Source organism: Streptomyces sp. NPDC003327, from assembly GCF_053589515.1.
The window spans coordinates 57,097-113,285 of the sequence record NZ_JBSFSA010000014.1 but is presented as its reverse complement, the minus strand read 5'-3'; the positions used below and the strand labels follow the sequence as shown (position 1 = coordinate 113,285).

The 56,189-nt window shown below is 72.3% G+C and carries 52 protein-coding genes and 5 tRNA genes (2 of these 57 only partly in view); 19 read left to right on the top strand and 38 right to left on the bottom strand.

The annotated features are described in order from the left end of the window. The 4 genes from ACWDVG_RS15310 to ACWDVG_RS15295 all read right to left on the bottom strand — a co-directional run. Positions 1-179, bottom strand: partial view of a sugar porter family MFS transporter gene (locus ACWDVG_RS15310; protein ID WP_451699627.1) — the 5' end (the start) only. 1,249 nt of this gene lie to the left of the window's left edge; only the first 179 of its 1,428 coding nucleotides appear in the window; its start codon is at positions 177-179; its stop codon lies beyond the left edge, outside the window. A gap of 191 nt (positions 180-370) precedes the next feature. After that, entirely contained in the window at positions 371-3,931 is a 3,561-nt protein-coding gene (gene smc / locus ACWDVG_RS15305; protein ID WP_451699626.1) for a chromosome segregation protein SMC, read from the bottom strand. 251 nt (positions 3,932-4,182) lie between these two features. Then, a complete protein-coding gene (locus ACWDVG_RS15300) occupies positions 4,183-4,401 on the bottom strand; it encodes a hypothetical protein (protein ID WP_451699625.1) in 219 nt (72 codons plus the stop codon). Between the two features lie 389 nt (positions 4,402-4,790). After that, positions 4,791-5,072, bottom strand: coding sequence for an acylphosphatase (locus ACWDVG_RS15295; protein WP_451699624.1), 282 nt, complete (start codon positions 5,070-5,072; stop codon positions 4,791-4,793). A 230-nt stretch (positions 5,073-5,302) separates the two neighbouring features. Here ACWDVG_RS15295 and ACWDVG_RS15290 point away from each other — a divergent pair, with 230 nt between their 5' ends. Beyond that, positions 5,303-6,253 carry a CAP domain-containing protein gene (locus ACWDVG_RS15290; protein ID WP_451699623.1) on the top strand — a complete coding sequence of 317 codons (951 nt, stop codon included), beginning with the start codon at positions 5,303-5,305 and terminating at the stop codon, positions 6,251-6,253. A gap of 92 nt (positions 6,254-6,345) precedes the next feature. Here the strand turns inward: ACWDVG_RS15290 and ACWDVG_RS15285 are convergent, their stop codons facing one another. Further along, positions 6,346-6,930 carry a flavodoxin family protein gene (locus tag ACWDVG_RS15285; RefSeq protein ID WP_451699622.1) on the bottom strand — a complete coding sequence of 195 codons (585 nt, stop codon included), beginning with the start codon at positions 6,928-6,930 and terminating at the stop codon, positions 6,346-6,348. A gap of 124 nt (positions 6,931-7,054) precedes the next feature. On the opposite strand from ACWDVG_RS15285, the gene ACWDVG_RS15280 reads away from it, so the two are divergent. After that, on the top strand, positions 7,055-7,441 hold the full coding sequence (locus tag ACWDVG_RS15280) for a winged helix-turn-helix transcriptional regulator (RefSeq protein WP_451699621.1): 387 nt from the start codon (positions 7,055-7,057) through the stop codon (positions 7,439-7,441). Between the two features lie 61 nt (positions 7,442-7,502). Here the strand turns inward: ACWDVG_RS15280 and mutM are convergent, their stop codons facing one another. The 9 genes from mutM to ACWDVG_RS15235 all read right to left on the bottom strand — a co-directional run bounded on the left by mutM (position 7,503) and on the right by ACWDVG_RS15235 (position 16,561). Further along, positions 7,503-8,372 (bottom strand): bifunctional DNA-formamidopyrimidine glycosylase/DNA-(apurinic or apyrimidinic site) lyase, encoded by an 870-nt coding sequence (gene mutM / locus ACWDVG_RS15275; protein ID WP_451699620.1) that lies wholly within the window; start codon positions 8,370-8,372, stop codon positions 7,503-7,505. A gap of 155 nt (positions 8,373-8,527) precedes the next feature. Continuing rightward, positions 8,528-9,322 (bottom strand): ribonuclease III, encoded by a 795-nt coding sequence (gene rnc / locus ACWDVG_RS15270; protein ID WP_451699619.1) that lies wholly within the window; start codon positions 9,320-9,322, stop codon positions 8,528-8,530. Positions 9,323-9,341: 19 nt separating this feature from the next. Beyond that, positions 9,342-9,515: a 50S ribosomal protein L32 gene (rpmF, locus tag ACWDVG_RS15265; protein ID WP_030496967.1), complete on the bottom strand. Its 174-nt coding sequence runs from the start codon at positions 9,513-9,515 to the stop codon at positions 9,342-9,344. Between the two features lie 2 nt (positions 9,516-9,517). Further along, positions 9,518-10,156: a YceD family protein gene (locus ACWDVG_RS15260; RefSeq protein ID WP_451699638.1), complete on the bottom strand. Its 639-nt coding sequence runs from the start codon at positions 10,154-10,156 to the stop codon at positions 9,518-9,520. Between the two features lie 136 nt (positions 10,157-10,292). Then, the gene (locus ACWDVG_RS15255; protein ID WP_451699618.1) at positions 10,293-11,345 is read right to left on the bottom strand and encodes a cell division initiation protein; all 1,053 of its coding nucleotides are present in this window, start codon (positions 11,343-11,345) and stop codon (positions 10,293-10,295) included. A 110-nt stretch (positions 11,346-11,455) separates the two neighbouring features. Continuing rightward, positions 11,456-11,935, bottom strand: coding sequence for a pantetheine-phosphate adenylyltransferase (gene coaD, locus ACWDVG_RS15250; protein ID WP_451699637.1), 480 nt, complete (start codon positions 11,933-11,935; stop codon positions 11,456-11,458). A gap of 26 nt (positions 11,936-11,961) precedes the next feature. Continuing rightward, the gene (gene rsmD / locus ACWDVG_RS15245) at positions 11,962-12,546 is read right to left on the bottom strand and encodes a 16S rRNA (guanine(966)-N(2))-methyltransferase RsmD (protein WP_451699617.1); all 585 of its coding nucleotides are present in this window, start codon (positions 12,544-12,546) and stop codon (positions 11,962-11,964) included. Between the two features lie 67 nt (positions 12,547-12,613). Next, positions 12,614-14,821 (bottom strand): ATP-dependent DNA helicase RecG, encoded by a 2,208-nt coding sequence (gene recG, locus ACWDVG_RS15240; RefSeq protein WP_451699616.1) that lies wholly within the window; start codon positions 14,819-14,821, stop codon positions 12,614-12,616. 27 nt (positions 14,822-14,848) lie between these two features. Then, entirely contained in the window at positions 14,849-16,561 is a 1,713-nt protein-coding gene (locus ACWDVG_RS15235) for a DAK2 domain-containing protein (RefSeq protein WP_451699615.1), read from the bottom strand. 143 nt (positions 16,562-16,704) lie between these two features. Here ACWDVG_RS15235 and rpmB point away from each other — a divergent pair, with 143 nt between their 5' ends. Further along, on the top strand, positions 16,705-16,890 hold the full coding sequence (rpmB, locus tag ACWDVG_RS15230; protein ID WP_003957616.1) for a 50S ribosomal protein L28: 186 nt from the start codon (positions 16,705-16,707) through the stop codon (positions 16,888-16,890). Between the two features lie 157 nt (positions 16,891-17,047). Here rpmB and thiD read toward each other — a convergent pair whose 3' ends face one another. Next, entirely contained in the window at positions 17,048-17,878 is an 831-nt protein-coding gene (gene thiD, locus ACWDVG_RS15225) for a bifunctional hydroxymethylpyrimidine kinase/phosphomethylpyrimidine kinase (RefSeq protein ID WP_451699614.1), read from the bottom strand. Next, the gene (locus ACWDVG_RS15220) at positions 17,875-18,837 is read right to left on the bottom strand and encodes a thiamine-phosphate kinase (protein ID WP_451699613.1); all 963 of its coding nucleotides are present in this window, start codon (positions 18,835-18,837) and stop codon (positions 17,875-17,877) included. The genes thiD and ACWDVG_RS15220 overlap by 4 nt, the downstream gene beginning before the upstream one ends. A 233-nt stretch (positions 18,838-19,070) precedes the next feature. On the opposite strand from ACWDVG_RS15220, the gene ACWDVG_RS15215 reads away from it, so the two are divergent. After that, on the top strand, positions 19,071-19,304 hold the full coding sequence (locus ACWDVG_RS15215) for an Lrp/AsnC family transcriptional regulator (protein ID WP_017947604.1): 234 nt from the start codon (positions 19,071-19,073) through the stop codon (positions 19,302-19,304). A 23-nt stretch (positions 19,305-19,327) separates the two neighbouring features. After that, positions 19,328-19,822: a DUF3515 domain-containing protein gene (locus tag ACWDVG_RS15210; protein ID WP_451699636.1), complete on the top strand. Its 495-nt coding sequence runs from the start codon at positions 19,328-19,330 to the stop codon at positions 19,820-19,822. A gap of 120 nt (positions 19,823-19,942) precedes the next feature. Here ACWDVG_RS15210 and ACWDVG_RS15205 read toward each other — a convergent pair whose 3' ends face one another. The 3 genes from ACWDVG_RS15205 to ACWDVG_RS15195 form a co-directional block, all read right to left on the bottom strand. Continuing rightward, complete coding sequence (locus tag ACWDVG_RS15205; protein ID WP_451699612.1) at positions 19,943-21,082, bottom strand: D-alanine--D-alanine ligase family protein; 1,140 nt, start codon at positions 21,080-21,082, stop codon at positions 19,943-19,945. Between the two features lie 133 nt (positions 21,083-21,215). Next, positions 21,216-22,217 carry an NAD(P)H-dependent glycerol-3-phosphate dehydrogenase gene (locus ACWDVG_RS15200; RefSeq protein WP_451699611.1) on the bottom strand — a complete coding sequence of 334 codons (1,002 nt, stop codon included), beginning with the start codon at positions 22,215-22,217 and terminating at the stop codon, positions 21,216-21,218. Continuing rightward, positions 22,214-22,966, bottom strand: a complete 753-nt coding sequence (locus ACWDVG_RS15195) for a lysophospholipid acyltransferase family protein (RefSeq protein WP_451699610.1) — start codon at positions 22,964-22,966, stop codon at positions 22,214-22,216. The genes ACWDVG_RS15200 and ACWDVG_RS15195 overlap by 4 nt, the downstream gene beginning before the upstream one ends. Positions 22,967-23,092: 126 nt before the next feature. On the opposite strand from ACWDVG_RS15195, the gene cofC reads away from it, so the two are divergent. After that, positions 23,093-23,740: a 2-phospho-L-lactate guanylyltransferase gene (gene cofC / locus ACWDVG_RS15190; protein ID WP_451699609.1), complete on the top strand. Its 648-nt coding sequence runs from the start codon at positions 23,093-23,095 to the stop codon at positions 23,738-23,740. Between the two features lie 10 nt (positions 23,741-23,750). Further along, positions 23,751-23,960, top strand: a complete 210-nt coding sequence (locus ACWDVG_RS15185) for a hypothetical protein (RefSeq protein WP_451699608.1) — start codon at positions 23,751-23,753, stop codon at positions 23,958-23,960. Positions 23,961-24,020: 60 nt separating this feature from the next. Here the strand turns inward: ACWDVG_RS15185 and ACWDVG_RS15180 are convergent, their stop codons facing one another. The 4 genes from ACWDVG_RS15180 to leuC form a co-directional block, all read right to left on the bottom strand. Next, entirely contained in the window at positions 24,021-24,728 is a 708-nt protein-coding gene (locus ACWDVG_RS15180; RefSeq protein WP_451699607.1) for an HU family DNA-binding protein, read from the bottom strand. A gap of 143 nt (positions 24,729-24,871) precedes the next feature. Next, positions 24,872-25,099, bottom strand: a complete 228-nt coding sequence (locus ACWDVG_RS15175; RefSeq protein ID WP_451699606.1) for an SCO5555 family protein — start codon at positions 25,097-25,099, stop codon at positions 24,872-24,874. Positions 25,100-25,203: 104 nt separating this feature from the next. After that, positions 25,204-25,797: a 3-isopropylmalate dehydratase small subunit gene (gene leuD / locus ACWDVG_RS15170; protein WP_451699605.1), complete on the bottom strand. Its 594-nt coding sequence runs from the start codon at positions 25,795-25,797 to the stop codon at positions 25,204-25,206. Positions 25,798-25,803: 6 nt separating this feature from the next. Continuing rightward, positions 25,804-27,228 carry a 3-isopropylmalate dehydratase large subunit gene (gene leuC, locus ACWDVG_RS15165; RefSeq protein ID WP_451699604.1) on the bottom strand — a complete coding sequence of 475 codons (1,425 nt, stop codon included), beginning with the start codon at positions 27,226-27,228 and terminating at the stop codon, positions 25,804-25,806. A 140-nt stretch (positions 27,229-27,368) separates the two neighbouring features. Here leuC and ndgR point away from each other — a divergent pair, with 140 nt between their 5' ends. Continuing rightward, positions 27,369-28,085 carry an IclR family transcriptional regulator NdgR gene (gene ndgR, locus ACWDVG_RS15160; protein WP_005311436.1) on the top strand — a complete coding sequence of 239 codons (717 nt, stop codon included), beginning with the start codon at positions 27,369-27,371 and terminating at the stop codon, positions 28,083-28,085. 127 nt (positions 28,086-28,212) lie between these two features. Here the strand turns inward: ndgR and ACWDVG_RS15155 are convergent. The 9 genes from ACWDVG_RS15155 to ACWDVG_RS15115 all read right to left on the bottom strand — a co-directional run bounded on the left by ACWDVG_RS15155 (position 28,213) and on the right by ACWDVG_RS15115 (position 32,242). Further along, positions 28,213-28,285 (bottom strand) — tRNA-Glu (locus ACWDVG_RS15155). An 18-nt stretch (positions 28,286-28,303) separates the two neighbouring features. Beyond that, a tRNA-Gln gene (locus tag ACWDVG_RS15150) sits at positions 28,304-28,375 on the bottom strand. An 18-nt stretch (positions 28,376-28,393) separates the two neighbouring features. Next, positions 28,394-28,469: transfer RNA gene (locus ACWDVG_RS15145), tRNA-Glu, on the bottom strand. A gap of 61 nt (positions 28,470-28,530) precedes the next feature. Beyond that, positions 28,531-28,603 (bottom strand) — tRNA-Glu (locus ACWDVG_RS15140). A gap of 41 nt (positions 28,604-28,644) precedes the next feature. Beyond that, a tRNA-Gln gene (locus ACWDVG_RS15135) sits at positions 28,645-28,716 on the bottom strand. Between the two features lie 92 nt (positions 28,717-28,808). Further along, on the bottom strand, positions 28,809-29,531 hold the full coding sequence (locus tag ACWDVG_RS15130; protein WP_451699603.1) for an HAD family hydrolase: 723 nt from the start codon (positions 29,529-29,531) through the stop codon (positions 28,809-28,811). A gap of 124 nt (positions 29,532-29,655) precedes the next feature. Then, complete coding sequence (gene gltX / locus ACWDVG_RS15125; protein WP_451699602.1) at positions 29,656-31,131, bottom strand: glutamate--tRNA ligase; 1,476 nt, start codon at positions 31,129-31,131, stop codon at positions 29,656-29,658. Further along, the gene (locus tag ACWDVG_RS15120) at positions 31,124-31,918 is read right to left on the bottom strand and encodes a fumarylacetoacetate hydrolase family protein (RefSeq protein ID WP_451699600.1); all 795 of its coding nucleotides are present in this window, start codon (positions 31,916-31,918) and stop codon (positions 31,124-31,126) included. Before ACWDVG_RS15120 ends, gltX begins: the two co-directional genes overlap by 8 nt. 120 nt (positions 31,919-32,038) lie before the next feature. Continuing rightward, positions 32,039-32,242 (bottom strand): hypothetical protein, encoded by a 204-nt coding sequence (locus tag ACWDVG_RS15115; protein WP_451699599.1) that lies wholly within the window; start codon positions 32,240-32,242, stop codon positions 32,039-32,041. 580 nt (positions 32,243-32,822) lie between these two features. Here ACWDVG_RS15115 and ACWDVG_RS15110 point away from each other — a divergent pair. The 8 genes from ACWDVG_RS15110 to ACWDVG_RS15075 all read left to right on the top strand — a co-directional run bounded on the left by ACWDVG_RS15110 (position 32,823) and on the right by ACWDVG_RS15075 (position 43,529). Next, the gene (locus ACWDVG_RS15110) at positions 32,823-36,758 is read left to right on the top strand and encodes a nitrate- and nitrite sensing domain-containing protein (RefSeq protein WP_451699598.1); all 3,936 of its coding nucleotides are present in this window, start codon (positions 32,823-32,825) and stop codon (positions 36,756-36,758) included. 9 nt (positions 36,759-36,767) lie between these two features. Next, positions 36,768-37,181, top strand: coding sequence for a roadblock/LC7 domain-containing protein (locus tag ACWDVG_RS15105; RefSeq protein WP_030496942.1), 414 nt, complete (start codon positions 36,768-36,770; stop codon positions 37,179-37,181). A 139-nt stretch (positions 37,182-37,320) separates the two neighbouring features. After that, positions 37,321-37,731, top strand: a complete 411-nt coding sequence (locus ACWDVG_RS15100) for a DUF742 domain-containing protein (RefSeq protein ID WP_451699596.1) — start codon at positions 37,321-37,323, stop codon at positions 37,729-37,731. Next, positions 37,712-38,293: a GTP-binding protein gene (locus tag ACWDVG_RS15095; RefSeq protein WP_451699595.1), complete on the top strand. Its 582-nt coding sequence runs from the start codon at positions 37,712-37,714 to the stop codon at positions 38,291-38,293. The genes ACWDVG_RS15100 and ACWDVG_RS15095 overlap by 20 nt, the downstream gene beginning before the upstream one ends. A gap of 347 nt (positions 38,294-38,640) precedes the next feature. After that, on the top strand, positions 38,641-41,892 hold the full coding sequence (locus ACWDVG_RS15090) for a nitrate- and nitrite sensing domain-containing protein (protein ID WP_451699594.1): 3,252 nt from the start codon (positions 38,641-38,643) through the stop codon (positions 41,890-41,892). A 10-nt stretch (positions 41,893-41,902) separates the two neighbouring features. Next, positions 41,903-42,316, top strand: coding sequence for a roadblock/LC7 domain-containing protein (locus ACWDVG_RS15085; RefSeq protein ID WP_026057603.1), 414 nt, complete (start codon positions 41,903-41,905; stop codon positions 42,314-42,316). 93 nt (positions 42,317-42,409) lie between these two features. Then, a complete protein-coding gene (locus ACWDVG_RS15080; protein WP_451699593.1) occupies positions 42,410-42,967 on the top strand; it encodes a DUF742 domain-containing protein in 558 nt (185 codons plus the stop codon). Further along, a complete protein-coding gene (locus ACWDVG_RS15075; RefSeq protein WP_050791473.1) occupies positions 42,948-43,529 on the top strand; it encodes a GTP-binding protein in 582 nt (193 codons plus the stop codon). The genes ACWDVG_RS15080 and ACWDVG_RS15075 overlap by 20 nt, the downstream gene beginning before the upstream one ends. Positions 43,530-43,689: 160 nt before the next feature. Here the strand turns inward: ACWDVG_RS15075 and ACWDVG_RS15070 are convergent, their stop codons facing one another. The 3 genes from ACWDVG_RS15070 to ACWDVG_RS15060 all read right to left on the bottom strand — a co-directional run bounded on the left by ACWDVG_RS15070 (position 43,690) and on the right by ACWDVG_RS15060 (position 49,518). Next, a complete protein-coding gene (locus tag ACWDVG_RS15070) occupies positions 43,690-43,896 on the bottom strand; it encodes an acyl-CoA carboxylase subunit epsilon (RefSeq protein WP_451699592.1) in 207 nt (68 codons plus the stop codon). A 14-nt stretch (positions 43,897-43,910) separates the two neighbouring features. Further along, positions 43,911-45,494 (bottom strand): acyl-CoA carboxylase subunit beta, encoded by a 1,584-nt coding sequence (locus tag ACWDVG_RS15065; RefSeq protein WP_451699591.1) that lies wholly within the window; start codon positions 45,492-45,494, stop codon positions 43,911-43,913. A 190-nt stretch (positions 45,495-45,684) separates the two neighbouring features. Next, positions 45,685-49,518, bottom strand: a complete 3,834-nt coding sequence (locus tag ACWDVG_RS15060) for an endo-alpha-N-acetylgalactosaminidase family protein (RefSeq protein ID WP_451699590.1) — start codon at positions 49,516-49,518, stop codon at positions 45,685-45,687. A gap of 192 nt (positions 49,519-49,710) precedes the next feature. Between ACWDVG_RS15060 and ACWDVG_RS15055 the strand changes: the two genes are divergently transcribed. Both ACWDVG_RS15055 and dnaN read left to right on the top strand, forming a co-directional pair. Continuing rightward, positions 49,711-50,328, top strand: a complete 618-nt coding sequence (locus tag ACWDVG_RS15055; protein ID WP_451699589.1) for a YceI family protein — start codon at positions 49,711-49,713, stop codon at positions 50,326-50,328. A gap of 184 nt (positions 50,329-50,512) precedes the next feature. Then, the gene (gene dnaN / locus ACWDVG_RS15050) at positions 50,513-51,610 is read left to right on the top strand and encodes a DNA polymerase III subunit beta (RefSeq protein WP_451699588.1); all 1,098 of its coding nucleotides are present in this window, start codon (positions 50,513-50,515) and stop codon (positions 51,608-51,610) included. Positions 51,611-51,642: 32 nt separating this feature from the next. On the opposite strand, the gene ACWDVG_RS15045 is transcribed toward dnaN, so the two are convergent. Next, on the bottom strand, positions 51,643-53,001 hold the full coding sequence (locus tag ACWDVG_RS15045) for a hypothetical protein (protein ID WP_451699587.1): 1,359 nt from the start codon (positions 52,999-53,001) through the stop codon (positions 51,643-51,645). A gap of 50 nt (positions 53,002-53,051) precedes the next feature. Beyond that, positions 53,052-54,668: a citramalate synthase gene (gene cimA / locus ACWDVG_RS15040; RefSeq protein ID WP_451699586.1), complete on the bottom strand. Its 1,617-nt coding sequence runs from the start codon at positions 54,666-54,668 to the stop codon at positions 53,052-53,054. Positions 54,669-55,202: 534 nt separating this feature from the next. Here cimA and ACWDVG_RS15035 point away from each other — a divergent pair. Further along, positions 55,203-55,889 carry a hypothetical protein gene (locus ACWDVG_RS15035; RefSeq protein ID WP_451699585.1) on the top strand — a complete coding sequence of 229 codons (687 nt, stop codon included), beginning with the start codon at positions 55,203-55,205 and terminating at the stop codon, positions 55,887-55,889. Between the two features lie 6 nt (positions 55,890-55,895). On the opposite strand, the gene ACWDVG_RS15030 is transcribed toward ACWDVG_RS15035, so the two are convergent. Continuing rightward, positions 55,896-56,189: the end of an MFS transporter gene (locus ACWDVG_RS15030; RefSeq protein WP_451699584.1), read on the bottom strand. Its footprint extends 1,041 nt past the window's final position; only the last 294 of its 1,335 coding nucleotides appear in the window; its start codon lies off the right edge, out of view; its stop codon occupies positions 55,896-55,898.

The following is a 56,189-nucleotide window of genomic DNA, read 5'->3' as shown; positions in this document are numbered from 1 at the left end:
GAGCCGATGTCGTAGCGGTCCCGGATGGCCTCGACTGCGCCGTTGATGACGGAGCTGTCGTAGCCGAAGAGGAAGCCGCCCATCGCGGCGGAGGCCGTGATGAAGATGACGTGACCGAGGTGGTCCGGGTGGGCGGAGCGTCCTTCCGACGGCGGGGGCGCCTGTGCGGTGCTGGTCACATGGACTCCTCGGTCGGGGGTAGAGCCCTTCCAGTGGCGCACAACTTCTCGCCGCCCACCACGTGAAGGCAAAAGCAACGTTGCAGAGACTATGCCTTCAAGTTTCGAAGTCAATACCCGGGTGTTAACGAGTACGAGTCTCGATCCGCCAGGTTTGGTTTCAGGAATTGAAGGAAGACGGTCCTGTTGGGCTAGCGCAGCCGCTGGCTGATCACCTTGGAGACGCCGTCCCCCTGCATCGAGACGCCGTACAGGGCGTCCGCGACCTCCATCGTCCGCTTCTGGTGCGTGATCACGATCAGCTGCGAGGACTCCTGGAGCTCCCGCATGATCCGGATCAGTCGCTGGAGGTTGGTGTCGTCGAGAGCCGCCTCGACCTCGTCCATCACGTAGAACGGGCTCGGCCGCGCCTTGAAGATCGACACCAGCAGCGCCACGGCGGTCAGCGAGCGCTCGCCGCCGGAGAGCAGCGAGAGCCGCTTGACCTTCTTGCCCGGCGGACGGGCCTCGACGTCGACCCCGGTGGTCAGCATCGACTCCGGGTCGGTGAGGACCAGCCGGCCCTCGCCGCCCGGGAAGAGCCGCGCGAAGACCCCCTCGAACTCCCGGGCCGTGTCCCGGTACGCCTCCGTGAACACCTGCTCGACCCGGAGATCCACCTCCTTCACGACCTGAAGGAGGTCGGCCCGGGTCTTCTTCAGGTCCTCCAGCTGCTCCGAGAGGAACTTGTGCCGGGCCTCCAGGGCCGCGAACTCCTCCAGGGCCAGCGGATTCACCTTGCCGAGCTGCTGGTACGCCCGCTCGGCGGCCCTCAGCCGCTTCTCCTGCTCCGAACGGACGAACGGCCGCGGCAGGTTGCGCGGGTCCGCCGGGTCCTCGGGCGGCATCTCCCCGTCGGCGGGCGGCGACGGCGGGACCGGCTGTCCGGGACCGTACTCGGCGACGAGGTCGCCCGCCTCCACGCCGAACTCCTCCAGGGCCTTCGCCTCCAGCTGCTCGATCCGCAGGCGCTTCTCCGCGCCGAGGACCTCGCCGCGGTGCACGGAGTCGGTGAGCTTGTCCAGCTCGGCCTTCAGCTCGCGGCCCCGGGCGCGGGCGGCCGCCAGGCCCTGTTCGCGCGCGGCGCGGGCCGCCCCGGCCGCCGCGCGCTCCGCCTCGGCCCGGACGAGGGAGGCCTCGACGTGGGCGAGAAGGGTACGGGCGCCGGCGGCGACCGCGCCCGCGACCCGGGCCTCGTGGCGCAGCCGGGCCCGCCGCTGCTCGTCACGCGCGCGTGCCTCGCGCTCGGCCCTGGCGGCCCGGTCGAGGGAGTCGGCCCGGCCGGCGAGGCCCTTGACGCGTTCCTCGTGGGTACGGACCTGGAGCCGGGCCTCCATCTCGGTCTGGCGCGCGTGGGAACCGTCGATCGCGAGCCGGTCGCGCGCGGAGGTGTCGGGCTCCTCCTCCCCGCCCTCGCCGAAGGGGGACGCCTCCTCGGCGACGAGCAGCCGCTCGGCCAGCTCCTCGGCCTCGGCGGTCGCCTTCTCCAGGGCCTCGTGGGCGCGGGCGACGGCCGTGGCGGTGCGCTCGGCCTCGCCCGCCGCGCCCCTGGCCTGTCCGGCGAGCCGGCCGAGGGCCTGGGCGACGGAGGACTTCTCGCGTTCGGCGGCCCTGCGGCGGGCGTCGAGCTCCTCGACGAGGGCGGCGACCGTCCGGCGGCGCTCCTCAGCGCCCCGCTGGGCCTCGGCCAGCTCCGCGCAGAGGCGCGTGAGTTCGTCGAGCTCGGCGGCGGCCTCGTCGACGGAGGCCTGCACTTCGAGGAGGCTGGGCGCCCCGGCGGAGCCGCCGCGCGCGAAGTGCGCCCCGAGCACGTCGCCTTCGGTGGTGACGGCGGTCAGTCCCGGGTGGGTGCGGAGGAGGTCCCGGGCTTCGTCGAGGCCGTCGACGACGACGGCGCCGGCCAGCAGCCTCCGTACCGCTCCCATGAGGTCCTCGGGGCCGCGGACCAACTCGGCGGCGTGCGCGCGGCCTTCGGGCACGGCGGGCGGGGCCGGCTCGGACGCTCCGGCCAGCAGGAGGGAGGCGCGGCCCGCGTCCTGCTTGCGGAGCAGGCGGAGCGCCTCGGCGGCGGCGGCCGGTCCGGTGACGGCGACCGCGTCGGCGGCGGCGCCGAGGGCGGCGGCGACGGGGATCTCGTATCCCGGTGCGACGGTGAGGAGTTCGGCGGCGGGGCCGAGCAGCCCGTCGAGTCCGGCGGCGAGCAGCGCGCCCGTGCCGTCCTTGCGGCGCAGGCCGAGCGCGAGCGTCTCGTGGCGGGCCCGGGTGGCGGCGCGACGGCGTTCGGCGTCGCCCGCGGCCTCCCGCGCGGCGTCCGAAGCGGCCTCGGCCTCGGCGAGTTCGCGGCGTGCGGCCTCGTACCGCTCGGTGTGTTCGGTGTCCTCGGCCTCCAGGCCCTCGACCTCGGCCCTGAGGCGTTCGTACTCCTCCTGGGCCGCGGCGGCCCGCTCCCCCGCCTCGTCCCGGGCAGCGGTCAGCCGGTCGATCTCGGACCGGGCGGCGGCGGCCCGCGAGCGGGCGGCGCCGACCTGGCCGTGGAGCCGGGCGAGGCCCTCGCGCCGGTCCGCGAGGGCGCGGGCCGCGTCCTTGAGGCGGCGCTCCTCGGCGGCGAGGGCGCGCTCCAGTTCGGCGCGGTGGGCGACGGTGTCCTCCAGGGCGCGCTCGGCGGCCTCCAGGGCGGCTTCGAGCTCGGCCTCCTGTTCGCGGACGCGGGCCGCCTCGCGCTCCAGGTCCTCCGGATCGCGGCCGCGCCGCTCGTCCGTGGGGGCGTCGGTGGCGCTGCGCACCCGGGCGTCGGCGAGGGAGATCGTGCCGCGGACCCGTTCGGCGAGCTGGGAGAGGGCGTACCAGCTCTGCTGGGCGCGCTCCAGGCGGGGGGCGAGGGCGCGGACCTCCGCCTCGAGTGCGGCCTCGCGGGCGAGGGCCTCGCGCAGCGCCGTCTCGGTGGTCTCCTTGCGGGCGAGGAGCGCCGCCTCGTCGGCGACCTCGGCCTTGAGGGCGTCCTGGAGGCGTACGAGGTCGTCGGCGAGGAGCCGGAGGCGGGCGTCGCGCAGATCGGCCTGGATGACGACGGCGCGGCGGGCGACGGCGGCCTGCCGCCCGAGGGGCTTGAGCTGGCGGCGCAGCTCGTCGGTGAGGTCCTGGACGCGGGCGAGGTTCGCCCCCATCGCGTCCAGCTTCCGCAGCGCCTTCTCCTTGCGCTTGCGGTGCTTGAGGACGCCGGCGGCCTCCTCGATGAAGGCGCGGCGGCCCATGGGGTCGGCGTGGAGCACGGAGTCGAGCTGGCCCTGGCCGACGATGACGTGCATCTCGCGGCCGATGCCGGAGTCGGAGAGCAGGTCCTGGATGTCGAGCAGGCGGCAGGTGTCGCCGTTGATCTGGTACTCGCTGCTGCCGCCCCGGAACATGATCCGGGTGAGGGTGACCTCGGCGTAGTCGATGGGCAGGGCGCCGTCGGAGTTGTCGATGGTCAGCGAGACCTCGGCGCGACCGAGCGGCGGGCGCCCGGTCGTGCCGGCGAAGATGACGTCCTCCATCTTGCCGCCGCGCAGCGACTTGGCGCCCTGCTCGCCCATGACCCAGGACAGGGCGTCCACGACGTTGGACTTGCCCGAGCCGTTGGGGCCCACGACACAGGTGATCCCGGGTTCGAACCGCAGCGTGGTGGCCGAGGCGAACGACTTGAATCCGCGGAGCGTCAGGGCCTTGAGGTGCACCCCCGGACTCTACCGGGGCGTGTGCGTTTCGCCCGTGAACGTGCAGGGCAGATCATCGGTTGAGGAGGGGGTGGGACGAGAGGGAGGCACCGGACCCGGGTGACACCGGATGCACCGGCACGCTCCAAGAAAGAAGGGACGCCGAAGCGCCCCTTGCATGTTCCCGCTGTTCCAGCTGGATGTGTTCGTGATCCGCGTTCCGTGTTCCAGCTGGGGGAGTGTTTCCCACCTGGCCCCCGGGGGCTGGGTTGTCAGGTGAGCGCAGGCTCCGCCTGGGGTACGTCGAGGTCGATGCTGTCCAGCAGCGAGTCTCCCTGGTGATGAGCGGCGGCAGCGTTGAGCGCGTCGTTCTCGGACTGGATCCGTACGAGCTCGGATTCCAGGTCCTGGACGCGCTGCTGAAGCCGTCGCATCTCGGCGAGGAGTCGCGGGTCGGAGCCGCCGACGTAACCGAGAAGCGCCTTTGCCATGATGGATGGTCCTCCACACTGAGTGACCGACCGATTGCGGTGTGGGTCGTGAGGGATTCGCACCCGCGGTGCCCGGCAGTGTGTGTCGTGCCGCTCTTCACTGCCAAACAGCTAAGGTGCGCGGGGCTTCCAGAGTCTCACCAAAAAGTTTGACGGTCAACACGATCACACGCCGTTGGACCGGGCGACCGGGGGGCCGGGGCCGCACAGCAGGCGGCGGGGCCTCGCAACTCGGAGCCTCGGGGCGTGGCGATCATTGCCTCTTCCGGCAGCCTGGCACGCGCGCCGCGTATTGGCAACCACCAGGTGGTTCTTCCGTCAGGCGCTCGTCACCTGAGGGCCGTCCGGCGGCCCGTCGGGGCCGGCGGACGGAGGGGCGCGGGGTCGGGTCAGCGGATGGCGAAGGTCTCGTAGCCGCCGCGCGGGGTGTCCCAGATCTCGGTGACGCCGTCCACGCGTCCGGGCGTGTCGGCGGAGCGGAGCCAGTCGAGGAGACGGTGGCAATTCTCACTGGGCCCCTCGGCCACCACCTGCACCCGGCCGTCGTCGAGGTTGAGGGCGAAGCCCACGAGGCCGCCGATCTCCAGTGCGTTTGCCCTGGTGAACCAGCGGAAGCCCACTCCCTGTACCCGGCCGCGCACCCAGGCGGTCATCCGTACGTCGTCGCTCATGGCTGCACGCTAACCGGCGGATCGGGCGATGAGCACGTCGCCCCCGCTTCTCATGGCGTACAGTCCCGACGAAGCGGACGTCACCCGTTCGGGTGCGCTCGGCTCGACCGTCGGTTCACAGAAGAGGCCGACGGTTCGCAGAAGATGCCGACAGCAAAGATCGGCGGAGATCAGCAAAGATCAGCAGGGACCGAAGCACCGGCAGCAAGCAGCTCAGGAAGGCACAGCACATGGGACGCCACCGTCGCTCCGGCGCCGCGCCCGCCGCAGAAGACTACGCGGCCGGTACGGACCGCTCGCACCGGGGTACCCGCCGCAGGCGCCGGGGCGTCCCCGTGCGCACCGGCCTGCTCGGCGCCTCCGCGGCGGTCGCGGTCGGCGCGGTCGCGGTCGCCTCCGGCCTGCTGCCCGGCGGCGACACCTTCACGGTGGGCAGCGCCGGTACGAGCGGGCAGCGGCCGCAGGTCCAGCAGGCGCCGGAACTGACGACGCAGGGTGGGGCGACCCGTACGCCCGCGGAGGGGACGACCGAGGGCAACGGCACGGCCGCCCCCGCCCCGGCCCCGAAGAGCCCGAGCGCGAAGCCGACCCCGACCCCGACCCCGACGAAGGCCACCCCGAGCACGAAGCCGACGCCCAGCGCGAAGCCGACGCCGACACCCGCGCCGACGAAGGCGCGGACCACGGCCCCGGCGAAGCCCAGGTCCTCGGCCGCGCCGACGACCGGGACGGCCGCCCCGAAGCCCGCCCCGACGAGCGAGACCCCGGCCGGGACGACCGCCGCGCCCTCCACGGCGGACCGCGCGGCCGCGGCCGAGGCCGAGGTCCTGCGCCTGGTCAACATCGAGCGCAACGAAATCGGGTGCTCGCCCGTCCGCCCGAGCGCCGACCTGGCCGCCCTCGCGGGCGCCTTCAGCGCGGACATGGCGTCCCGCGGCTTCTTCGACCACACGGACCCGGACGGCGACACCCCCTGGGACCGCGCCGAACAGGCCGGCGTCTCGGGCATGGGCGGCGAGAACATCGCCCGCGGCCAGGTGGACGCGGCGGCCGTGATGGCCTCCTGGATGGACAGCGACGGCCACCGCGCCAACATCCTGAACTGCTCCTTCACCACCCTCGGCGTCGGCGTCCACTTCGCGGACGGCGGCCCGTGGTGGACCCAGAACTTCGGGTACTGACGGGGCGGCGACGCGGGCTGCCGGGGGCACGCCCTTCCTCACGCGGAGAGGGGCGCGGGTCACGTACCCGCGCCCCTCTCGGCGTACCGCGGTCAGGCGGCCGCGCGGCCCAGGGTGAAGGTGCGGGCCGTGGTGGCGATGCGGCGGCCGAGGTGTTCGGCGGTGGCGATGTCGGCCTTGTGGACGGCCTCCGGGCCCAGGTCGCTGGGGGTCTGGGCGCCGGCGCCGGAGAAGAAGCCGAGGCGGTTGAGGTCGTTCTCGGAGCCGGTGCTGCTGTTCCAGCCGGGCTTGAGGCCGAGGTTGACCCAGGTCATGCCGTGCTGCGCGGCGAGGGTCTGGAAGAACTGCAGGGTGTGGAGCTTGTCGCCGCTCTTGGAGCCGGAGTTGGTGAAGCCCGCGGCGAGCTTGTCGAGCCAGGCGTCGGTGAACCAGCGCCTGGAGGTGGCCTCCGCGAACTGGTGGAAGGCGCCCGAGGCGGTGCCCATGTACGTCGGCGAGCCGAAGACGATCGCGTCCGAGGCGTCGAGCAGCTCCCAGTCGGCGTCGGTGATCTCGTCGACCTTGATCAGGTGGACGGTGGCGCCCGCGTCGGCGGCGCCGTTCCGGACGGCCTCGGCGACGACGGCGGTGTGGCCGTAGCCGGAGTGGTACGCGATGGAGACGACGGGGGTGGTCACAACGGGCTCCTCGAAGGGATGCGGAAGGGGGATGCCCAGAAGTAGAGCACTAACTTTTCGAAAGCGCAAGCGTCGAGTTAGCGCCCTTACGGCAGTAAGCGCTGCGGCGGAGTACGGTGGAGGCATGACCGATGACCTCGCCTACGACGTGTTCGCACGGGCCTGCCCCTCGCGCGGCACGCTGGAGCACGTGACGGGCCGCTGGGGCAGCCTGACCCTCGGCGCGCTGTACGACGGGACGTTCCGCTTCAACGAGCTGCGGCGCCGGGTCGACGGCGTCAGCGAGAAGATGCTGTCGCAGACGCTGCACGCGCTGGAGCGCGACGGGCTGGTCCACCGCGAGGCGCAGCCGGTCAACCCGCCGCGCGTGGAGTACCGCCTCACCCCGCTCGGGCGCGAGATCGCGGAGCGGCTGGTCGGCCTGATCGAACTGGTGGAGGGCCGCATGCCGCAGGTGGTCGCGGCACGGGAGAGTTACGACGCGGGGCGCGCGGCCCCGGTCGGCTCCTGACGCCCACGGCTCCCTGACGCCCGGAGCCGTCCCCCCACGGCCCCCGGGCCCTCCCCCGCCGTCAGACCGTGACGCGCGGCGGGCGCTGGCAGCGCGGGCAGAAGTAGCTGGAGCGGTTCATCCAGGGGCGACGGCGCATCGGTGTGCCGCAGCGGCGGCAGGGCTCGTCCTCGCGTCCGTAGGCGTCGAGCGAGCGGTCGAAGTATCCCGACTCGCCGTTGACGTTCACGTACAGGCTGTCGAAGCTGGTGCCGCCGACCGCGAGCGCCGCGTTCATCACGTCCCGGACGTGTCCGAGCAGCTCGGTGGTCCGCTGCCGCGTCAGCGTGGCCGTCGGCCGGTCGTAGTGCAGCCTCGACCGCCAGAGCGCCTCGTCGGCGTAGATGTTGCCGACCCCGCTGATGAGCGACTGGTCGAGCAGCGCCCGCTTGATCGTCGTACGGCGCAGGCGCAGCGCGCTCTGGAAGGCGGCGTCGTCGAACGCGGGGTCGAGCGGGTCGCGGGCGATGTGCCGAATGACGTCGGGGAGGCCGTCGGGGGCGCCGGCTGTCTGCTCGTGGAGCGAGAGCCCGCCGAAGGTCCGCTGGTCGACGAAGCGCAGCTCCGTGCCGGCCGTGTCGTCGAAGCGGACGCGGATGCGCAGGTGCTTCTCGTCGGGGGCGTCCTCCGGCTGCACGAGGAGCTGGCCGCTCATGCCGAGGTGTCCGAGGACGGAGGTGCCGGTGCCGTCGAGCGGCAGCCACAGGTACTTGCCGCGCCGCCGCGCCGCCTCGAACCGCTGCCCCTTCAGCCGGGCCGCGAAGTCCTCGCCGCCCGCCGGGTGCCGCCGCACGGCCCGGGGGTGCAGGACCTCGACCTCGGTCACCGTCCGTCCGGCGACCCAGCGCTCGAGTCCGCGCCGTACGACCTCGACCTCGGGCAGCTCGGGCACGGGACTCCTCCGGACGACACGAAACGACAGGACACGACACGACACGCTCACCGGCGACAGCGCTTTCACCCTACCGGGCCCCCGGACCCGGAAAAGGCGAGGACCCCGCCCTGGGGCGGGGTCCTCGGGAAGCGGTGGGGCGGGGCGGACGGCCGTCAGGCCGTTGCCCGGTCCTCGGACGGAGAGGGGTCGGCGGCCTCTCCCGTACCCGCGTCGGCAGCGGCCTTGGCCGCGGCCACGCGTTCGTCGGCGGCGGCGCGGATGGCGCGCCACGCGGACTCCGCCGCCTGCTGTTCCGCTTCCTTCTTGCTGCGGCCGGTGCCGGTGCCGTACGAGACACCACCGACGCGGGCGGCAGCAGTGAAGGTCTTCTCGTGATCGGGGCCCTCTTCGGAGACGAGGTACTCCGGCACGCCCAGACCCTCGGCCGCGGTGAGTTCCTGGAGACTGGTCTTCCAGTCCAGGCCGGCACCGAGGTTGGAGGACTTCTCGATCAGCGGGTCGAAGAGCCGGTGCACCAGCTCGGACGCCGCTTCGAGGCCCTGGTCGAGATAGACCGCGCCGATCACCGCTTCGAGGGTGTCGGCGAGGATGGACGCCTTGTCCCGGCCGCCCGTGCCCTCTTCGCCCCGGCCGAGCCGGATGAAGGAGCCGAGTTCGAGGCCGCGGCCCACGTCCGCCAGCGCACGCGAGTTGACCACCGCGGCCCGCAGCTTGGCCAGCTGGCCTTCGGGCAGGTCGGGGTGGGTGCGGTACAGCGTGTCCGTGACCACGAGGCCGAGCACGGAGTCCCCGAGGAACTCCAGGCGCTCGTTGGTGGGCAGGCCGCCGTTCTCGTACGCGTACGAGCGATGGGTCAGCGCACGCACCAGAAGGGCGGACTCGAGCTGATACCCGAGCCGCCCTTCCAGAAGCGTGTGGGACGAGGCTGAACTGACGCTGTCAGACATCGTGCCTCTCACCAGCCACTCAGACCGAGAGGACCTGGCGCTTGTTGTAGGTGCCGCAGCTCGGGCACGCGATGTGCTGCTGCTTCGGCTCCTGGCAACGCTCACACGAAACCAGGGTGGGGACCGCAGCCTTCCACTGCGACCGGCGGTGGCGCGTGTTGCTGCGCGACATCTTCCGCTTCGGAACAGCCACGGCTACTTCTCCTGCTTCTCGTCGACACCGGATGCGGCGCCGCTCATGTTGTCCTTCTCGTCGGTTCCCAGCGAACCGGCGAGTTCCTGCAGTGCCGCCCAACGGATGTCGACGGCGTCGTGATGGTGGTCCGGGTTCTCGTTCAGGTTGGTCCCGCACTCGGAACACAGACCCGCACAGTCCTCCCGGCACACCGGCTGCATCGGCAGTGCGAGCACCACCGCATCACGCAGCACCGGCTCGAGGTCGAACATGCCGTCCTCGAGGGGGATCATGTCCTCGTCGTCCTCGGCTTCGTCGTCCGCGGCCGCCTTGGAGCGGCCCCGGTCGTCGGAGTCGGGGTACGAGAACATCTCCTGGAAGTCCGCGTCGAGCTCCAGCTCGACGGGCTCCAGACACCTTACGCACTCCCCTCGGGCCGATGCACGGGCGGTGCCTGTGACAAGCACCCCTTCCATGACCGACTCGAGACGGAGCTCGATCTCGACGGGGTCGCCCTCCGGCACCCCGATGACCCCTTCGACGCCGAGGTCGGCGGGGGCGTCGACCGTGCGGGAGATCCGCTGGAGCGCACCGGGACGCCGCCCCAGCTCGTGCGTGTCGAACACGAGGGGGTTGCGGTGGTCGAGGCGCGTGCTCAGGGTTCTTCCTGCTTTCGATCGTTTCGCATCGTGAGGGGCTGCCTCGTGTGGGCAGCATGGATCGCGGCACAGGGCGCGACCGAACAGCCAGGATACTGGACGCTTCGCCCAGGGCCCAATCCGGACCCCGGGGAGCTCAGTGCCCCTGCTCGTATCGGCGCAGCTGGTCCAGGTCGATCATGCTCGTGTCGAAGAAGCTGGTCTCGTCGAGCGCGGCGGCGGGCTGCTGCGGGTGGACCGGCTGCTGGTAGCCGTACGGGTCGGCCTGGGCGACCTGCTGGGGGTACGCGTAGGGGTCCTGCTGCGGGTAGCCGTACGGGTCCTGGGCGGGCGGCTGCGGGTAGCCGTAGGGGTCCTGGGCGGGCTGCTGCGGGTAGCCGTACGGGTCGGGCTGCTGCGCGGGCGCCTGCTGGGCCGGGATCTGTACGGGGGCGGGGGCCGGGGCCCGGGAGGGCTCGGGGTCGGCCAGCTCGGCGAGGCCGGCCAGGTAGTCGGCGTCGCTGGTGTGGACGGCTCCGCCGAGCCCGTCCTGGGCGGCCATGTGCTCGCCGAGGGCGTCGCTGGCGATCCGGCCGTGCAGCTTCTGGCGCCCGCGGCCGACGGCCTCCAGGGTCTTGCTGAGCACCGCCTCGAAGGCGCCGAGCTTGGCGTCCACGTACGCGTCGGCGCGGTGGATGAGGGTCTGCGGGTCCGCGCTGTACTCGGGGGCGTCCTCGTCGGCGTACCCGTCCTCGTCGAGGCCGGGGCCCCGGCCGAGGAGCTTCTCGCGGCCACGGTCGACGGAGCCGATGGTCTTGTTGAGGACGACCTCGAAGTTGGCGAGCTTGGAGTCGACGTACTCGTCGGCCTCGGCGCGGATCTCCTCGGCCTCGCGGCGGGCCTCGGCGAGGATGCGGTCGGCCTCCTCCTGGGACTGGCGGGCGACCTGGGTGTCGGAGACGATCGAGCCCCGCTCGGCGTGGGCGGCCTCGATGATCCGCTCGGCCTCCTGGCGGGCCTGCTCGACGAGCTGCTCCCGGCCGCCGATCAGCTCCTGGGCCTGCGCGAGGGAGCCCGGCAGGGCGTCCCGCACCTCGTCGAGCAGGGCGAGCAGCTCGGCGCGGTTGACCACGCAGGACGCCGACATGGGCATGGAGCGGGCGCTCTGTACGGTCGCGACGATCTCGTCGAGCTTCTTCTGCACGTCCACCTGGTGCTCGCCACTCTCTACAGCTGGATGGAGACGGACGGGACGACTGTAAGGGCAGTCGGCGCCCGCCGGACACCAGGTGACGGAGCGTCAGCGGTGGTGGCCGGGCGTCACTTCTCCGCGAGCCGCTCGGTGAGGCGGCTCAGGACCGCCGGCGGGACCAGGTGGGAGACGTCGCCGCCCCAGGCCGCGACTTCCTTGACCAGCGAGGAGGAGAGGAAGCTGTAGGTGGGGTTGGTGGGGACGAAGAGGGTCTCGACGCCCGAGAGGCCGTTGTTCATCTGGGCCATCTGGAGCTCGTAGTCGAAGTCGCTGACCGCGCGGAGGCCCTTGACGATGGCGGGGATGTCGCGCTGCTTGCAGAAGTCGACGAGGAGGCCGTGGAAGGACTCCACCTCGACGTTCCCGAAGTCGGCGGTGACCTCGCGGATGAGGTCGATCCGCTCCTCGACGGCGAAGAGGCCCTTCTTGGACTGGTTGATCATCACCGCGACGTGCACGACGTCGTACAGCTTGGAAGCGCGGGCGATGATGTCGAGATGTCCGTTGGTGATGGGGTCGAACGACCCCGGACAGACGGCGCGGCGCAACGTGTGTCCCTCCCTCTCCGGTCCGGTCATCGTGCGTCGTCGCACGTGGAGGCGGCGCGACCGTACCAAAACGTTCCCTCGCCGTAGCGACGGGACCGCAGGGCCTCGAATCCGGCCGGCCAGCCGAACTCCCCGCCTCTGGTGCTGCGCTCCACGGTGACGAGGGCATCCTCGCTCAGCCAGCCCCCGGAGCGCAGTGTGAGGAGGATCTCGCGCAGGTCGTCGTCCGAGACGGCGTAGGGCGGGTCGAGGAAGACGAGGTCGTACGGGTCGGCGGGCGCCGGTCCGGTGACGATCTGCTCGGCCCTGCCGGTGCGGAGTTCGGCGCCGGGGAGGCCGAGCGCGCGGATGTTCTCGCGGACCGTGCGGGCGGCCCGCTGGTCGGCCTCGACGAGCAGGGTGTGGGCGGCGCCGCGGGAGAGCGCCTCCAGGCCGACGGCGCCGGAGCCCGCGTACAGGTCGGCGACCCTGGCCCCGTCGAGGGTGCCGAGGAACGCCTCCCAGGTGGAGAAGAGGCCCTCGCGCGCCCGGTCGGAGGTGGGGCGGGTGCCGTTGCCGGGGGGCACGGCCAGGCGCCGCCCGCCTGCGGTACCGGCGATCACGCGGGTCATCGGTGTCCTCGTTCTCCATGAGCCATTGCCTGTGCACCAGCTTATGGCGGCCGTGGGCGCCGTGCCGTCACCCCTTCTCCAGGTACTCCTCGCGGTCCTTGTCGAGCAGGGCGTCCAGGGCCGTGCGCAGCGCCGGGTGGGCGGTGAGGTCCGGGTCGGCGAGGACCAGGGCGGTGGCCTCCTCGCGGGCGGCGGCGATGACCTCCTCGTCGTCGATGACGGTGAGCATGCGCAGCGAGGAGCGGGCGCCGGACTGGGCCTGGCCGAGGACGTCTCCCTCGCGGCGCTGTTCGAGGTCGATGCGGGAGAGCTCGAAGCCGTCGAGGGTGGAGGCGACGGCGCCGAGGCGCTGCCGGGCGGGGCTCGCCTCGGGCATCTCGGTGACGAGGAGGCAGAGGCCGGGGGCGGAGCCGCGGCCGACGCGGCCGCGGAGCTGGTGGAGCTGGGAGACGCCGAAGCGGTCGGCGTCCATGATCACCACGGCGGTGGCGTTGGGGACGTTGACGCCGACCTCGATGACGGTGGTGGCGACGAGGACGTCGAGGTCGCCGGCGGCGAAGCGGCGCATGACGTCGTCCTTGTCGTCGGGGTGCATGCGGCCGTGCAGGACGGCGATCCGCAGGCCGGCGAGGGGGCCGGCGCGGAGCTTGTCTGCGACGTCGAGGACGGCGAGCGGGGGGCGCTTCTCGGCGTCGTCCTCGGGGGACGCCTTGGCCTTCTTCTTCTGGTCCTCCTCGTCGCCGATGCGGGGGCAGACGACGTACGCCTGGTGGCCGTTCTCGACCTCCTCGCGGACGCGTTCCCAGGCACGGGCGAGGAAGTGGGGCTTGTCGGCGGCGGGGACGACGTGGCTGGCGATCGGGGAGCGGCCGGCGGGCAGCTGGTCGAGGACGGAGGTCTCCAGGTCGCCGAAGACGGTCATGGCGACCGTGCGCGGGATGGGGGTGGCGGTCATCACCAGGAGGTGCGGCGTCCGCTTCTCCCCGCGGGAGTCGCCCTTGCCGCGCAGGGCGTCGCGCTGCTCGACGCCGAAGCGGTGCTGTTCGTCGACGACGACCAGGCCGAGGTCGTGGAACTTCACCTTGTCCTCGATGAGGGCGTGGGTGCCGATGACGATCCCGGCCTCGCCGGTGACGAGGTCGAGGAGGGCCTGCCGGCGGGCCGCGGTGCCCATGGAGCCGGTGAGCAGGACGACCTTGGTGGCGCGCTCGGCCCCGCCGAGCATGCCGCCCTCGGCGAGCTCGCCCATCATCTCGGTGATCGAGCGGTGGTGCTGCTGGGCGAGGACCTCGGTGGGGGCGAGCATGGCGGCCTGTCCCCCGGCGTCGACGACGGCGAGCATGGCGCGCAGCGCGACCATCGTCTTGCCGCTGCCCACTTCGCCCTGGAGGAGGCGGTGCATGGGGTGCTCGGTGGCGAGGTCGTCGAAGATCTCCCTGGAGACCTTGGTCTGGCCGTCGGTGAGGGTGAAGGGCAGCCGGGCGTCGAAGGCGTCGAGGAGGCCGTCGGGGGCGGGCCGGCGGGCGACGGCGGGGAGTTGGGTCTCGGCGTGGCGGCGGCGGGCCAGGGCGACCTGGAGGACGAAGGCCTCGTCCCACTTGAGGCGCTCGCGGGCGGTGGCGATGTCCGCCTTCGTACGGGGGCGGTGGATCAGGCGCAGGGCGTCGGGGAGTTCGGCGAGGGCGCGGCCCTCGCGGAGGGCGTCGGGGAGCGGGTCGACGGCGTCGGCGGCGCTGGGCAGGACGGCGGCGACGGCCTTGGCGATCTTCCAGGACTCGAGCTTGGTGGTGGCCGGGTAGATCGGGATGAGGGCGCCGGCCCAGGTGTCCACGGCCTCGTCGCCGTCGCCGCGCAGGAGTTCGTAGGCGGGGTGGGCGAGCTGGAGGCGGCGGTTGAAGAGCGAGACCTTGCCGGAGAACATCGCGCGCGTGCCGGGCAGCAGGTCCTTGTGCGGTTTGTGCACGCCCTTGCCGAAGAAGACCAGCTGGAGGCGGCCGCTGCCGTCCGTGATGGTCACTTCGAGGCGCTGGCCGCGCCCCTTGGCGCCGTTGAAGGTGAGCACGCGGGCGTCGGCGACCTGGGCGACCACGGTGGCGTGCTCGTCGAGCGGCAGGTCGGAGAGGGTGGTCAGCTCTCCGCGCTCGGCGTAGCGGCGGGGGTAGTGGTGGAGCAGGTCCCCGACCGTGTGCAGGTCGAGCGCCTCGGCCATGACCTTGGCGGTGGCGGGGCCGAGGGACTTCTTGAGTGGTTCGTCGAGCGCGGGCACGTGTTCCATTGCACACCACGGCACCGACAGTCGTCGTCACTCCACCCCGATGAGGAGCGGCGGGGCGCCTTCTCCGGCGCGGTACGTGACGGTGTCGACGGCCAGGTAGCCGCGCCGGACGTGGGTTTCGAGGGCGGTGGCGAGGTCGGTGGGGACGTCGTCGGCGACGACGAGGGTGACGAGTTCGCCGCCGGCGGAGAGCATCCGGTCGAGGACCGTGCGGGCGGTGTCGGTGAGGTCCTGGCCGATGACGGCGACGTCGCCCTCGATGAGGCCGAGGACGTCGCCGGCCTGGCAGACGCCGGCGGAGGTGAAGGACTGGCGTTCGGCGACGGCGAGTTCGGCGTAGCGGGTGGCGCCGGCGGCGGCGGTCATGGCGACGACGTCCTCGTCGAAGCTCTGGTCGGGTTCGTGGACGGCGAGGGCGGCGATGCCCTGGACGGCGGCCCTGGTGGGGATGAGGGCGACGCGGATGCCCTCGGCCCTGGCGCGTTCGGCGGCGGCCGCGGCGGTCTGCCGCAGGTCGGTGTCGTTGGGCAGGAGGACGACCTCGCGCGCGTGCGCCCGCCGGATCGCGTCGACGAGTTCCTCGCCGGCCGGGGGTTCGCCGGGGCGGGCGAGGAGGGTGGTGGCGCCGGCCTCGGCGCAGAGTCCGGCGAGGCCCTCGCCGGGGACGACGGCGACGACGGCGCGCTGGGCGCGCTCGGCCCTTCCGGCGCTGTCGGCGGCGCCGGCGAAGTGGGTGATCCGGATGCGGTGGGGGCGGCCCGCCTCGACTCCGGCCTCGACGGCGGCGCCCGCGTCGTCGACGTGCACGTGGACGTTCCAGAGGCCGTCGCCGCCGACGACGACGAGGGATTCGCCCAGGTCGTCGAGGCGGGCGCGGAGGAGGTCCACGGCGGTGTCGTCGGCTTCCAGGAGGTAGATCACCTCGTACGCGGGTCCGTCACCCGCGTCGCAGGTCCCGGTGCCGGCGGGGACGACGGGGGCGCGGGGCGCGGTGACGGCGGGAGGGGCGGGGGCCTCGCCGCAGACGGTCCGGGTGAGGGCGCCGAGGACGACGACGAGGCCGCGTCCTCCGGCGTCCACGACCCCGGCGCGGTCGAGCACGTCGAGTTGGCCGGGGGTGGTCTCCAGGGCCGTCCTGGCCCCGTCGTGGGCCGCCCTGGCCACCTCCGCGAGGCCGCCGCCGCCCGCGCAGGCCGCGGCGGCGGCGTCGGCGACGGTGAGGATGGTCCCCTCGACGGGGTGGGCGACGGCCCGGCGGGCCGCGGCGGCTGCCTCGGCGAGGGCGCGGGCGAGGTGATCCCCGTCACGCCCCTCGGCCAGGACGGCGGCCATGCCGCGCAGCAGCTGGGAGAGGATGGTGCCGGAGTTGCCGCGGGCGCCGAGGAGGGCGCCGTGGGCCATGGCCCGTACGGTCTCGGCGACGTCGGGCGAGGTGGCGGCGCAGACCGCCTCGACGGCTCCGTGGGCGGCCTCGACGGTCAGGTAGAGGTTGGTGCCGGTGTCCCCGTCGGCGACCGGGTAGACGTTGATCGCGTCGATGTCCGCGCGCTCCTCGGCCAGCGCGTTCAGCGCGCGTGCGCACCAGGTCCTGACCGCTTCGGCGTCGAGTTCGACGAGCTCCTTGGAGGGCGGGACGGCGCGCGACAACGGGGGTCCTCCTTCGGCGGTGAGCTCACCGCAGGGTAGACCCGGGGTGTCCGGCCGGTGACCGGGGCCCGGGGCGAGGTCCGCGCTCGCCATGGTAGTTTCGTTCCACGGGAGCAGCCGTTGTATGCTGCTTCGGTTGCCCGGCACAAGCCGGGCCGTTCCCCGGCAAGCCACTTCAGACTCCTGATTCCGGTGCGCCGGATTTCACTGTAAATCTGAAGTCTTTGGAGTGACCCGTGGCTGCCAACTGCGACGTCTGCGGCAAGGGGCCGGGCTTCGGCAACAACATTTCGCACTCGCACCGCCGTACGTCCCGTCGCTGGAACCCGAACATCCAGCGCGTGCGTGCCGTGGTCGGTCGGACGCCGAAGCGGCTCAACGTCTGCACCTCGTGCATCAAGGCCGGCAAGGTCTCGCGCTAATCGCGACGTTTTGTCGTAGCGCAGCCCTGCGGTTGCCTTGAGAGGCCGGTTCACCTCGGTGAACCGGCCTTTTGCCTTGCCCGGAAACGGCCGGAGCGCCCGGCGGCTCCGCCCGCGGAGCGCCCGAGGGCGCTCCGCGGGCCCGGCCCCGGTGCCCTCAGGCCCGGAACCGCCAGCCGTGGTCGACCGGGCCGATGCCGTCGCCCAGCGCGAAGCCCGCGGCGATGGCGCCCGTCACGTACTCCTTGGCCTGCCGTACGGCCTCCGGCACGGCCAGGCCCTTGGCGAGCCCGGCGGCGACCGCCGAGGCGAGCGTGCAGCCCGTCCCGTGCGTGTGCCGGTTGTCGTGGCGCGGTGAACGCAGCCAGTGCTCCTCGGTGCCGTCGGTGAGCAGGTCCACGGCGTCGACGCCGGTCGGCAGGTGGCCGCCCTTGATCAGCGCCCAGTCCGGCCCGTACGACAGGACGGCGTCCGCCGCGTTCCGCATGTCGCTCTCGTGGACGACGTGGAGGCCCGTGAGCTGCGTCACCTCGTCCAGGTTGGGCGTGGCGACGGTGGCGCGGGGCAGCAGCTTGTTCCGTACGGAGTCGAGCGCGCTCGCGGCGAGCAGCGGGTCCCCGTGCTTGGAGACGCCGACGGGGTCGACGACGACGGGGGCGTCGGTCTCCGCGAGGAGTGCGGCGACGGTCTCGACGAGTTCGGCGGAGGCGAGCATGCCGGTCTTGACGGCCCGTACGCCGATGTCGTCGACGACGGCCCGGTACTGGGCGCGGACGGCCTCCACCGGCAGCTCCCAGACGCCGTGGACGCCCCGCGAGTTCTGGGCGGTGACGGCGGTGAGGACGCTCATGCCGTGGACGCCGAGGGCGAGCATGGTCTTGAGGTCGGCCTGGATGCCCGCGCCGCCGCCGGAGTCGGAGCCGGCGACGGTCAGCGCCAGGGGCGGGACCTCGCGGGCCCCTCCCCCGGCTCCGCCCTCCCCCGTCACTCGGTCTCCCCGAAGTGGTCCCAGCCGCCCGCGCTGTGCCAGGGGGCGCCGTCCACGGTGACCTGCGGCAGGGCGGAGGGGTTGAGGACCTCGCCGATGACCTTCCAGCGGGCGGGGAGCTTCACGTCGGGCGGGAAGGTGGCCACGATGGCGTGGTCCTCCCCGCCGGTGAGCACCCACTGCATGGGGTCGACGCCGACGGCCTGGCCGATGTCGTTCATCTGGGTGGGGATGTCGATGAGGCCGGAGCGCAGGTCGATGCGGACCTTGCTGGCCTCGGCGATGTGGCCGAGGTCGGCGATGAGGCCGTCGCTGACGTCGCACATGGCGGTGGCGCCGAGTCCGGCCGCCGCGGGGCCCGCGTGGTACGGGGGTTCGGGGCGGCGGTGGGCCTCGACGAAGGCACGGGGCGAGCGGAAGCCCCGGGAGAGGACCGCGTATCCGGCGGCGGACCAGCCGAGCCAGCCGGTGTAGGCGACGACGTCGCCGGGCTGGGCGCCGCCGCGGGTGACCGGGTCGTGGTTGCGGAGGTCGCCGAGGGCGGTGATGGAGACCGTGATCGTGTCGCCGCGCACGACGTCTCCGCCGACGACCGCGGCGCCCGCGACCTGACATTCGTCGCGCAGGCCGTCCATGAGTTCGGTGGGCCAGGTGACGGGGAGTTCGGCGGGGACGACGAGGCCGAGGAGGAGCGCGGTGGGGACCGCGCCCATGGCGGCGATGTCGGCGAGGTTCTGCGCGGCGGCCTTGCGTCCGACGTCGTACGCCGTCGACCAGTCGCGGCGGAAGTGCCGCCCCTCGAGGAGGATGTCCGTGCTGGCCACCACGCGCCGGTCGGGTGCGGAGACGACCGCGGCGTCGTCGCCGGGCCCGATCCGTACCGCCGGGGTGGAGGTGAGCCGGGACGTGAGCTCCCTGATGAGCCCGAACTCGCCCAGCTCTCCGACTGTGCCCTTCACCGCGTCTCACCTCGTGTCGTCGTGCCGGTCGGCGGGCGGTGGCGCGTCGTCGCGCGCCGCGGGTCGCGGGCCGTCACCGTGCTGGGTACCGTCAAGTAGACCGTCAACTTCTGTCCTGCGTACGCCCCACCCCGGGCGCCTCGGGGCGCGCGGGTCTCCCCGCGGCCCGCGGCGACGCGGTACCGTGGCGTCCCTTTCTCCCACAAGATCCTCGTGGCCGCCCTGGAGGTTCCGTGGTACAGGCGTACATCCTTATTCAGACCGAGGTGGGCAAGGCGTCGACCGTCGCCGACACCATCTCCAAGATCCCGGGGGTGATCCAGGCGGAAGACGTGACCGGTCCGTACGACGTCATCGTCCGCGCGCAGGCCGACACGGTCGACGAGCTCGGACGGATGGTGGTCGCGAAGGTGCAGCAAGTGGACGGCATCACGCGCACGCTTACCTGCCCGGTCGTTCATCTGTAGCCCCCGTCTACCCTTGGCCGGTGATGTCATCCCACCGGCCCTTCGGCCTGCCCGTCGCCTTGTCGGCCGTCGTCCTGCTGTCGGCCGTGGCCGGCTGCTCCTCGTCGGACGCCGGGGCGTCCGTCGCGGTTCCCCGTCCTCCGGCGGCGGAGACGTCCCTGTGCCGGTCGTTGGCGAAGGAACTCCCCGACACCGTGGCGGGGCTGGAGCGGAACGATCCGGAGCCCGGCTCCGAGCTGACCGCCGGGTGGGGTGACGGTGCGATCGTACTGCGCTGCGGGGTCCCCCGGCCCGAAAAGATGAGCGATCCGGCCTCTCAGGGCGTCGCCGTGGACGGCGTCCGCTGGATGCTGGAGCGCCCGGAGGGCGCCGGGCCCCGTTTCACCACGGTCTACCGGAAGACGTACGTGGAGGTGAGCCTCGGCGAGCAGTACGCGCACGACGCCGGGCCGCTCGCGGCGCTCGCCGGTCCGGTGGCGCGGACGGTCCCGTGCGCCCTCGAACCGGAGTGTTCCTGAGCCGTCCCGTCCGGATCCCGCCGCCCCCCTCCCCCGCCGCGCGCGAACACCCGTCGGGGCCGGTCCCGTCTCCGGTGACCGGCCCCCCGGGGAAGGCGTCTCCGAGCCCCGCTCCCGTTGCTAGCGCAGGCCCGTGGAGCGGTTCAGCGCGGCCTGGATCAGCCGGTCGACCAGCTCGGCGTAGCTCACGCCGGTCTCCTGCCACATGCGCGGGAACATGGAGATCGGGGTGAAGCCCGGCATGGTGTTGATCTCGTTGATGACGAAGTCGCCGTCCTCGGTGAGGAAGAAGTCGGCGCGCACGAGCCCCTCGCAGGAGACGGCCTCGTAGGCGGCGACGGCGAGGCGCTGGACCTCGGCGGTGGCCTCGTCGCCGATCGGCGCGGGCACGATGCCGGAGGCCGAGTCGATGTACTTGGCCTCGAAGTCGTAGAAGTCGTGGTCCGTGACCGGGGGGATCTCGGCCGGGACGCTGGCGCGCGGGCCGTCCTCGAACTCCAGGACGCCGCACTCGATCTCGCGGCCGCGGACGAGCGACTCGACGAGGATCTTGGGGTCGTGGCGCCGGGCCTCCTCGATGGCCTCGTCCAGGCCGGAGAGGTCGTCGACCTTGGTGATGCCCATGGAGGAGCCGCCGCGGGCCGGCTTCACGAAGAGCGGCCAGCCGTGCTCGGCGGCGAACTCCACGATCTTCTTGCGGGCCGCGGCCGGGTTCTGCTCCCACTCGCGGGGGCGGACGACCTCGTACGGGCCGACGGGGAGGCCGAAGGAGACGAAGACCCGCTTCATGTACTCCTTGTCCTGGCCGACGGCGGAGGCGAGGACGCCCGCGCCGACGTAGGGGACGCCGGAGAGCTCCAGGAGGCCCTGGAGGGTGCCGTCCTCGCCGTACGGGCCGTGGAGCACGGGGAAGACCACGTCGACCTCGCCGAGGGCCGTGGGCACCTGGCCCGGCTCGGAGAGGACGACCTCGCGGTTGGCCGGGTCGACGGAGAGGACCACGCCGCCGCGCTCGGACTCGGCCAGGTCGGCGACGTTGGGCAGGGCGCGGTCGGCGATGGCCATCCGCTCCGGGGCGTCGGCGGTCAGCGCCCAGCGCCCGTCGGTGGTGATGCCGATGGGCAGCACGTCGTACTTGTCCCGGTCGAGGGCGCCGAGGACGGCGCCGGCGGTGACGACGGAGATGGCGTGCTCGGAGCTGCGTCCGCCGAAGACGACGGCCACGCGCGGCTTGCGGGGGCTCTGGGTGTTCTCGCTCATATCGCGATGAGGGTACCTTGCGGCACCCGAACTGCTGAGCGCCCCGCTCCGCTCGCGCGCGTCCGGCCCACACGGCCGGGCTCGGTGGCGCTCGGGCGGGCCCCCGCGGCGGCCTGGCCGCACTCGGCCGGGCTCAGCGGCGCTCGGGCTTCGCGGAGCGCGACATGAGTTCCTTGAGCGCGACCACCGGGGGCTTGCCGTCGTGGACGATCGAGACGACGGTCTCGGTGATGGGCATGTCGACGCCGTGGCGGCGGCCCAGATCGAGCACCGACTCGCAGGACTTGACGCCCTCGGCGGTCTGCTTGGTGGCGGCGATCGTCTCCTGGAGGGTCATGCCCCGGCCCAGGTTGGTGCCGAAGGTGTTGTTCCGGGAGAGCGGCGAGGAGCAGGTGGCGACCAGGTCGCCGAGGCCCGCGAGGCCGGAGAAGGTGAGCGGGTCGGCGCCCATGGCGAGGCCGAGCCGGGTGGTCTCGGCGAGGCCGCGGGTGATGAGCGTGGCCTTGGAGTTGTCGCCGAGGCCCATGCCGTTGGCGATGCCGACGGCGAGGCCGATGACGTTCTTCACGGCGCCGCCGAGCTCGCAGCCGACGACGTCGGTGTTGGTGTACGGGCGGAAGTACGGGGTGATGCAGGCCGCCTGGAGCCGCTGGGCGACCGACTCGTCGACGCAGGCGGCGACGGCGGCGGCGGGCTGCCGGGCGGCGATCTCCTTGGCCAGGTTGGGGCCGGTGAGGACGGCGACGCGCTCGGCGGGCACGTCCGCGACCTCGGTGATGACCTCGCTCATCCGCTTGGCCGTGCCGAGTTCGACGCCCTTCATGAGGGAGACGAGGACGGTGTCGGGGGCGAGGTGCGGCTGCCAGGCGGCGAGGTTGCCGCGCAGGGTCTGCGAGGGGATGACGAGGACGGTGAAGTCGGCGTCGGCGGCGGCCTCGGCCGCGTCGGCGGTGGCCATGATCCCCCGGGGGAGTTCGACGCCCGGCAGGTAGTCCGGGTTGGTGCGGGTGGCGTTGATCTCCGCCGCGAGTTCGGCGCGGCGGCCCCAGAGGCTCACCTCGCACCCCGCGTCGGCGAGCACCATGGCGAAGGCGGTGCCCCACGATCCGTTGCCGAAGACGGCTGCCCTGGTCACTTGGCGCCTCCCTCGGCGGCCTTGCGCCGCTGCTCCAGGCGGGCCTTGCGGTGGTCGTACGGCTCGGCGGGGGCCTTCTCGCCGCGGACCTCCTCCAGGAGCGCGGTGATGGCGGCCATGATCGTCTCGGTGGCCTCGCGGAGCACCTCGGGCGTGGGCTCCAGGTCGTGGAAGCGGGAGAGGTCGACGGGCGGACCGGCCTGCACGATCAGGGTCTTGCGGGGGAACAGCCGGAACTTCTTCTCCCTGGCGTACGGCGGCATCGCCAGGTTGGCGCCCCACTGGGCCACCGGGATGACCGGGACCTTGGTGAGGAGCGCGACGCGGGCGGCGCCGGTCTTGCCCGCCATGGGCCACATCTCGGGGTCCCGGGTGAGGGTGCCCTCGGGGTAGAAGGCGACGCACTCGCCGCGCTCGATGGCGTCGACGGCGGCCCGGAAGGCGTCCAGGGCGTTGGTCGTCTCGCGGTAGACGGGGATCTGGCCCGTGTTGCGGAGCATCGTGCCGACGAAGCCGGCCTTGAAGAGGCCCGCCTTGGCGAGGAACCGCGGCACCCGCCCGGTGTTGTACTGGTAATGGGCGTAGGACAGCGGGTCCAGATACGAGTTGTGGTTGACCGCGGTGATGAATCCGCCGTCGGCCGGGATGTGCTCCGTACCGCGCCAGTCCCGCTTGAACAGAATCACCAGGGGGGGTTTGGCGATGACCGCCGCGAGGCGGTACCAGAAGCCGATTCGACGGCGGGGCACGCGTACACCTTTCTCCGGGACCGACTGGCAGGGGGTCAAGTGTTGCCCCATGCTCCTGGTCTGTCGAGGACACCGTACGCCCCGGGGCCTCCGGCGGGCCGCGCGGGCGGGACAGAATGGGCCGCGATGAACACCGATGCGGACGACGGCTGGTCCCTGGTCGTACCCCTGAAGCCCCTGGCCCTCGCCAAGAGCCGACTGGCCGCGGCGGCCGGGGCCCGGCTGCGGCCCCGGCTGGCGCTGGCCTTCGCCGAGGACACGGTGGGGGCGGTCCTGGCGTGCGGGGCGGTGCGGGATGTGGTGGTCGTCACGGACGATCCGGCGGCGGCCGCGACGCTCGCCGCGCTGGGGGCGCGGATCGTGCCGGACACCCCGGCGGCGGGGCTCAACCCGGCGCTGGCCCACGGGGCGCGCGCCGTGCGGGAGGGGCGCCCGGGCGCACGGGTGGCAGCGCTCAACGCGGACCTTCCGGCGCTGCGGCCGACGGAACTGGCCCGGGTCCTGGACGCGGCCCGGCAATTTCCGCGCGCATTTCTCGCGGATGCCGCCGAAATAGGTACGACATTCCTCTCGGCCGGGCCGGGGGTGGAATTGGAACCCGCATTCGGGGGGCCGTCACGGCTGCGGCATTTGTCCTCGGGAGCCGTGGAAATCCGGCTGGCGGGGGTGGATTCCGTGCGCCGGGACGTGGACACCGGGCGGGACCTGGCGGCGGCGGAGGCGCTGGGGCTCGGCCCCCGGACGGCGGCCCGCTGGCTGACGGCGGCCGGATAGGCTGCGGTCCATGCAGGCGACCGCGTACACGTACGACCCCGAGACCCGCACCGGAAGTGTGCTGCTCGACGACGGCACCCCGGTGGAGTTCGGGGCGGAGGCCTTCGAGGCGGGCGGGCTGCGGCTGCTCCGGCCGGGGCAGCGGGTGCGGATCGAGGCGGAGCCGGGCACCTCGGGGGCCGGGCTGCGGATCACCCTGGTGACGCTGCAGACCTTCTGAGCGCGCCGCGGGCCGGGCTCCCCGAGGGGAGCCCGGCCCGGCGGATGGGTGCCGCTCGTCCTACTTCTTGGCGGCGGTCTTCTTGGCGGTGGCGGTCTTGCGCGCGGTCGTCTTCTTGGCGGGCGCCTTCTTCGCCGTGGCCTTCTTGGCCGGCGCGGTCTTCTTCGCGGTGGTCTTCTTCGCCGCGGCCGCGGTGGTGGAGGTCTTCTTGGCCGGGGTCGCCTTCTTGGTGGCGGCCGCGGTGGTGGTCTTCTTGGCGGCGCCGGTGGTGGTCTTCTTCGCCGCCGCGGTGGAGGTCTTCTTGGCCGGGGTCGCCTTCTTGGTGGCGGCCGCGGTGGTGGTCTTCTTCGCCGGGGTCGCCTTCTTCGCGGCGGCCTTCTTGGCGGTGGTGGCCTTCTTGGCGGCGGCCTTCTTGACCGTCGCGGAGGCGCCGCCGGTCAGGCTGCCCTTGGGGGCCTTCTTGACGGAGACCTCGCCGCCCTTGGGGAGCTTCTTCGAGCCGCTGACCAGGTCCTTGAAGCCCTGGCCCGCACGGAAGCGCGGAACGGAGGTCTTCTTGACCCGCACGCGCTCGCCCGTCTGCGGGTTGCGGGCGTAGCGGGCCGGGCGGTCGACCTTCTCGAACGAGCCGAAGCCGGTGACCGAGACACGGTCTCCGGCGACCACGGCGCGCACGATGGCGTCCAGCACGTGGTCGACGGCGTCGGCGGCCTGCTGGCGGCCGCCCATCTTGTCGGCAATCGCTTCTACGAGCTGCGCCTTGTTCACGTCTTCCCCTTCGGAGACATTGCCAGAACGAAAGTGTTCAAGCTTTTTCGCACGTTAGGCATGTATATACCGCAAATCAAACACGAAACGGTCTAATCACCCTAGTGCCGCAACGGAGAAGACCCGTTGCGGAGTTCCTGGTGTCAGTCGTCCTCTGGGAATCGGCCCTCGTCGAGGTCCTTCATCAACCGGTCCAGACGCGTGGCCGCGTCCTTGAGATCGTGCTTCGCCGCTGCCGTGACGACCAGCAGCTTCCGGGACAGCGCCATCCTTACGCCCTCCGGGACTTGCAGTTCGCGCACTTTCGTGTGCGCTTCCTTCAATCGGGCGGCGACTGCCTCGTAGAGCTCGAGTTGGCTGTCGCGTTCCATGCACCGATTGTGCCATCTAGGGCGAGTTGTCGCCCGACAGGGTCTCAACAAGCGACTGCGCCCCCCACCGGAAGGTGGGGGGCGCAGTCTTGGAAAAGCGCTGCTCAGGCCGTAATTGTACGGGGCTTGAAGGACGGCCTCGCCGCCTCGTAGGCCGCGATGTCCCCTTCGTTCTGAAGGGTGAGGCTGATGTCGTCCAGCCCGTTCAGGAGCCGCCAGCGGGCGTTCTCGTCGAGCTCGAAGTCGGCGTCGATCCCGGGGGCGAGGACCTTGCGGCGCTCCAGGTCGACGGTGACCTCGACGGTCGGGTCGGCCTCGGTCAGCTCCCAGATCGCCTCCACCGTCTCCTGCGGCAGGACGACGGTCAGCAGGCCGTTCTTCAGCGAGTTGCCGCGGAAGATGTCGGCGAAGCGGGAGGAGATGACCGTCTTGAAGCCGTAGTTCTGCAGGGCCCAGACGGCGTGCTCGCGGGAGGAGCCGGTGCCGAAGTCGGGGCCGGCGACCAGGACGGTCGCGCCCTGCCGCTCGGGGCGGTTGAGCACGAAGTCGTCGGACTTGCGCCAGGCCTCGAAGAGGCCGTCCTCGAAGCCGTCGCGGGTGACCTTCTTGAGCCAGTGCGCCGGGATGATCTGGTCGGTGTCGACGTTGCTGCGGCGCAGCGGGACGGCCCGGCCGGTGTGGGTGGTGAAAGCTTCCATGGTTCCTCAGACCCCCGCGGTGGTGGCGACGTCGGACAGATCGGCCGGGGAGGCCAGGTGGCCCAGCACGGCGGTGGCGGCGGCGACCTGGGGCGAGACCAGGTGGGTGCGGCCGCCCTTGCCCTGCCGGCCCTCGAAGTTGCGGTTGGAGGTGGACGCGGAGCGCTCACCGGGCGCCAGTTGGTCGGGGTTCATGCCCAGGCACATGGAGCAGCCCGCGTGCCGCCATTCGGCGCCGGCCTCCTTGAAGACCTTGTCCAGGCCCTCCTCGACGGCCTGGAGCGCGACCCGGACGGAACCGGGGACGACCAGCATCCGGACGCCGTCGGCGACCTTGCGGCCCTCCAGGAGGGCGGCGGCGTTGCGCAGGTCCTCGATGCGGCCGTTGGTGCAGGAGCCTACGAAGACGGTGTCGACCCGGATGTCGCGCAGCGGCTGGCCGGCGGTCAACCCCATGTACTCCAGGGCCTTTTCGGCGGCGAGGCGCTCCGAAGCGTCTTCGTACGAAGCGGGGTCGGGGACGTTCGCCGAAAGCGGCGCGCCCTGGCCCGGGTTGGTGCCCCAGGTGACGAACGGGGCCAGCGAGGCGGCGTCGATGACGACCTCGGCGTCGAAGACCGCGTCCTCGTCGGACTTCAGGGTCTTCCAGTACGCGACGGCGGCGTCCCAGTCCTCGCCCGCGGGGGCGTGGGCGCGGCCCTTCAGGTACGCGAAGGTGGTCTCGTCGGGGGCGATCATGCCCGCGCGGGCGCCGGCCTCGATCGACATGTTGCAGATGGTCATCCGGGCCTCCATCGAGAGCTTCTCGATGGCGGAGCCGCGGTACTCCAGGACGTAGCCCTGGCCGCCGCCGGTGCCGATCTTGGCGATGATGGCCAGGATGAGGTCCTTGGCGGTGACGTCGGCGGGCAGCTCGCCGTCGACCGTGATCGCCATGGTCTTCGGGCGGGCCATCGGCAGCGTCTGGGTGGCGAGCACGTGCTCGACCTGGCTGGTGCCGATGCCGAACGCCAGACCGCCGAAGGCGCCGTGCGTGGAGGTGTGGGAGTCGCCGCAGACGACCGTCATGCCCGGCTGGGTCAGGCCCAGCTGCGGGCCCACGACGTGGACGACGCCCTGCTCGACGTCGCCGAGCGGGTGCAGCCGGACGCCGAACTCGGCGCAGTTCTTCCGCAGGGTCTCCAGCTGTGCGCGGGAGACCGGGTCGGCGATCGGCTTGTCGATGTCGAGGGTGGGGGTGTTGTGGTCCTCGGTGGCGATGGTGAGGTCGAGGCGCCGCACCTGCCGGCCGTTCTGACGGAGCCCGTCGAACGCCTGCGGGCTGGTCACCTCGTGCAGCAGGTGCAGATCGATGAAGAGGAGGTCGGGCTCGCCTTCGGCGCGCCGGACGACGTGGTCGTCCCAGACCTTCTCCGCGAGTGTCCTACCCATCGCTTTCCCTCCGGCCGGCGGCTGCGCCGACACCACTAGAGACCCGTTTCGCGAGCCGTTGTGCGGCCGCCTCACCAGAGTGACGGGTTCCTCGGAAAATTGAACTTGCGTTTCACAGAGTGAGACGCGAATATCGTTGCATGGACAACTCTAGCGGCGTAGGCGTTCTCGACAAGGCAGCCCTTGTCCTGAGCGCCCTGGAGTCCGGTCCGGCCACCCTCGCAGGTCTGGTCGCGGCGACGGGACTCGCACGACCCACGGCTCATCGTCTCGCCGTGGCACTGGAACACCACCGGATGGTGGCCCGCGACATGCAGGGCCGCTTCATCCTCGGACCGCGTCTCGCGGAGCTCGCGGCCGCGGCCGGCGAGGACCGCCTGCTCGCCACGGCGGGCCCGGTGCTGACGCATCTGCGCGACGTCACCGGCGAGAGCGCCCAGCTCTACCGGCGCCAGGGCGACATGCGCATCTGCGTGGCGGCGGCCGAGCGGCTCTCCGGCCTGCGGGACACCGTGCCCGTCGGCTCGACGCTGACGATGAAGGCCGGCTCCTCCGCGCAGATCCTGATGGCCTGGGAGGAGCCCGAGCGGCTGCACCGGGGCCTCCAGGGCGCCCGCTTCACCGCGACGGCCCTGTCGGGCGTACGGCGGCGCGGCTGGGCCCAGTCGATCGGCGAGCGGGAGCCCGGTGTGGCGTCCGTCTCCGCGCCCGTACGCGGCCCCTCGAACCGCGTGGTGGCGGCCGTGTCCGTCTCGGGCCCGATCGAGCGCCTGACGCGCCACCCGGGTCGTATGCACGCCCAGGCGGTCATCGACGCCGCCGCTCGGCTCTCCGAGGCGCTCCGCCGCAACGGCTGATCTTCCCCTCTTCATCTGTACGTCCCCCGGCCCACCGCTCCAACGCCGCAGCGGTGGGCCGGACTTGTGCGTCCGGCGGGGAACAGCGAAGAAGCCCTCCCCCGAAGGGAAGGGCTTCTTCTGTGCGTACCCCCGACCGGATTCGAACCGGCGCTACCGCCTTGAGAGGGCGGCGTGCTAGGCCGCTACACAACGGGGGCAAGATCAATGAAGATCCGCTGGCCTACCTGGACTCGAACCAAGACTAACTGAACCAGAATCAGTCGTGCTGCCAATTACACCATAGGCCACTGGTGGTCTAAACCAGTTGGTACCCCCGACCGGATTCGAACCGGCGCTACCGCCTTGAGAGGGCGGCGTGCTAGGCCGCTACACAACGGGGGCCCTAGCGATCCTGCATCGGGTTCACCGGGAGCTACCCAGGTGATCCCGCGGGAAGGATCTGTACCCCCGACCGGATTCGAACCGGCGCTACCGCCTTGAGAGGGCGGCGTGCTAGGCCGCTACACAACGGGGGCTTTGTGGATGCCATCCACGGTTTGCAGATGAGCTCTGCGAGCTGGCCTACCTGGACTCGAACCAAGACTAACTGAACCAGAATCAGTCGTGCTGCCAATTACACCATAGGCCACCGGGGCAACGTCCCCGCCAGGGGGATCTTGCTCGGCTTGCGCTTTCCGGGTTCTTGCCTTTCGGCTTGCTCCCCTCGGCGCAGGAAGAACATTACCCGAAGGTGGACGGTGCTCCAAAACGGGTATCCGCGCGGAGCAGGGCGGGGAGCTGGTGGAGGTCGGTGATCCGGTCCAGCTCGGGCCTGCCCCCCGTGGCGGCGCGATCGAGCCACACCCCCCGCAGCCCCGCCTCCACGGCGCCGCGGGCGTCGATGTCGGGTTGGTCACCCACGTACACGATCTCGTGCGGCGCGAGGTCCAGGGCCGCGCAGGCGGCGAGGAAGGCCTCCGCGGCGGGCTTGGCGGTGCCCAGCTCGGCGGCGCACAGGACGGCCTCGAAGCGGTCGCGGACGCCCAGGGCGCGGAGCTTGGGCTCCTGGGCGTGGATGCTGGAGTTCGACAGGACCGCGTGCCGGTAGTCGTCGGCGAGGAGGTCGAGGACGGGCAGCGCGTCCGGGAAGAGCTCCCAGGCCGCCTGGTAGTGCACGACGTACCGCCCGAACCAGTCGTCGGCCTCCCCGTCGGTGAGCCCCGGCGCCCCCAGGAAGTCCCGGACCCGGTGGCGCCGCTGGTCCTGGAAGCTGCCGCCGTCGGCCTCGAAGCGCCGCCAGTGCAGCTCGGTGAGCTCCTTCCAGCGGCTCAGGGCGTGCTCGACGGAGGCGTAGGTCCCGAGGAGGCCCTCCGCGGCGAGGTGGGCGCGCATGCCGGCGCGGTCGGCGCTCGCGTAGTCGAAGAGGGTGTCGTCGATGTCCCAGAGGACGGCACGGATGGCCATGGGACGACGGTACCGCCGGGGGCGGCCGTGCGGGGATGATCCGCGAAGGGGATACGACGAAGGGGGCGGCGCCCGGATGTCCTCCGGGTGCCGCCCCCGTGCCGCACGGAGCGCGGTTACGCGGTTACGCGGCGAGCTTCGCCAGGGCCGCGTCGATGCGGGCCAGGGTCTTCTCCCGGCCCAGGATCTCCAGGGACTCGAAGAGCGGCAGGCCGACCGTGCGGCCGGTGACGGCGACGCGGACGGGGGCCTGGGCCTTGCCGAGCTTGAGGCCGTGGGCCTCGCCGGCGGCCAGGACCGCGTTCTTGAGGGACTCCGGGTCGCTCCAGTCGGCGTCCACGAGCTTCTCGCGGGCCGTGGTGAGCAGCGCGGCGGGCTCGCCCTTCATCGCCTTGTCCCAGGAGGCCTGGTCGAAGACCGGCTCCTTCAGGAAGAGGAAGTCGACGTTGGCCGTGATGTCCGAGAGGACGGTGAGGCGGGTCTGGGCGTGCGGCGCGATGGCCTCCCAGGCGGCGCGGTCGAAGTCCTCGGGCGCCCAGTTGGCGTGCGGGGCCCGCAGCCAGGGCTCGCAGGCCTCGGCGAAGGCCTTCACGTCCAGCATGCGGATGTGGTCGGCGTTGATCGACTCGGCCTTCTTGAGGTCGAAGCGCGCCGGGTTGGCGTTGACGTCGGCGATGTCGAACTTCTCGACCATCTGCTCGATCGTGAAGATGTCCTGGTCGGCGGAGAAGGACCAGCCGAGCAGGGAGAGGTAGTTCAGCAGGCCCTCGGGGAGGAAGCCGCGCTCCCGGTAGAGGTTGAGGGAGGCCTGCGGGTCGCGCTTGGAGAGCTTCTTGTTGCCCTCGCCCATCACGTACGGCAGGTGGCCGAAGTGCGGGATCTCCTTGGCGACGCCCAGCTCGATCAGCGCCTTGTAGAGCGCGATCTGGCGGGGGGTGGAGGAGAGCAGGTCCTCGCCGCGCAGGACGTGGGTGATCTCCATGAGGGCGTCGTCGACCGGGTTGACCAGCGTGTACAGCGGCGCGCCGTTGGCCCGGAGGATGCCGTAGTCCGGCACGTTGTCCGGCGTGAAGGTGAGCTCGCCGCGGACGAGGTCGGTGAAGGTGATCGGCTCGTCGGGCATCCGGAAGCGGACGATGGACTCGCGGCCCTCGGCGCGGTAGCGCTCGATGCGCTCGGCGCTCAGGTTGCGGCAGGTGCCGTCGTAGCCGGAGGGCTTGCCGGCGAGGCGGGCGGCGTCGCGGCGCGCCTCCAGCTCCACGGCGGTGCAGAAGCAGTGGTACGCGTACCCGCCGGCGAGGAGCTTGTCGGCGACGTCCTTGTAGATGTCCATCCGCTGGGACTGGCGGTACGGCGCGTGCGGGCCGCCGGTCTCGGGGCCCTCGTCCCAGTCGAGGCCGAGCCAGCGCAGCGAGTCGAGCAGCTGGACGTACGACTCCTCGGAGTCGCGGGCCGCGTCGGTGTCCTCGATGCGGAAGACCATGGTGCCCTCGTTGTGCCGGGCGAAGGCCCAGTTGAAGAGGGCGGTGCGGACCAGGCCCACGTGGGGGTTGCCGGTCGGCGAGGGACAGAAACGGACGCGGATGTTCGCGTTAGCCACGCTTGATCACCCTATTGGTGAGAGTGCCGATGCCTTCGATGGTGACGGCGACCTCGTCGCCGACGTTGAGGGGGCCGACCCCGGCGGGAGTGCCGGTGAGGATGACGTCGCCGGGCAGGAGCGTCATGGCCTCGGTGATGTGGACGACCAGGTCCTCGATGGAGCGGATCATGTCGCTCGTACGGCCCAGCTGGCGCTGTTCGCCGTTGACCGTGGCCTGGATGGTCAGGTCGCCCGCGGCGGAGAGGCTCAGGCCGGTCTCCACCCAGGGGCCCAGCGGGCAGGAGGTGTCGAAGCCCTTGGCGCGCGCCCACTGCTTCTCGCGCTGCTGCGCGTCGCGGGCGGTGACGTCGTTGGCGCAGGTGTAGCCGAAGACGACGTCCTTGACGCGCTCGCGGGGGACCTCGCGGCACATGCGGCCGATGACCACGGCGAGTTCGGCCTCGTGGTGCAGCTCGCGGGAGAAGGAGGGGTACTCGATGGCGTCGCCGGGGCCGATCACCGAGGTGGTGGGCTTGAAGAACGCGACGGGGACGTCGGGGACCTCGTGGCCGAGCTCGGCGGCGTGCTCCGCGTAGTTGCGGCCGATGGCCACGACCTTGTTGGGGAGGACGGGCGGCAGGAGCCGGACCTTGCTCAGCGGGACCTTGGTGCCGCTGAGCTCGAAGTCGGTGTACGGGATGCCCTTGATGATGTCGAGGACGAGGCCGCCGGACTCGACGGTTCCCTCGCCCTCGACGGCGCCGAAGGCGACATTGCCGTCGATGGAGAATCTGGCGATGCGCACGAGTGCTGTCGCCCCTCACTTGCTACTGGCTGGAGTCTGACGCTCCAGGCTAACGCGGCGCGGGGCGGCGGACCGGCGGACGGCCGGCGGTGCCGCGCGGGGCGGTGGGGGCGGCGGCGGTCAGCGGGTCGCGGAGGCGTACGGCTGCGGCTCGAAGGGGGCCGGGGCCTGCATGAGGATGGTGCGGCGCGGGTTGGCCGTGGTGCCGGGCAGCTCGGCCGCGTACTCCGGCTGGGCGCCCCGGCCGAGCTGTGCGGCGTCCTCGAGGTGGGCGAGGGTGGAGCGGCGGGGGTTGGCCGTGGTGCGGAGCGTCGTCGTCTTCATCGCGGTGATCTGACCTTGTTCCGGTACGGACGCCGCGGGGGCGCGGGCGTCGAGCGGTCGGGCATCGTGTAAAGCGTCAGGCTAAACATCCGATTCCCTTCGAATGCATGGCTAAGGCATCGAACGGGGTGTGAGTTTGCTCACCACTGACACCATATTCCGGGCATTACGGACTGTGTCCCGTCGCCACGCAAACGGACATTAGGGCTGTGAATGCTGCATTCCGCTCCTGATCATGTCGACTGGGACACACGGGTACGCCAGACCATTGGAGCGGAAAAGTCCGATTCCTCCGCGATCATCTTCTACATGGGGTGACCTCGCGAGCACGGTTCGTCATCCCCCTCGGGGTGCGACACGCGGCCCTTGTTGGAGATCCGCCACTGTGCTGGAATTCCCGCACCGCCGCGGGTTTCAAGCCGGCGCGCAGGGGGCGCAACGCAGCGCCGGCCGAGTGGCGGGAAAGGGGGAACTGCGCCGGTCACGACGACCACCCGGGACGCTGGCGCGTCCCGATCGACGCCGACACCGTCCTCTCCGTTCACCCGGAAGGACGCCTGGTCCAGAGGTTGCGACGCTAGTGCAGGGACGTTTCAAGAGGGATGGCTCGGGTTCTCCCCAGGCCCGTCAGGGCCGAGCCGAAGCTCAGGCGGAGCAGGAACCGCGCGCCGGGACCGACCGCGGTCCCTCGGCCCCGCACGCCCCGAACCAGGGCCAGGGTCCGTCCGGCGAGGGCGACACGGGCAGGCGGCCGGGCTCCACGAGCTCCACGGCCGCCCCGGCCGACGCGCCCGCAGCCCCCAAGCTCAAGGCCAGTGACGAGGTGGGGCCCCGAATAGCCCTGCGGAACTGGCGCATCTCGACGCGTCTGGTCGCCCTCCTCACCCTCCCCGTGGTCGCCGCGACGACCCTGGGCGGCATCCGCATCAGCGAGTCGCTCCAGGACATGGAGCAGCTCGACCACATGCAGCTGCTGACCAAGCTGACCCGTGAGGCGACCGACCTCGCCCAGGCGCTGCAGTCCGAGCGCGACCTGTCGGCCGGTCCGCTGGCCAACGGCCGGCCCGTCAGCGACTACCAGGTCGCCAACCCGCGCAAGCGGACCGACCGCGAGTACAAGGCCTTCCTCGACGCCACCGAGGACATCCCGGCGACCGAGGGCGACGAGGCGCTGCGCAGCATCCGCCAGAACGTCAGCCAGATCGCCTCGCAGGTCATCCAGCTCAACTCGATCCGCGGCAACGCCTACGGCGAGGGCGTGTCCCACTCGGTGACCGTCGAGGCCTACAGCCGCCTCATCCGCTCGCTGCTCAGCCTCTCCCAGGACATGGCGCAGGCGACCAGCAACCCGGACATGATCAAGCGGACCCGCGCGCTCGCCGCGTTCTCGTCCGCCAAGGAGTACGCCTCCATCCAGCAGGCGATCATCGCGGCGGCCCTGCCCGCCAACGACACCCGGCCGGGCAAGATCCAGCCCGGTGACCGCCTGTACGCCGAGGCCGCGCTCAACAGTGAGAAGGTCGAGCTCAAGTCCTTCGAGGCGGTGTACGAGGACACCGGCGGCGACGCCGCGGAGCTGACCGCCTCCCTGAGCACCGGCAACCCGACCATCCAGTCGGCGGACAAGTACGCCGAGCGCGTGCTCAACAACGACACGGCGATGGGCGAGGGCCGGCGAGGCCACCTCGACTTCACCGACGAGTACGGCACCAAGATCAGCGCCATGGACAAGATCGAGGACGAGCTCCTCGGCGACATGGAGACCATGGCCCGTGAGCTGCGGCAGGAGTCGCAGCGCGAGGCCATCATCAACGGTGCGCTCATCCTCCTGGTCCTCGGCGTCTCTCTCATCGGCGCGTTCGTCGTGGCCCGGTCCATGATCCGCTCGCTGCGCCGGCTCCAGGACACCGCGACCAAGGTCGCCCAGGAACGCCTGCCGGAGCTCGTCAAGCAGCTCTCCGAGTCGGACCCGCAGGACGTCGACACCTCCGTCGAGTCCGTCGGTGTGCACTCCCGCGACGAGATCGGCCAGGTGGCCGCGGCCTTCGACGACGTGCACCGCGAGGCGGTCCGCCTCGCCGCCGAGCAGGCCCTCCTCCGGGGCAACGTCAACGCGATGTTCACCAACCTCTCGCGTCGTTCGCAGGGCCTCATCCAGCGTCAGCTCTCGCTCATCTCCGAGCTGGAGTCCCGCGAGGCCGACCCGGACCAGCTGTCCTCGCTCTTCAAGCTCGACCACCTCGCGACCCGCATGCGCCGTAACGGCGAGAACCTCCTCGTCCTCGCGGGCGAGGAGCCGGGCCGCCGCTGGACCCGACCCGTCCCGCTCGTCGACGTCCTGCGTGCCGCGGCCTCCGAGGTGGAGCAGTACGAGCGCATCGAACTGGCCGCGGTCCCGGCGACCGAGGTCGCCGGCCGGGTCGTCAACGACCTCGTGCACCTCCTCGCCGAGCTGCTGGAGAACGCCACCTCGTTCTCCTCGCCGCAGACCAAGGTCCGGGTCACCGGTCACGCGCTGCCCGACGGCCGCGTGCTCGTCGAGATCCACGACACCGGCATCGGCCTCTCCCCCGAGGACCTCGCCGCGATCAACGAGCGGCTCGCCTCGCCGCCCACCGTGGACGTCTCCGTCTCCCGCCGCATGGGTCTGTTCGTGGTCGGCCGCCTGTCCCTGCGACACGGCATCCGCATCCAGCTGCGCCCCTCGGACTCGGGCGGCACCACCGCGCTCGTCATGCTCCCCGTCGACGTCGCCCAGGGCGGCAAGAAGCCCGCTCCGAAGGCGGGCCCCGGCGGCCAGGGCGCCGTGCCGCAGGGCGGCTCCGCCCCCGGCGGCCGTCTCGCCGGCGGTCCCGGCGCGGCCGGTGGCCCCGGCGGTGCCCGTCCGGGCCTCGGCGGCGGTGGCTCGGCGGCGGGCCGGCTCGCTACCGGTGCCGGTGCCGCGCGCGGCCAGGTCGGCGCGGGCTCCGCGCCGCGTGCCGCGCTGCCCGGCCGGGAGGGCGGCCCGCTCGCGGGCGGCCCGGGTACCCGTGCCCCGCAGCCGCAGAACGCCCAGGCGGACCGGACCGGTCAGCTCCCGCAGGCGCCCCAGGCCCCGCAGGGCCAGGACCCGCTGCGTCCGGGCCCGGGCACCGGTGGCCTCATCGGCGGCGCCGCCAGCGCCATCCCGTCCCGTACGGACGTGTGGGGCGGCCAGCCGCAGGGCCAGCAGCAGCCGCAGGGCCAGCCGCAGCAGGGCAACCAGCCCGGCCAGAACGGCTTCCCGCGCGCCGAGCTGCCCGGCGGCGACCCGCAGGCGCAGCAGGCCCCGCGCCCGCAGGCCGCGAGCTGGGGCAACGACCCGGCCCAGCAGCCGGTGCGCCGCCCGCAGCAGGACATGAGCCCGCTGGACGCCCCGCGCGGCCACGAGGACCCGGAGACGACCGGCCAGTACGCGATGCCCGGCGCCCCCCAGGGCCCCGGCTCCACCGGCCAGTTCGCCCGCCCGGACTTCGGTGCCCCGCAGGGCCCCGGCTCCACCGGCCAGTTCGCGCGGCCCGACTTCGGCGCGCCCCAGCAGGCGCAGCAGGCGCACCAGGGCCAGCACGCGCAGCAGCCCCAGCACGGCCAGCAGCCGCAGGCTCCGCAGGCGTACCAGGGCGGCGTCCAGGACCCGGCCTCGACGGCCCCGTTCCCGCGGCCCGACTTCGGCGCGCCCCAGGCGCCCCAGCAGGCGCAGCAGGGCCGGCACGCCCAGCAGCCGCAGGCTCCGCAGGGCTACCAGGGCGGCCAGCAGCAGCAGTTCGGCCAGCAGGGTCCCCAGGGCCTCCCGGGCCAGGCCCCGCGGCAGCGGACCGGCGGTGGCTCCGGCGACTTCGGCGCCCCGCAGGCACCCCAGGCGCCCCACGCGCCCCAGGGCCAGCACGCACAGCAGCCCCACCAGCAGCAGGCCCCGCAGCAGGCGCAGCCGCGTCAGCCGCAGCTCGGCCAGCCGCGTCGTCCGGAGGCCCTGCCGCCGGCGCCGGGTGGCGCGGGCGACGCACGGACGCCGCTGTTCGACTCGCTGGAGAACAACTGGTACCAGGACCCCGCGCAGCAGCAGGCGCAGGGCCGGTCCGCCGGCCGGGGCCAGGAGTTCGACAGCACGACGCAGACCCCGGTGGTGCCGCAGTCGGCCGCTCCGGCGGCGCCGCGTCAGCCCGGTGGGCCGGCGGGCGGCGACGCCGGCCGGCCGAACGGGGCCGCCTGGCGGACCTCGCCCAACGACGAGCTGGTGCGCCAGGCGGAGCGGGTGCGCAAGCCCGCGGCCGGCGGCGTCACCACCTCCGGCCTCCCGCGCCGCGTGCCGAAGGCCAACCTCGTACCCGGGACCGCCCAGGAGCAGGCCCACACGGCCGGCCCCCAGGTCTCGCGTGCACCCGACGACGTCCGCGGCCGGCTCACCAATCTGCGCCGCGGCATCCAGCAGGGCCGCCAGGCGGGCAACTCGACCACGGGTAGCTTCCACCTCGGTCCGAACCACCAGCAGGAGCGTTAGTTGAGCGCGATGAGCCAGGCGGCGCAGAATCTGAACTGGTTGATCACCAACTTCGTGGACAACACCCCCGGGGTGTCCCACACAGTGGTGGTCTCCGCCGACGGACTCCTGCTCGCGATGTCCGAAGGATTCCCCCGCGACCGCGCGGACCAGCTCGCGGCGGTGGCGTCCGGACTGACCTCGCTGACCGCGGGCGCGTCCCGGATCTTCGAGGGCGGGCCCGTCGCACAGACCGTGGTGGAGATGGAGCGCGGCTTCCTCTTCCTCATGTCGGTCTCGGACGGGTCCTCGCTGGCCGTGCTCGCGCACCCCGAGTGCGACATCGGCCTCGTCGGCTACGAGATGGCGCTGCTGGTCGACCGGGCCGGCAGCGTCCTCACCCCGGATCTCCGTGCGGAGCTCCAGGGCAGCCTGCTCCACTGAGCGGTCCCCCACCCGCTCGAAGCGAAGGCGTTGCGCCCCTCCGTACCGCCTTCGGCCCGTTCATCGTCCGGCCGCCCCACCCGGCCCCCCACCGGCCCCATCAGACGGCAGCAGTCAGGCCGTCACGCCCGGAGGATTCATGACCCCGCCCACCGCCTCTCACGATCCGTACGGCGGCTCGTCCCTGGACGATCCGTACGGACATGAGGGCGACCAGCCGCTGGTCCGCCCGTACGCGATGACCGGCGGCCGGACCCGGCCGCGCTACCAGCTCGCCATCGAGGCACTGGTCAGCACCACGGCCGACCCGGCCCACCTCGCCACCCTGCTCCCGGAGCACCAGCGGATCTGCCACCTGTGCCGCGAGGTCAAGTCGGTGGCCGAGGTGTCGGCCCTGCTGTCGATGCCGCTCGGTGTCGCCCGGATCCTCGTCGCCGACCTGGCCGAAGCGGGCATGGTGGCGATCCACCAGCCGGGCAACGGAGAGACCGGCGGCACGCCGGACGTGACACTGCTCGAAAGGGTGCTCAGTGGACTTCGCAAGCTCTAACGGCGGCGCCGCCAGATCGACCACCAGCGCGAAGATCGTGGTGGCGGGCGGCTTCGGCGTGGGCAAGACCACGTTCGTCGGCGCCGTCTCGGAGATCGACCCGCTGCGTACCGAGGCCGTCATGACCTCCGCTTCGGCGGGCATCGACGACCTCACGCACACCGGTGGGAAGACGACGACGACGGTCGCGATGGACTTCGGTCGCATCACGCTCGACCAGGACCTGATCCTGTACCTGTTCGGTACGCCCGGCCAGGACCGCTTCTGGTTCATGTGGGACGACCTGGTCCGCGGTGCCATCGGCGCCGTCGTCCTCGTCGACACCCGCCGCCTCGCCGACTGCTTCCCGGCCGTCGACTACTTCGAGAACTCGGGGCTCCCCTTCGTCATCGCCCTCAACGGCTTCGACGGGAACCAGCCCTACCAGCCCGAGGAAGTCCGCGAGGCGCTGCAGATCGGCCCCGACACCCCGATCATCACCACGGACGCCCGTCACCGGGCCGACGCCAAGAGCGCGCTGATCACCCTGGTCGAGCACGCCCTTATGGCCCGGCTCAAGTAGCGGCCGGCGGGGAAGGGCGGAAGCACGTCATATGCCCCCGGGCCGGGGTGATCTGTGTCCTTCGACACGGCCGTCCCCGGCTTCATAACGTTTCGACAGAGAATTGGTGAGCCACGGACACCCGACGCATCCGATCGGTGTCGCTGTGCTCACATGAGCCCCGCCATTTGGCGGGGCTCGCTCTTTATGTCTGTTTTATCTGTGCTCCGGACCGCCGCGGGAGGCCGCATCCCACTGTTTGGAACGGACCCCCATCACGTGCTGCAATTCATGAACTCCCGAGTAGTACGGCCCTGAACGAAACACCGGCACAACGTAGGTGCCGACGCCGAGAGGTTGTTGGTCGAGTGAGGCGAAGCAAGGAAAGCTCCGCGGAGCAGGAGACGCGGGGCAACTTCACCCCGCCGTCGCGCACGGCGATGTCGCCCGCGGACGTGCCCGTGACGCCCGCCCCCGCAGCGGCCGGCTCCCAGGGAAGCTCCAGCAAGCTGTCTCCGCGCAACTGGCGGGTGCCCACCCGACTGAACGCGATCCTGCTCATACCCGTGCTCGTCGGCCTCGTCATGGGCGGCTTCCAGGTCAAGGGCGCCATCGACACCTGGCAGGAGGCGCAGGACGCCGAGAAGACGGCGCTCATCGTGCGCGCCGCCTCGGAGTACAGCACCGCCCTCCTCAACGAGCGCGACCTCACCGCGCGCCCGCTGCTCCTGGCCACGTCGAAGACCGCCCGCGAGAGCGACGAGGTCCTCAAGGCGTACGCCGCGACCGACGCCGCGGGCGACCGGTTCGACGAGGCCGTCAAGAACATGCCCTCCGGGCAGGGCCTGGAGAACCGTCTCCGCAAGTTCAAGGACGCCGAGCCGAAGCTCGCCGCGCTCCGCGAGGCCGCGTACTCCCAGGCCATGGACCCGGTGGAGACCGAGCGCGGTTACGTCGGCATCCAGCACTTCCTCATGGAGTTCTCGAACGAGCTCGGCCTCGGCACCGGCAATATCACCGCCTACGGCCGCAGCGTCTACGCGATCCAGCTCTCCAAGGGCGCCGAGTCCCTCCAGCGCTCCATCGGCACCCACCTGCTCGTCCGGCCCAGCCGCGAGGAGACGGTGTTCGCCCAGCAGTCGGTGGCGTTCAACTCGTACAACTACCTGGAGCAGATCGCCCTCGGCGAGTTCACCTCCGGCGGCCTTCCCGAGGACGTGGAGCTCCTCAAGAAGGTCATGACCAGGAAGGCCACCGACGGCGCCAAGCAGATGGCCGCCGCGGGCGTCGAGCTCCCCAAGGGCCAGGACGGCTCCGTCTTCACCGGCATGGCCGTCCGGATCGGCAGCGCCGACGACGCCGACGCCCTCGCGGCGCTGAAGGCCCAGGGCATCACGGCCGACTCCTGGATGGCCGTCTCCACCGCCAAGTTCGACGGCTACAGCGAGGTCGAGAAGGCCCTCGTCGACAAGGCCGTGGCCGAGGCCGTCAAGATCTCCGACGACGCGCAGACCGACGCCTGGGTCATCGGCGCCAGCGTCGTCCTCGCCCTGCTCGCCGCCTTCATCCTCGCCGGGATGATGGCCCGCCAGATGAGCCGCTCGATGCGCGAGCTGCGCACCGCCGCCTTCGGCATCGCCGAGCAGCGCCTGCCGATGCTCGTCGACCAGCTCTCCCGCACCGACCCCGGCCGGGTCGACACCCGCGTGCAGCCCATCCCGATCGACTCCCAGGACGAGATCGGCGAGGTCGCCCGCGCCTTCGACCAGGTCCACCGCGAGGCCGTCCGGCTCGCCGCCGAGCAGGCCATGCTCCGGGGCAACGTCAACGCGATCTTCACCAACCTGTCCCGCCGCAACCAGTCGCTGATCGAGGGCCAGCTGACCCTCATCACGGACCTGGAGAACAACGAGGCCGACCCGGACCAGCTGGAGAACCTCTTCAAGCTGGACCACCTGGCGACCCGTATGCGCCGCAACGGCGAGAACCTCCTGGTCCTCGCCGGTGAGGAGCCGGGCCGCCGCTGGGACCAGCCGGTCCCGCTGGTCGACGTCATGCGCGCCGCCTCCTCCGAGGTGGAGCAGTACGAGCGCATCGAGCTCGCGGGCGTCCCGGAGGCCGAGATCCACGGCCAGGCCGTGACCGACCTCGTGCACCTGCTCGCCGAGCTCCTGGAGAACGCGACCACGTTCTCCTCCCCGCAGACGAAGGTCCGCGTGACCGCGACCCGTCTGCCCGACGGCCGCGTGATGGTCGAGATCCACGACAAGGGCATCGGCCTGACCGCCGAGGACTTCGCGGACATCAACCACAAGCTGGCGAACCCGCCCACCGTGGACGCCGCCATCTCGCAGCGCATGGGCCTCTTCGTGGTCGGCCGGCTCGCCGACCGGCACGGCATCCGCGTCCAGCTCCGCCCCTCGGGCGAGCAGGCCGGTACGACCTCGCTGGTCATGCTGCCGGACGCCATCACCCACGGTGGCGGTGGCGAGCAGCCGGTCCAGGACGACTTCACCGTCTCCCAGATCATTCCGCGCCAGCAGCAGAACGCCTTCGAGGCCCCCCCGCAGCAGCTGCGGACCGCCGCCGAGCTCGGCTTCGACGACTCGCGCTACGAGCAGCAGACGGAGGAGCGCCCGCTCGACCCGGTCAACCGCTCGCTGCAGCGCGACGAGCGCCGCGCGGCCCTGGAGGCCCAGGCGACCGGCCAGGCCCCGGCCCAGGAGTACGAGCAGGCCGGGTACGAGCAGGGTGCGTACGAGCAGCCGGGCCAGGAGTACGCGGGCGACTACGGCCAGGGCCAGTCGCAGGCCGGGTACGACCAGGGCGGTCAGGAGTACGGCCAGGAGTACGCGAACGGCTACGCCCCGTCCCCGCAGGACGGCTACGGCTACCCGGCGCAGCAGGGCTACGAGGGGTACGACCAGCCCGCCGACGGCTACCCGCAGGGTGCGTATGCGGAAGCCTCGTACGACTCCCCGACCGTCGAACAGCAGCAGTACGGCAACACGTTCGATCCCCACGCCCACCAGGGAGAGTGGCAGGACGGCAACGGTTACCAGGGCGGCTACGACCCGTCATACGGAGCCGAATCGGAATCTGCTCCGAGCGCTCCCGCGCAGGCCGCCGAGCGCGTAGGCTTCGACCGTCCGGGTCCGACCGCGAGTCCCGCCCCGGATGCCGGCCACGCACTCACCGACGCCGGTCTGCCGCGCCGTGGCAGCGTCGCCCCGCAGACGCCCCAGGCGCAGCGGTCCGCGCCGGAGCAGTCCGCGCGACCGGCGACCCAGCAGCCCGCGCAGCAGCAGAACGAAGCCGACGGTACCGACGAATGGCGCTCGGCCAACGACGAGCGCTGGCAGCGGGCCGGCAAGCTCCGCGAGCCGAAGGCGGGCGGGGTCACCTCGTCCGGGCTTCCCCGGCGCGTCCCCAAGGCCAACCTGGTCGAGGGCACGGCGGAGCAGACCCCGCAGGGCGGCCCCCAGGTCTCCCGCGCACCCGAGGACGTACGGGGCAGGTTGAGCAACCTGCGCCGGGGCGTCCAGCAGGGACGCAGCGCGGGAACGGACACGAACGGATCGGGCCTCGGCCCGGGCAGTACCTACAACCAGGAGCGTTAGTGTGAGCGCGATGAGCCAGGCGGCGCAGAATCTGAACTGGTTGATCACCAACTTCGTGGACAACACCCCCGGGGTGTCCCACACGGTGGTGGTCTCCGCCGACGGCCTCCTCCTTGCGATGTCGGAGGGCTTCCCCCGGGACCGCGCCGATCAGCTTGCGGCGGTCGCGTCCGGACTGACCTCGCTGACCGCGGGTGCGTCCCGGATCTTCGAGGGTGGTGCGGTCAACCAGACCGTGGTGGAGATGGAGCGCGGCTTCCTCTTCATCATGTCGATCTCGGACGGCTCCTCGCTGGCCGTCCTCGCCCACCCGGAGGCCGACATCGGTCTGGTGGGCTACGAGATGGCCCTTCTCGTGGACCGGGCCGGCACTGTCCTGACGCCCGACCTGCGGGCGGAGCTCCAGGGAAGTCTTCTCAACTAACAGACAGACAGTGCGTTTCTCGTCACCGCACCGTAAGGTGCGGTGGCGCGGTTTCAAGGGACATGGGGCCGCGAAGCAGTCGGAGGAGGAGACGTGGGAACACCCCCGGGCAGTAGTCCGTACAACGGTTTTGACGCGCATCAGGCACCGCTCGGCGATGCCGCGCAGAACCGGTTCAACTTTCCCTCCGCACCCAGCAGACAGGGCGCTTCTCAGCCGTATCGGCAGCAGGCTCCCTCGGCCCCCGCGGGCTCGCCCAACGCGCCGCGCGCCACGAGCGGTTCGGGCGGTTCGGGCGCCTCGGGCGGGAACAACCCGCTCGTGCGTCCGTACGCGATGACCGGCGGCCGGACCCGGCCGCGCTACCAGCTCGCCATCGAGGCGCTGGTCAGTACGACGGCCGATCCCTCCCGGCTGCAGGGGCAGTTGCCCGAGCACCAGCGGATCTGCCGGCTGTGCTTCGAGATCAAGTCGGTCGCGGAGATCTCGGCACTTCTCTCCATTCCCCTCGGCGTTGCCCGGATCCTCGTCGCCGACCTGGCCGAGGCGGGGCTTGTCGCCATCCACCAGCCCGGCGGCGACGAGGCCGCCGGTGGTCAGCCAGACGTGACACTGCTCGAAAGGGTGCTCAGTGGACTTCGCAAGCTCTAGCGGCGGCGCGGCCCGTTCAACCACCAGCGCGAAGATCGTGGTGGCGGGTGGCTTCGGCGTGGGCAAGACCACGTTCGTCGGCGCCGTCTCGGAGATCAACCCGCTGCGTACCGAGGCCGTCATGACGTCTGCGTCCGCGGGCATCGACGACCTCACGCACACCGGCGACAAGACGACGACGACTGTCGCGATGGACTTCGGCCGCATCACCCTGGACCAGGACCTGATCCTGTACCTGTTCGGTACGCCCGGCCAGGACCGCTTCTGGTTCATGTGGGACGACCTGGTCCGCGGTGCCATCGGCGCCGTGGTGCTCGTCGACACCCGCCGCCTCGCCGACTGCTTCCCGGCCGTCGACTACTTCGAGAACAGCGGCCTGCCGTTCGTCATCGCCCTCAACGGCTTCGACGGCCATCAGCCGTACAACCCCGAAGAGGTCCGCGAGGCCCTGCAGATCGGCCCCGACACCCCCATCATCACCACGGACGCCCGCCACCGGGCCGACGCCAAGAGCGCGCTGATCACCCTGGTCGAGCACGCCCTCATGGCCCGGCTGCGGTAGTCCCGACGGGACGTCCCCACGGATGTGAGAGGCCCCGCGCACCCTCCGGTGCGCGGGGCCTCTGCCGTACCGCCGTACCGCCGTACCGCCGCACCGCTGGACGCCGTACGCCGAAGGCCCCCGCTCCGGGAGGGAGCGGGGGCCTTCGGCGGGACGTGGGTCAGCCCTGCCAGGAGTGAGAGGGGCGGAAACCCGACTGGCGCTCCAGGCGGCGCCAGCCTGCCGTGGAGCGGCCGTGGTGCGCGACGGCGTGGTCGTCGGCGGGCCGGGCGGCGGCGCGGGCGAGCAGGACCGCGGTGATGGCGGCCAGCTCCTCGGGGTCGGCGTGGCCCTTCTCGACGCGGAGAAGGTTGGCGGGCGTGGTCACGTGGTTGTCTCCTCTTACTGAGGCGGATTGCCGTGCTTGCGGGACGGCAGGTCGGCGTGCTTGGTGCGGAGCATCGCGAGGGACCTGATGAGCACCTGGCGGGTGTCGGCGGGGTCGATGACGTCGTCGACCAGGCCGCGCTCCGCCGCGTAGTACGGGTGCATCAGCTCCGCCTTGTACTCCTTGACCATGCGCACGCGCATGGCTTCGGGGTCCTCGGCCTCCGCGATCTGCTTGCGGAAGATGACGTTGGCGGCGCCCTCGGCGCCCATCACCGCGATTTCGTTGGTGGGCCAGGCGTACGTCAGGTCGGCGCCGATGGACTGGGAGTCCATGACGATGTAGGCGCCGCCGTAGGCCTTGCGCAGGATCAGCGAGATCCGAGGCACGGTCGCGTTGCAGTACGCGTAGAGCAGCTTGGCGCCGTGCCGGATGATTCCACCGTGCTCCTGGTCGACGCCCGGCAGGAAGCCGGGGACGTCCAGAAGGGTGATGATCGGGATGTTGAAGGCGTCGCACATCTGCACGAAGCGGGCGGCCTTCTCGGAGGCCTCGATGTCGAGGACGCCGGCGAGCGACTGCGGCTGGTTGGCGACGATGCCGACGACCTGGCCGTCGAGGCGGGCCAGGGCGCAGATGATGTTGCGCGCCCAGCGCTCGTGGATCTCCAGGTAGTCGCCGTCGTCGACGAGCTCCTCGATGACCTTGTGCATGTCGTACGGGCGGTTGCCGTCGGCGGGCACCAGGTCGAGGAGGACGTCGGAGCGGCGGTCGGCCGGGTCCTCGGAGGCGACGGTCGGCGGGTTCTCACGGTTGTTCTGCGGGAGCATCGACAGGAGGTAGCGGACCTCGGCGATGCAGGTCTCCTCGTCGTCGTACGCGAAGTGCGCGACGCCCGAGGTCTCGGCGTGGACGTCGGCGCCGCCGAGGCCGTTCTGGGTGATCTCCTCGCCGGTGACCGCCTTGACGACGTCCGGGCCGGTGATGAACATCTGCGAGGTCTCGCGGACCATGAAGACGAAGTCGGTGAGGGCGGGGCTGTAGGCCGCGCCGCCCGCGCAGGGGCCGAGCATGACCGAGATCTGCGGGATGACGCCGGAGGCGCGGGTGTTGCGCTGGAAGATGCCGCCGTAGCCGGCGAGGGCGGAGACGCCCTCCTGGATGCGGGCGCCGGCGCCGTCGTTCAGGGAGACCAGCGGGGCACCGGCCGCGATGGCCATGTCCATGATCTTGTGGATCTTGGTGGCGTGGGCCTCGCCGAGGGCGCCGCCGAAGATCCGGAAGTCGTGGGCGTAGACGAAGACGGTCCGGCCCTCGACCGTGCCCCAGCCGGTGATGACACCGTCGGTGTACGGCTTCCTGGCCTCCAGGCCGAAGCCGGTGGCGCGGTGCCGCCGGAGCTGCTCGACCTCGTTGAAGGAACCAGGGTCGAGGAGCAGCTCGATGCGCTCGCGTGCGGTCAGCTTGCCCTTGGCGTGCTGGGCCTCGGTCGCGCGCTCGCTCGGGCCGGCCATGGCCTGCTCGCGCAGGACGTGCAGCTCGGCCACGCGGCCTCGGGCGTCGGCGGGCTCGCTCGGGATCTGGTCGACAACGGTCATGTACTGACCCTACGAACTCGACCAAGAATTCGCTGCCGTCGACTCCGTACAGTCCTCCGTGTCGATTCCTGGTGGGGACGGACAGAACCGGGGCCTGCGGGGCCCGAGTCAACAGCCGTGCACCCCCCACGGTTGTGGAGGGTGCACAAATGGCCGAACGGACCTCCCCCGGACGGAGGCGGCCCGGGGGTCAGCCGCAGTGGAAGCGCGCGGCGCCCCAGTCGGCGTGATCGTTGCCGTTTCCGTCGCCGCCGTCGGTGACCACGAGGTCGACGTAGGAGGCTCCGGTGACGTCCGCGGTGAGGGACCAGGCCGGGTCGGTGGCCCGGAGGACGGGTGAGAGCGCCTTCTCGGTGCCGTCGGCGCGCACGGCGAAGCGTACGGTGCCCCGTGCGGTCTGGACGTCGTCGACGCCGACCTGGGCGGTGAAGGACGTGCACCTCCCGCCGAGGTAGTAGCGGACGGTGGCGGGCGCGTGGGTGCCGAGCCCCTTGGCGTACGCCACCCCCCCGATCCGGAGGGGCGCGCCGTCCCCGGCGCCCGTCTCGCCGTTGGAGAGGTCCCGCTCGACGGGGCCCCAGCCGTTGGTGGCCGAGGTCCAGTCGAGGTCGCTCGCCCAGCTGTCGGCGGTGGGCGGCGGCGGCAGGGTGCGGACGGAGGCGGTGGAGCTCAGGTGCCGCTCCCCGCCGCCGAGCGTGTACGTGAGGTCGGCGGTGAGCGCGTACGTCCGGTAGGGGGCGTCCATGGGCGGGGTCACGTGCCAGGTGGCGGTGGCGGCGCCGCCGGCCGGGACGGGGGCGAGCCCGACGGGCGCGGCCGGCTCGGCGGTCCAGCCCTCCGGGAGCGCGAGGGCGGCGCGGGCGCCGGTGACCTCGGTGGCCTCGTCGTTGGCGAAGGTGACGGTGACCCGGTTCGGGCGGCCGGGCTCCAGGGTCCCGGGGGCGGTCGTCGTCAGGGTGCCGCAGGCGGGGCGGGCCGGGGCCGGCCCGAGGTCGGTGACGGTGAACTCGTCGAGGACGAGGTCGGCGCCGTCGGGGGCGTCCCCGCGCTTGCGCAGGCCGACCCAGGTGTCGCCGCAGCCGGCGGTGACCGTCTCCTCGAAGCGTCCGGTGGTGCGCTGCTGTCCGAGCGGGGTGCGGCGGGTCTCGACGGAGGTGCCGTTCGCGCGGTCGTAGCCGGTGATCCACTCGTAGGCGCCGGAGTGGCTCGACTGGTGGGCGAAGGAGACGCGGTAGGCGTGGCCGTCCTCCAGGGGGACGGTCCAGGGCGCGGTGCGGTAGACGAGGCCGCTGTTCTCGTCGTGGGACTTGAGGGACTCGGCGCCGCCGATCACGTCGTCGATGGCCTTGCCGTTCCAGCCGGCCTGGGTGAAGGGGGCGTGCAGCTGGGCGATGTGGGTGCGCGGGTCGGTCGTACCGCCGGAGTCGCCCTTGAGGAAGGGGCCCCAGCCCTGGTCGACGGCCTCGAAGTCCTCGTACACGAGGGTGCCCGGGCGGGTGGCCGGGTCGTTGGCGACGATCCGGACGTCGTCGATCCGGACGGTGGCGGCCGGGCCCGCGGCGGCCACGACGCTCAGCGGGGTGCTGCCGGTGGCGGGGGCGGTGAAGGTGACCTTGGCGCGCTGCATGCGCGTGCCGTTCCAGTCGGAGGCGGCGACCCGGTCCTGGAGCGCCGACCGTTCGACGGTCACGGACCGCCCGCCGACGCTGAGGGTGGTGGGGCGGGTCGCGCCCGCCTCGACCTCGATCAGGGCGGAGGCGGTGTACCGGGCGCCCGGGGTGAGTCCGGTGATCTGCTGGCGGACGGCGGCGGTGGCGGGGCCGGTGAGCTTCGCGCTGTTGCGGCCCTGGTCGTCGGTGTCGCGGGTGACGGCGCCGGTGGTGGTCCAGGCGGTCAGGCGGGCGTCGTTGAAGCCGGGGTCGTCGACGGGGGTGCCCTCGCCCCACCGGGGGTCCTGGGCGGCGGGGGCGGAGCGGTGGAGGACGTACGGCTGTCCGGCGGTGGCGTCGAGGGTGACGCGGCCGTTCACCGGGCGGACGGTGGTGACCTTCGTGCGGCCGTTGTCGGTGAGGCGGTAGACGGTGTACGCACCGGTACCGGGGACGGCCCAACTCGTCCTTCCGCCGGTCTTGTTGTAGTGGTAGAGCTTGGCTCCGCCGGACCACGGGAGCAGGTAGGCGTCGCCGTCGAGGACCTTGCGGCCGTGCTCGTAGAAGGTGCGGCGGCCGTTCTCGACGGTGCCGCGGACGCCTCCGGTGAAGGCGATGTCGGTGCCGTTCCAGCGGGTGATCTTCTGCTGCTGGAGGTACTTGGCGGGGAGGTTGCGCTGCCAGATGTTGGCGGTGAAGGCGTTCCAGTCGGTCTCGCCGGTCCAGCCCTCGAAGTCGACGAGCGCGGTCTGGCCGAGGACGGGGTGGTCGTTCCAGACGTCCTTCTCGCCGTTGCGGATGAAGCGGATGATCCTCGAGTTGAGGCCCTTGTTGGTGGCGCCGCCGTAGTCGAGGTCGTTGGCCCAGTGGGACCAGAGGGAGTCGCGCTCGAACTTGTCGGACCACTCGGTGGCGACGTTCCAGCCCTGGGCGCGGACGGCCCGCATCGTCTCGTCGGCGATCCAGCCGTGTGTGTAGTAGACGTCGACGTAGAGCGTCGACAGGCCGGGGTGGGTCTCGTCGCGGAGCTGCTGGAAGCGGCGGGCGAGGTCGCCGCTGTTGAGGTCGCGGCGCTGGTCGATGGAGTAGCTCTGGTTCAGCCAGTTCCAGCCGGGCTTGGTCTTGTCGACGAGGGTCTCGCTGAAGTTCTTCGCCTCGGGATAGGACTCGGTGGCGTTGACGTGGACGCCGAAGTCCGCGCCCCACGTCCGGCCGGCCGCGAGGAGGGTGTTGAGGTCGGCGAGGCCGCCCGCGCGCTTGTTGTAGTTGCCGCCGTAGTCGGGGTGGGCCGAGTCGTGGCCCTCGGAGCCGTACCCCTTGAGCAGGGCGAACTGGCCGAGTCCGTCGGTGGCGAGCGAGATCCGCTTGACGTCGTCGAGGGTGCGCAGGAAGGGGTGGGTGGCCTGGGAGGCGAAGTTGAAGGGGATGTGGGCGACCACCCGGCCGGGGGTCTTCTCGCTGCCGGGCGCCCTGATCCCGATCGTACGGAAGGCGATGGCGCCGTCCTGCCAGTCGGTGACGCCGTCGGCGTTGGCGTCGGGGGTGACGACGACCCTGGCCCAGGGGAGGTCGTCGCCGGACTCCGGGTGCGGGGCGCCGGCGCCGCGGTGGGTCCACTGGCCGGACCAGACGCCGACGCGGGTCTCGGCGCCGGTCGTGCGGGCCTGGTGCCAGAAGCGGGCGCCGTCGCGGGCGGAGGCGCCGGAGGGCTTGTCGTAGCTGGAGTTGGACTCGACGGCGGCGGCGAGGGAGGCGGTGTTGACGATCGCGTAGGTCGCACCCACCGGGGTGGTCTCGGCCGGGGTGGCGGCCGTGACCTTCGCGAACACGTCGGCGGTCCGGGTGGAGTCGGGGTCGAGCCGGGTGAAGGCGGTGGCGGCGCCGGGTTCGGAGGAGCCGACGGACACGAGGTCGTGGCCGGGTATGTCGATCGTGCCGACGCGGAAGGCCTCGGTGTCGCGGACGGCGGTGACGCGGAAGGTGGTGGCCCGGCCGGTGACGCTCAGGCGCGCGTCGATCTCCACGCCCGGCAGGTCGGGGAAGGCGAGCGTGTAGGCGGCGGAGGTGGCGGTCAGGACGGGGGCGCCCTGGGCGCGGACGGCGTGCGGGGTGCCGTTCAGGACGACCCGTTCGACGGGGGAGGTGCTGCCGAGCAGCCGGGCACCGGTCGCGCGGTCGGTGTACGACAGGACGCGGGGGAAGTCGTCGGCGACGGCGACGGCGAGCCGGTCGGAGCCGATGACGGAGGTGGCGGCGGCCTCCGCCGGGGCGCTGCGGGGCTCGGCGACGGCGGGCCACGCGAGGGTGAACACGACGGAGGACGCGGCCGCCAGCGCGCAGGCCGCACGGATTCTTCGTGAGAGGGGGAGGGACATGCGCCCTATTGGCCCGCGCCCCGGCGGCACCGTCAACGAGATCGCGCCGCGCGGGCCCCTCCAGTCCAAGAACCCCCTGCGGTTAGTCCAAGCCGTTCGGGTGAACCTCGACCCCAGATGTTGAATGTTGAACGGAATGGGGTTACAGTCATTCTCGTTGAAGGTTCAACAAACACCGACAAGGAGCACGCCATGGGTCTCTTCGGCCGCAAGAACACCGAGTCCGTCGCCACCACCGCCACCGCCACCCTCCCCGTGGACCCGGCGCTCGCCGCCCTCACCGGCGACTACACCATCGACCCGGCGCACAGCAGCATCGGCTTCACCGTCCGGCACGCGATGGTCACCAACGTCCGCGGCAGCTTCGCCGACCACGAGGGCACCCTGAGGCTCGACGGCTCCGACCCGGCCTCCTCGACCGCCTCCATCGACGTGCGCATCGCGTCCGTCGACACCGGCATCGCGGACCGTGACGGCCACCTGCGCAGCGGCGACTTCTTCGACGCCGAGCGGTTCCCGCTGATGACCTTCCGCTCCACGGAGGCGGCACAGCTGGGCGGCGACATGTACCGGATCACCGGCGACCTGACCATCAAGGACGTCACCCGGCCGCTCTCCATCGACCTGGAGTTCAACGGCACGGCCACCGACGTCTACGGCAACGAGCGCGTCGGCTTCGAGGGCTCGGCGGAGATCCTCCGCTCCGAGTGGGGCCTGACCTGGAACGCGGCCCTGGAGACCGGTGGCGTGATGGTCAGCGACAAGGTGAAGCTGAACTTCGACATCTCCGCGATCAAGAACGCCGCCTGATCGTCCCTCCCTCCGGGACACCTGCCCGGACCCACGAGCGCGCCCGCCCTCCGCACCGCGGAAGGCGGGCGCTCGGCGTTCCGGGGCTCCGGCGTTCCCGGGCTTCCGGGTTCCCGCGCTCCCGCCGGCCGAACGAGGCCTTCTGCCAAGGGCGTTGTCGGTGGGGGCGGCTAGCGTCGGCGGCATGGACATCCGCATCGACAGCGGCGCGCTGACCGACGCCGTCGCCTGGGCCGCGCGCGTGCTGCCCGCCCGGTCCCCCGTGCCCGTCCTCGGGGGCCTGCTCCTGGAGGCGGCCGACGGGCGGCTGCGCGTCTCCGGGCTCGACCACGAGGCCTCCGCGCGGGTCGAGACCGAGGCCGACACCGTGACCGAGGGGCGGGCGCTCGTCCTGGGCAGACGGCTCCACGACATCTGCAAGGTGCTGCCGCGCGGCGCGGCGCGCCTGGAGACCGAGGGCGCCCGGCTCTCGGTGACCTCCGGCGACGCCCGGTTCGGCCTGTCGCTGCTGCCGCTCGACGACTATCCGGCCGCGCCCGCGCTGCCCGCGCTCCGGGGGCACGTGGACGCGGACGCCTTCGCGGCGGCGGTCGGCCAGGTGGCCGTGGCGGCCGGACGGGACGACGCGCTGCCGGTCCTCACCGGGATACGGCTCGCCCTCGACGGCCCGGTCATGACCCTGGCGGCCACGGACCGCTACCGCTACGCGGTCCGGGCCCTCGAGTGGTACCCGGACGCCGGAGTCGCGGCCGCCGACGTGGTGGTCCCGGCTCGCCGCCTCGCCGAGATCGCCCGGTCGCTCGCCGGTGCGGACCGGGTCCGGCTCGCGCTGGACGCGGGCTCGCTGGGCTTCGAGGCGGCCGGGCTGCGCGCCACGACCCGGCTGCTCGACGGCCGGCTCCCGAAGCACGACAAGCTGTTCGCGCTCGGCGACCCCGTCGTCGCGGTGACCGCGCGGGCTCCGCTGGTCGAGGCCGTGAAGCGGGTCGCGGTCGTCGCGGAGGGCGACAGCCCCGTCCGGCTCGCCTTCGACGGGGCGACGGTCCACCTGCGGGCGGGGTACGAGGACGACGTGGCCAGCCAGCGGCTGCCGGCCGTGTGCACCGCCGCCGAGCCGGTGACGGTGGCGTTCAACCCCGGGTACCTGCTGGACGCCCTCGGCTCGTTCGAGGCCCCGGAGATCCGCTTCCACCTCCTCGGCCCCGGGCAGCGCGCGCTGCTCACCGACGGCGGGAAGGGGGACCACCAGCACCTGCTGATGTCCGTGAAGCCCCTGGTGTGACCCACCGGGAAGCAAGATCCAAAAGAGAGGGCCTAGAACCCGCCGCCGCCGTCGAAGCCGCCGCCACCGCCGAAGTCCCCGCCGCCGAAGCCGCCTCCGTCGCCCCCGCCGAAGTCGCCGCCGCCGAAGGAGCCGGAGTCGAACTCGGCGCCGGAGACGTCGCCGCCCTCGAACTCGGAGCCGCCGTACTCGGAGGCGTACGCGGGCATGGAGAGCGTCGAGCCGAGCATCGTGCCGACGAGGAGGCCGGGCAGGAGGCCGCCGCCGAAGTAGCCGCCCGCCCAGGGCCCGTACGCCGGGCCCGCCTCCCAGTAGGGGCGGCGCCCGTAGCCGGTGTCGACCGTGCGGGCCAGCGGGTCGAGGCCGTCGTCGAGCCGGGCCGCGTCGGCGGCGCAGACGGGCACCTGGCGCGGCGCCCCGCCGGCCGGGGTCCAGGTGCGGTCCTCGGTCGAGGGCCCGTGGCGGGGGTCGAAGAAGCAGGGGGCGCGGCGTTCGGGCAGGGGCCGGGAGGCGCGTCGGGCGGCGAGCACCGCGAGCGCGAAGCGGCCGTCCTCCAGGGCCTCGGTGACGCCCCGGACGTCGTGCGGGCGGGCGGCCGAGGCCATGAGGCCCTTGGCCTTGTCGTACGCGTCGAGGGCGTGTTCGTAGTCGGCGCGCATCTCCTCGTCGGCGCCCGCCTCGGCGGGATGGAAGTCGAGCCGTTCGAGTTCCTCGCCGAAGGCGGTGATGTCCTCGTCGACGACGACGCGGAGCTTCTCCAGCGCCTCCCGCTCCTCCGCCTCCTTCCGGCGGCGCTTGCCGCGGACCACGGCGTAGGCGCTCGCGCCGCCGACCGCGGCGACGGCGCCGAGGGTGACGAGTCCGGCGACGGGGACCCCGGCGTCCGTACCGGCGCTGCCCCAGGAGGCGGGGGCGGAGCCGCGGGCGGTGGGCAGGGCCTGGTCGACGAAGTTGTTCAGCTCGGTGGCCGCGTCCACACCGGGCTGGCGGACGGAGGCGACGAGGTTGCTCACGGCGTCCGCGGACATGACCGAGGGGTCGGCCTTGGCGTCGAACCCGTCGCCGAGCCGGATCGCGTAGAGACCGGTGATCCCGGTCTGGGTGCGCAGGTTCCGGAAGAGATCGGCGGGCGGGAACTGGGCGTTCGCGGGCAGCACGGCCACGAAGACCGGCTTGTCCGCGTCCTCGATCTTCTTCGCGAGGGCGTCCGCCTCGGCCCGGGAGAGCTGGTCGGCGGCGGCGGGATCGACGTAGACCGGACCCTGCTTCAGGGCGGCGGCCACGTCGGGGATCCCCGTGGCCCTGGCGCCCGAGGAGGGGGCCAGGGCCAGGAGCAGCAGCAGGATCAGCCCGGCGAGGGCCGACAGTACGGAGAGCGGCCTGGTCCTCATGGTTCGACGCTACCCGAACGGCATCGAACTAGACATAGCAGGCAGAACGCCTATTCGGCGGGGTCGATCCCCACTCGCAGCAGCCCGTACGTGAAGGCGTCCTCCAGGGCCTGCCAGGAGGCGGCGATGACGTTCTCGCCGACGCCGACCGTGGACCACTCGGCGTTGCCGTCGCTGGTCGTGATCAGGACCCGGGTCGTGGACTCGGTGCCGTGGCGGCCCTCCAGGATGCGGACCTTGTAGTCGACCAGCTCGAACTTGGCGAGCTGCGGGTAGATCCGCTCCAGGGCCACCCGCATCGCCCGGTCCAGGGCGTTGACCGGGCCGTTGCCCTCCGCCGTGGCGACGATCCGCTCGCCCTTGGCCCAGAGCTTCACGGTGGCCTCGTTGGCGTGGGTGCCGTCGGGGCGGTCCTCGACGATCGCCCGCCAGGACTCCGTACGGAAGTAGCGGCGGGCCCGGCCCTCGGCCTCCTCGCGGAGGAGCAGCTCGAAGGAGGCGTCGGCGGCCTCGTACGTGTAGCCCTTGAGCTCGCGCTCCTTGACCCGCTCGACGACCCGGCCGACCAGGGCCCGGTCGCCGCCGAGGTCGACTCCCAGCTCCTTGCCCTTGAGCTCGATGGAGGCCCGGCCGGCCATGTCGGAGACGAGCATCCGCATGGTGTTGCCGACCAGCTCGGGGTCGATGTGCTGGTAGAGGTCGGGGTCGACCTTGATGGCGGAGGCGTGCAGGCCGGCCTTGTGGGCGAAGGCGGAGACGCCGACGTACGGCTGGTGGGTGGACGGCGTGAGGTTGACGACCTCGGCGATGGCGTGGGAGATCCGCGTCATCTCGGCGAGGGCGCCTTCGGGCAGCACCCGCTTGCCGTACTTCAGCTCCAGGGCCGCGACGACGGGGAAGAGGTTGGCGTTGCCGACCCGCTCGCCGTAGCCGTTGGCGGTGCACTGGACGTGGGTGGCGCCCGCGTCGACGGCCGCGAGGGTGTTGGCGACGGCGCAGCCGGTGTCGTCCTGGGCGTGGATGCCGAGCCGGGCGCCGGTGTCGGCGATGACGGTGGCGACGACGGCCTGGATCTGGGCGGGGAGCATGCCGCCGTTGGTGTCGCAGAGGATGACGACGTCGGCGCCGGCCTCGTGCGCGGCGCGCACCACGGCCTTGGCGTAGTCCGGGTTGGCCTTGTAGCCGTCGAAGAAGTGCTCGCAGTCCACGAAGACGCGGCGGCCCTGGGAGCGCAGGTGGGCGACGGTGTCGCGGACCATCTCCAGGTTCTCGTCGAGGGTGGTGCGCAGGGCCAGCTCGACGTGGCGGTCGTGCGACTTGGCGACCAGGGTGATCACCGGAGCGCCGGAGTCGAGGAGCGCCTTGACCTGCGGGTCGTCGGCGGCGCTGCCCCCGGCCCTGCGGGTGGCGCCGAAGGCGACGAGCTGGGCGTTCCTGAACGCGATCTCCTGGCGGGCGCGGGCGAAGAACTCCGTGTCGCGCGGGTTGGCGCCGGGCCAGCCGCCCTCGATGAAGCCCACGCCGAACTCGTCGAGGTGCCGGGCGATGGTCAGCTTGTCCGCGACGGTGAGGTTGATGCCTTCACGCTGCGCCCCGTCGCGCAGCGTCGTGTCGAAGACATGGAAGCTGTCGTCGAGGCGCGGGCTCTCGCCGTTCTCCGTGGTCATGACTGTGATGGCTCCTGTCGGATGTGGCTCCGGAAGGTCTGGATCCACTTGCCCCCATTCTCACGCGTCGTCCGTTTCCGGCGCGGGTGGGGCCGGAAAACGAAAAAACCCCTCGCGGGTGCGAGAGGTCTGCGCGCGGGTCTGGGGCACGGTGTCCACTGCCGCGGGGGTCGTTCCGCGGTTCAGTGGCCACTGCGGACCGGCGCGCCGCTGCCGATAATCATCGTGGTAGCAAGCACGCCGGAAGTCTGGCACAGCCGCGCGGGTGAGAGCAGCTCAGTCTCAGGATGCGGGCGGCGCGCCGGTGGTACCGATCGTCCGTGTGAGCACCCCGCCCCCTCCCGCGCCTCCCTCCGGACCGCCGTCCGGCCCTCCCTCGGGGCCGCCTTCCGGTCCCCTCCGCCCGCCCCCGCCGGAGCCCGACCCCCAGCACGGTTCGGGGGCCGGGTCCACCGCGCGGCCCCCCGGAGGAGGAGGCCGCCGCCGCTTCGCCCTGGTCGCCGCCGGTGGAGCGCTTGTGGCGGCGACCAGGGCGTGGGCCTGGTGGCCCTGCTCGGCGGGGACGACGGCGACCCCCCGCCCGCGACCGCGTCGAGCCCGGCGGCGTCCGCCCCGCCCACCGACTCCTCCTCCGCCCGTGCGCGGGCGCAGGCCCTCGCCGAGCGCGTGGCCATGACGCCGGCGGACTGGGGGGCCGGGTACTCGAAGGGCGACCCGTACGAGCAGGACCCGGCGGGCGAGTACGAGGTGGGGCAGGACTGCAAGGGCTTCCAGCAGGCGGCCCGATCGGGGACCCTGGCCGCGGTCAACCGCACCGTGCGGAACAGTCGGTCGACCCTGACGTCGAACACCGAGGTGCGGGTCTTCGTGGACGCGGAGACGGCCGAGGCGTACGTCGACGGCGCGGAGGAGACCACGCGCCGCTGCCCGACGCAGCAGTTCGAGAAGGTGCGCTGGTCCTCGGTCCGCCAGGCCACGGCGCCCGAGGTGGCCGGCCTCGACCGGACGGTGGCCGAGGAGGGGACCCAGACGGCGGACGCCAGCGGCGCCACGACCGATTACCCCTACGTCTTCTACACCGGCCGGACGGGCGACACCGTGGTGAGCGTGCTCGTCTACGAGACCCCTGACAACGCCGCGGCCCTGGGCCCGCGGGCCCGGGGCGTCCTCCAGAAGCTTCAGCAGCGGGTGGCGAGCGCCCGTGCGAGCGCCACCCCGTAGGGGTGGTCAGAGGACGGGGGCCGACGCCTTCTCCTGCTCGCCGGCGCGGTCCGGCTTCCCGGTCCTCCCCACCCGGCCGAGGTCGATGTCGCGGGTCTCCCGCATGGTGACGTACACGACCAGCGAGACGGCCGCGCAGCCGGCGACGTACCAGAAGAAGCCCGACTCGATCCCGGCGTTCTTGAACCAGAGGGCCACGTACTCGGCGGTGCCGCCGAAGAGGGCGTTGGCGATCGCGTACGGCAGGGCGACGCCGAGGGCGCGGACGCCGGTGGGGAACAGCTCGGCCTTCACGCACGC

Excerpts from the sequence above, each read along its gene's own strand:
- ACWDVG_RS15065 (WP_451699591.1), bottom strand. The coding sequence starts at position 45,494 with ATGACCGTTGTCGACCAGATCCCGAGCGAGCCCGCCGACGCCCGAGGC.
- rsmD (WP_451699617.1), bottom strand. The coding sequence starts at position 12,546 with ATGACCCGCGTGATCGCCGGTACCGCAGGCGGGCGGCGCCTGGCCGTG.
- cofC (WP_451699609.1), top strand. The coding sequence starts at position 23,093 with ATGAACACCGATGCGGACGACGGCTGGTCCCTGGTCGTACCCCTGAAG.
- ACWDVG_RS15085 (WP_026057603.1), top strand. The coding sequence starts at position 41,903 with ATGAGCCAGGCGGCGCAGAATCTGAACTGGTTGATCACCAACTTCGTG.
- ACWDVG_RS15295 (WP_451699624.1), bottom strand. The coding sequence starts at position 5,072 with ATGAGCGACGACGTACGGATGACCGCCTGGGTGCGCGGCCGGGTACAG.
- dnaN (WP_451699588.1), top strand. The coding sequence starts at position 50,513 with ATGGACATCCGCATCGACAGCGGCGCGCTGACCGACGCCGTCGCCTGG.
- ACWDVG_RS15055 (WP_451699589.1), top strand. The coding sequence starts at position 49,711 with ATGGGTCTCTTCGGCCGCAAGAACACCGAGTCCGTCGCCACCACCGCC.
- ACWDVG_RS15060 (WP_451699590.1), bottom strand. The coding sequence starts at position 49,518 with ATGTCCCTCCCCCTCTCACGAAGAATCCGTGCGGCCTGCGCGCTGGCG.
- ACWDVG_RS15105 (WP_030496942.1), top strand. The coding sequence starts at position 36,768 with ATGAGCCAGGCGGCGCAGAATCTGAACTGGTTGATCACCAACTTCGTG.
- leuD (WP_451699605.1), bottom strand. The coding sequence starts at position 25,797 with ATGGAAGCTTTCACCACCCACACCGGCCGGGCCGTCCCGCTGCGCCGC.
- ACWDVG_RS15100 (WP_451699596.1), top strand. The coding sequence starts at position 37,321 with ATGACCCCGCCCACCGCCTCTCACGATCCGTACGGCGGCTCGTCCCTG.
- ACWDVG_RS15175 (WP_451699606.1), bottom strand. The coding sequence starts at position 25,099 with ATGGAACGCGACAGCCAACTCGAGCTCTACGAGGCAGTCGCCGCCCGA.
- ACWDVG_RS15205 (WP_451699612.1), bottom strand. The coding sequence starts at position 21,082 with ATGAGCGAGAACACCCAGAGCCCCCGCAAGCCGCGCGTGGCCGTCGTC.
- ACWDVG_RS15210 (WP_451699636.1), top strand. The coding sequence starts at position 19,328 with ATGTCATCCCACCGGCCCTTCGGCCTGCCCGTCGCCTTGTCGGCCGTC.
- leuC (WP_451699604.1), bottom strand. The coding sequence starts at position 27,228 with ATGGGTAGGACACTCGCGGAGAAGGTCTGGGACGACCACGTCGTCCGG.
- cimA (WP_451699586.1), bottom strand. The coding sequence starts at position 54,668 with ATGACCACGGAGAACGGCGAGAGCCCGCGCCTCGACGACAGCTTCCAT.
- ACWDVG_RS15130 (WP_451699603.1), bottom strand. The coding sequence starts at position 29,531 with ATGGCCATCCGTGCCGTCCTCTGGGACATCGACGACACCCTCTTCGAC.
- ACWDVG_RS15290 (WP_451699623.1), top strand. The coding sequence starts at position 5,303 with ATGGGACGCCACCGTCGCTCCGGCGCCGCGCCCGCCGCAGAAGACTAC.
- ACWDVG_RS15115 (WP_451699599.1), bottom strand. The coding sequence starts at position 32,242 with ATGAAGACGACGACGCTCCGCACCACGGCCAACCCCCGCCGCTCCACC.
- ACWDVG_RS15280 (WP_451699621.1), top strand. The coding sequence starts at position 7,055 with ATGACCGATGACCTCGCCTACGACGTGTTCGCACGGGCCTGCCCCTCG.
- rnc (WP_451699619.1), bottom strand. The coding sequence starts at position 9,322 with ATGTCTGACAGCGTCAGTTCAGCCTCGTCCCACACGCTTCTGGAAGGG.
- ndgR (WP_005311436.1), top strand. The coding sequence starts at position 27,369 with ATGGACAACTCTAGCGGCGTAGGCGTTCTCGACAAGGCAGCCCTTGTC.
- ACWDVG_RS15300 (WP_451699625.1), bottom strand. The coding sequence starts at position 4,401 with ATGGCAAAGGCGCTTCTCGGTTACGTCGGCGGCTCCGACCCGCGACTC.
- ACWDVG_RS15235 (WP_451699615.1), bottom strand. The coding sequence starts at position 16,561 with ATGGCGAGCGCGGACCTCGCCCCGGGCCCCGGTCACCGGCCGGACACC.
- ACWDVG_RS15045 (WP_451699587.1), bottom strand. The coding sequence starts at position 53,001 with ATGAGGACCAGGCCGCTCTCCGTACTGTCGGCCCTCGCCGGGCTGATC.
- recG (WP_451699616.1), bottom strand. The coding sequence starts at position 14,821 with ATGGAACACGTGCCCGCGCTCGACGAACCACTCAAGAAGTCCCTCGGC.
- ACWDVG_RS15185 (WP_451699608.1), top strand. The coding sequence starts at position 23,751 with ATGCAGGCGACCGCGTACACGTACGACCCCGAGACCCGCACCGGAAGT.